This window comes from Streptomyces sp. NPDC024555, from assembly GCF_055559335.1.
Window position 1 is genome coordinate 110,927 of sequence record NZ_JBVHKV010000018.1, and the last position, 49,243, is coordinate 160,169.

General features: G+C 72.1%; 48 protein-coding genes and 1 riboswitch (1 of these 49 only partly in view). Of the genes, 19 read left to right on the top strand and 29 right to left on the bottom strand.

Going from position 1 to position 49,243, the window contains the following annotated elements:
• The 6 genes in view from ACZ4FH_RS28320 to ACZ4FH_RS28345 are tightly spaced (at most 57 nt apart) and all read right to left on the bottom strand, a layout consistent with a single transcriptional unit that may run on beyond the window.
• Positions 1-1,164, bottom strand: the 5' portion of a protein-coding gene (locus tag ACZ4FH_RS28320; RefSeq protein ID WP_467308390.1) for an acyl-CoA dehydrogenase family protein. Its footprint begins 21 nt before the window's first position; the window shows 1,164 of its 1,185 coding nt (coding positions 1-1,164); the start codon lies at positions 1,162-1,164; its stop codon lies off the left edge, out of view.
• A gap of 8 nt (positions 1,165-1,172) precedes the next feature.
• Positions 1,173-2,210: a 4-hydroxy-2-oxovalerate aldolase gene (gene dmpG / locus ACZ4FH_RS28325; RefSeq protein ID WP_467308392.1), complete on the bottom strand. Its 1,038-nt coding sequence runs from the start codon at positions 2,208-2,210 to the stop codon at positions 1,173-1,175.
• A 28-nt stretch (positions 2,211-2,238) separates the two neighbouring features.
• Entirely contained in the window at positions 2,239-3,141 is a 903-nt protein-coding gene (locus ACZ4FH_RS28330; RefSeq protein ID WP_467308466.1) for an acetaldehyde dehydrogenase (acetylating), read from the bottom strand.
• A gap of 57 nt (positions 3,142-3,198) precedes the next feature.
• Positions 3,199-4,230, bottom strand: coding sequence for a 2Fe-2S iron-sulfur cluster-binding protein (locus tag ACZ4FH_RS28335; protein WP_467308393.1), 1,032 nt, complete (start codon positions 4,228-4,230; stop codon positions 3,199-3,201).
• The gene (locus tag ACZ4FH_RS28340; RefSeq protein ID WP_467308395.1) at positions 4,227-5,924 is read right to left on the bottom strand and encodes an FAD-binding protein; all 1,698 of its coding nucleotides are present in this window, start codon (positions 5,922-5,924) and stop codon (positions 4,227-4,229) included. Before ACZ4FH_RS28340 ends, ACZ4FH_RS28335 begins: the two co-directional genes overlap by 4 nt.
• Positions 5,921-6,760, bottom strand: coding sequence for an alpha/beta fold hydrolase (locus ACZ4FH_RS28345; RefSeq protein ID WP_467308397.1), 840 nt, complete (start codon positions 6,758-6,760; stop codon positions 5,921-5,923). The genes ACZ4FH_RS28340 and ACZ4FH_RS28345 overlap by 4 nt, the downstream gene beginning before the upstream one ends.
• 394 nt (positions 6,761-7,154) lie before the next feature.
• On the opposite strand from ACZ4FH_RS28345, the gene ACZ4FH_RS28350 reads away from it, so the two are divergent.
• Positions 7,155-7,718 (top strand): flavin reductase family protein, encoded by a 564-nt coding sequence (locus ACZ4FH_RS28350; RefSeq protein ID WP_467308399.1) that lies wholly within the window; start codon positions 7,155-7,157, stop codon positions 7,716-7,718.
• A gap of 78 nt (positions 7,719-7,796) precedes the next feature.
• Here ACZ4FH_RS28350 and ACZ4FH_RS28355 read toward each other — a convergent pair whose 3' ends face one another.
• Positions 7,797-8,627 (bottom strand): IclR family transcriptional regulator, encoded by an 831-nt coding sequence (locus ACZ4FH_RS28355; protein ID WP_383638043.1) that lies wholly within the window; start codon positions 8,625-8,627, stop codon positions 7,797-7,799.
• Between the two features lie 260 nt (positions 8,628-8,887).
• On the opposite strand from ACZ4FH_RS28355, the gene ACZ4FH_RS28360 reads away from it, so the two are divergent.
• The 4 genes from ACZ4FH_RS28360 (at position 8,888) to ACZ4FH_RS28375 (ending at position 14,018) form a co-directional block, all read left to right on the top strand.
• Entirely contained in the window at positions 8,888-9,493 is a 606-nt protein-coding gene (locus tag ACZ4FH_RS28360) for an acyl-CoA-like ligand-binding transcription factor (protein ID WP_467308401.1), read from the top strand.
• A gap of 149 nt (positions 9,494-9,642) precedes the next feature.
• A complete protein-coding gene (locus ACZ4FH_RS28365; protein ID WP_467308467.1) occupies positions 9,643-11,178 on the top strand; it encodes an MDR family MFS transporter in 1,536 nt (511 codons plus the stop codon).
• A 156-nt stretch (positions 11,179-11,334) separates the two neighbouring features.
• Positions 11,335-13,503, top strand: a complete 2,169-nt coding sequence (locus ACZ4FH_RS28370) for a prolyl oligopeptidase family serine peptidase (RefSeq protein WP_467308403.1) — start codon at positions 11,335-11,337, stop codon at positions 13,501-13,503.
• On the top strand, positions 13,500-14,018 hold the full coding sequence (locus tag ACZ4FH_RS28375) for a Rieske (2Fe-2S) protein (RefSeq protein ID WP_467308404.1): 519 nt from the start codon (positions 13,500-13,502) through the stop codon (positions 14,016-14,018). Before ACZ4FH_RS28370 ends, ACZ4FH_RS28375 begins: the two co-directional genes overlap by 4 nt.
• On the opposite strand, the gene ACZ4FH_RS28380 is transcribed toward ACZ4FH_RS28375, so the two are convergent.
• On the bottom strand, positions 14,002-14,700 hold the full coding sequence (locus ACZ4FH_RS28380) for a cysteine hydrolase family protein (RefSeq protein WP_467308406.1): 699 nt from the start codon (positions 14,698-14,700) through the stop codon (positions 14,002-14,004). The two genes, ACZ4FH_RS28375 and ACZ4FH_RS28380, sit on opposite strands and share 17 nt — an antisense overlap.
• Before the next feature lie 122 nt (positions 14,701-14,822).
• Here ACZ4FH_RS28380 and ACZ4FH_RS28385 point away from each other — a divergent pair, with 122 nt between their 5' ends.
• Positions 14,823-15,299, top strand: coding sequence for a pyridoxamine 5'-phosphate oxidase family protein (locus ACZ4FH_RS28385; protein ID WP_467308408.1), 477 nt, complete (start codon positions 14,823-14,825; stop codon positions 15,297-15,299).
• Positions 15,300-15,321: 22 nt separating this feature from the next.
• Here the strand turns inward: ACZ4FH_RS28385 and ACZ4FH_RS28390 are convergent, their stop codons facing one another.
• The gene (locus tag ACZ4FH_RS28390) at positions 15,322-16,236 is read right to left on the bottom strand and encodes a LysR family transcriptional regulator (protein ID WP_385106560.1); all 915 of its coding nucleotides are present in this window, start codon (positions 16,234-16,236) and stop codon (positions 15,322-15,324) included.
• A gap of 75 nt (positions 16,237-16,311) precedes the next feature.
• Between ACZ4FH_RS28390 and ACZ4FH_RS28395 the strand changes: the two genes are divergently transcribed.
• Both ACZ4FH_RS28395 and ACZ4FH_RS28400 read left to right on the top strand, forming a co-directional pair.
• On the top strand, positions 16,312-17,292 hold the full coding sequence (locus ACZ4FH_RS28395) for a DMT family transporter (protein ID WP_467308411.1): 981 nt from the start codon (positions 16,312-16,314) through the stop codon (positions 17,290-17,292).
• Between the two features lie 47 nt (positions 17,293-17,339).
• The gene (locus ACZ4FH_RS28400) at positions 17,340-17,921 is read left to right on the top strand and encodes a hypothetical protein (protein ID WP_467308413.1); all 582 of its coding nucleotides are present in this window, start codon (positions 17,340-17,342) and stop codon (positions 17,919-17,921) included.
• Here ACZ4FH_RS28400 and ACZ4FH_RS28405 read toward each other — a convergent pair.
• Positions 17,912-19,243, bottom strand: coding sequence for an aminotransferase class I/II-fold pyridoxal phosphate-dependent enzyme (locus ACZ4FH_RS28405; RefSeq protein WP_467308415.1), 1,332 nt, complete (start codon positions 19,241-19,243; stop codon positions 17,912-17,914). The genes ACZ4FH_RS28400 and ACZ4FH_RS28405 overlap by 10 nt on opposite strands.
• A gap of 35 nt (positions 19,244-19,278) precedes the next feature.
• Here ACZ4FH_RS28405 and ACZ4FH_RS28410 point away from each other — a divergent pair, with 35 nt between their 5' ends.
• Positions 19,279-19,974, top strand: a complete 696-nt coding sequence (locus ACZ4FH_RS28410; protein ID WP_467308417.1) for a pyridoxamine 5'-phosphate oxidase family protein — start codon at positions 19,279-19,281, stop codon at positions 19,972-19,974.
• 47 nt (positions 19,975-20,021) lie between these two features.
• Here the strand turns inward: ACZ4FH_RS28410 and ACZ4FH_RS28415 are convergent, their stop codons facing one another.
• The 3 genes from ACZ4FH_RS28415 to ACZ4FH_RS28425 form a co-directional block, all read right to left on the bottom strand.
• Positions 20,022-20,975, bottom strand: coding sequence for a DMT family transporter (locus ACZ4FH_RS28415; protein ID WP_467308419.1), 954 nt, complete (start codon positions 20,973-20,975; stop codon positions 20,022-20,024).
• Positions 20,976-21,133: 158 nt separating this feature from the next.
• On the bottom strand, positions 21,134-22,165 hold the full coding sequence (locus ACZ4FH_RS28420; protein ID WP_467308421.1) for an EamA family transporter: 1,032 nt from the start codon (positions 22,163-22,165) through the stop codon (positions 21,134-21,136).
• Between the two features lie 100 nt (positions 22,166-22,265).
• Entirely contained in the window at positions 22,266-22,724 is a 459-nt protein-coding gene (locus tag ACZ4FH_RS28425) for a nuclear transport factor 2 family protein (protein WP_467308423.1), read from the bottom strand.
• A gap of 126 nt (positions 22,725-22,850) precedes the next feature.
• Here ACZ4FH_RS28425 and ACZ4FH_RS28430 point away from each other — a divergent pair, with 126 nt between their 5' ends.
• A complete protein-coding gene (locus ACZ4FH_RS28430) occupies positions 22,851-23,447 on the top strand; it encodes a TetR/AcrR family transcriptional regulator (protein WP_467308425.1) in 597 nt (198 codons plus the stop codon).
• Between the two features lie 10 nt (positions 23,448-23,457).
• Here ACZ4FH_RS28430 and ACZ4FH_RS28435 read toward each other — a convergent pair whose 3' ends face one another.
• A complete protein-coding gene (locus ACZ4FH_RS28435) occupies positions 23,458-23,991 on the bottom strand; it encodes a peptidase (protein ID WP_467308427.1) in 534 nt (177 codons plus the stop codon).
• A gap of 245 nt (positions 23,992-24,236) precedes the next feature.
• Here ACZ4FH_RS28435 and ACZ4FH_RS28440 point away from each other — a divergent pair, with 245 nt between their 5' ends.
• Positions 24,237-24,443 carry a hypothetical protein gene (locus tag ACZ4FH_RS28440; RefSeq protein ID WP_467308429.1) on the top strand — a complete coding sequence of 69 codons (207 nt, stop codon included), beginning with the start codon at positions 24,237-24,239 and terminating at the stop codon, positions 24,441-24,443.
• A gap of 78 nt (positions 24,444-24,521) precedes the next feature.
• Positions 24,522-24,953, top strand: coding sequence for a type II toxin-antitoxin system Rv0910 family toxin (locus tag ACZ4FH_RS28445; protein WP_467308431.1), 432 nt, complete (start codon positions 24,522-24,524; stop codon positions 24,951-24,953).
• An 88-nt stretch (positions 24,954-25,041) separates the two neighbouring features.
• On the opposite strand, the gene ACZ4FH_RS28450 is transcribed toward ACZ4FH_RS28445, so the two are convergent.
• Positions 25,042-25,665 (bottom strand): PadR family transcriptional regulator, encoded by a 624-nt coding sequence (locus ACZ4FH_RS28450; protein WP_467308433.1) that lies wholly within the window; start codon positions 25,663-25,665, stop codon positions 25,042-25,044.
• Positions 25,666-25,844: 179 nt separating this feature from the next.
• Between ACZ4FH_RS28450 and ACZ4FH_RS28455 the strand changes: the two genes are divergently transcribed.
• A complete protein-coding gene (locus ACZ4FH_RS28455; RefSeq protein WP_467308435.1) occupies positions 25,845-26,972 on the top strand; it encodes an NADAR family protein in 1,128 nt (375 codons plus the stop codon).
• A gap of 81 nt (positions 26,973-27,053) precedes the next feature.
• Here ACZ4FH_RS28455 and ACZ4FH_RS28460 read toward each other — a convergent pair whose 3' ends face one another.
• On the bottom strand, positions 27,054-27,875 hold the full coding sequence (locus ACZ4FH_RS28460; RefSeq protein ID WP_467308437.1) for an MBL fold metallo-hydrolase: 822 nt from the start codon (positions 27,873-27,875) through the stop codon (positions 27,054-27,056).
• A 196-nt stretch (positions 27,876-28,071) separates the two neighbouring features.
• Here ACZ4FH_RS28460 and ACZ4FH_RS28465 point away from each other — a divergent pair, with 196 nt between their 5' ends.
• Entirely contained in the window at positions 28,072-28,332 is a 261-nt protein-coding gene (locus tag ACZ4FH_RS28465) for a hypothetical protein (protein ID WP_467308439.1), read from the top strand.
• Between the two features lie 121 nt (positions 28,333-28,453).
• Complete coding sequence (locus tag ACZ4FH_RS28470; RefSeq protein ID WP_467308441.1) at positions 28,454-29,275, top strand: PhzF family phenazine biosynthesis protein; 822 nt, start codon at positions 28,454-28,456, stop codon at positions 29,273-29,275.
• A 74-nt stretch (positions 29,276-29,349) separates the two neighbouring features.
• On the opposite strand, the gene ACZ4FH_RS28475 is transcribed toward ACZ4FH_RS28470, so the two are convergent.
• Positions 29,350-30,129 carry a CPBP family intramembrane glutamic endopeptidase gene (locus ACZ4FH_RS28475; protein WP_467308443.1) on the bottom strand — a complete coding sequence of 260 codons (780 nt, stop codon included), beginning with the start codon at positions 30,127-30,129 and terminating at the stop codon, positions 29,350-29,352.
• Positions 30,130-30,313: 184 nt separating this feature from the next.
• Between ACZ4FH_RS28475 and ACZ4FH_RS28480 the strand changes: the two genes are divergently transcribed.
• The gene (locus tag ACZ4FH_RS28480) at positions 30,314-32,104 is read left to right on the top strand and encodes a substrate-binding and VWA domain-containing protein (protein ID WP_467308444.1); all 1,791 of its coding nucleotides are present in this window, start codon (positions 30,314-30,316) and stop codon (positions 32,102-32,104) included.
• A 54-nt stretch (positions 32,105-32,158) separates the two neighbouring features.
• Here the strand turns inward: ACZ4FH_RS28480 and ACZ4FH_RS28485 are convergent, their stop codons facing one another.
• Positions 32,159-33,664 carry a glutamate-cysteine ligase family protein gene (locus tag ACZ4FH_RS28485; RefSeq protein WP_467308446.1) on the bottom strand — a complete coding sequence of 502 codons (1,506 nt, stop codon included), beginning with the start codon at positions 33,662-33,664 and terminating at the stop codon, positions 32,159-32,161.
• 480 nt (positions 33,665-34,144) lie between these two features.
• On the opposite strand from ACZ4FH_RS28485, the gene ACZ4FH_RS28490 reads away from it, so the two are divergent.
• Both ACZ4FH_RS28490 and ACZ4FH_RS28495 read left to right on the top strand, forming a co-directional pair.
• The gene (locus tag ACZ4FH_RS28490; RefSeq protein WP_467308448.1) at positions 34,145-34,738 is read left to right on the top strand and encodes a hypothetical protein; all 594 of its coding nucleotides are present in this window, start codon (positions 34,145-34,147) and stop codon (positions 34,736-34,738) included.
• Between the two features lie 321 nt (positions 34,739-35,059).
• On the top strand, positions 35,060-35,266 hold the full coding sequence (locus ACZ4FH_RS28495; protein WP_383637967.1) for a DUF5999 family protein: 207 nt from the start codon (positions 35,060-35,062) through the stop codon (positions 35,264-35,266).
• A 97-nt stretch (positions 35,267-35,363) separates the two neighbouring features.
• Here the strand turns inward: ACZ4FH_RS28495 and gcvP are convergent, their stop codons facing one another.
• Complete coding sequence (gene gcvP / locus ACZ4FH_RS28500; RefSeq protein ID WP_467308450.1) at positions 35,364-38,249, bottom strand: aminomethyl-transferring glycine dehydrogenase; 2,886 nt, start codon at positions 38,247-38,249, stop codon at positions 35,364-35,366.
• Between the two features lie 193 nt (positions 38,250-38,442).
• A riboswitch (glycine riboswitch) is annotated at positions 38,443-38,540 on the bottom strand.
• A 113-nt stretch (positions 38,541-38,653) separates the two neighbouring features.
• Here gcvP and ACZ4FH_RS28505 point away from each other — a divergent pair.
• Positions 38,654-39,022 carry a PRC-barrel domain-containing protein gene (locus tag ACZ4FH_RS28505; RefSeq protein ID WP_467308452.1) on the top strand — a complete coding sequence of 123 codons (369 nt, stop codon included), beginning with the start codon at positions 38,654-38,656 and terminating at the stop codon, positions 39,020-39,022.
• Here the strand turns inward: ACZ4FH_RS28505 and ACZ4FH_RS28510 are convergent.
• The 10 genes from ACZ4FH_RS28510 to ACZ4FH_RS28555 form a co-directional block, all read right to left on the bottom strand.
• On the bottom strand, positions 38,947-40,437 hold the full coding sequence (locus ACZ4FH_RS28510) for a DNA polymerase IV (protein WP_467308453.1): 1,491 nt from the start codon (positions 40,435-40,437) through the stop codon (positions 38,947-38,949). The genes ACZ4FH_RS28505 and ACZ4FH_RS28510 overlap by 76 nt on opposite strands.
• Positions 40,438-40,538: 101 nt before the next feature.
• On the bottom strand, positions 40,539-41,156 hold the full coding sequence (locus ACZ4FH_RS28515; RefSeq protein WP_383637979.1) for a MerR family transcriptional regulator: 618 nt from the start codon (positions 41,154-41,156) through the stop codon (positions 40,539-40,541).
• 158 nt (positions 41,157-41,314) lie between these two features.
• On the bottom strand, positions 41,315-41,788 hold the full coding sequence (locus ACZ4FH_RS28520) for a bifunctional nuclease family protein (RefSeq protein WP_006123076.1): 474 nt from the start codon (positions 41,786-41,788) through the stop codon (positions 41,315-41,317).
• Positions 41,789-41,841: 53 nt separating this feature from the next.
• Positions 41,842-42,585 carry a transcriptional regulator FtsR gene (ftsR, locus tag ACZ4FH_RS28525; RefSeq protein ID WP_467308456.1) on the bottom strand — a complete coding sequence of 248 codons (744 nt, stop codon included), beginning with the start codon at positions 42,583-42,585 and terminating at the stop codon, positions 41,842-41,844.
• A 40-nt stretch (positions 42,586-42,625) separates the two neighbouring features.
• Positions 42,626-43,543, bottom strand: a complete 918-nt coding sequence (locus ACZ4FH_RS28530) for an FHA domain-containing protein (RefSeq protein WP_467308469.1) — start codon at positions 43,541-43,543, stop codon at positions 42,626-42,628.
• A gap of 61 nt (positions 43,544-43,604) precedes the next feature.
• A complete protein-coding gene (locus ACZ4FH_RS28535; protein ID WP_467308457.1) occupies positions 43,605-44,399 on the bottom strand; it encodes a DUF881 domain-containing protein in 795 nt (264 codons plus the stop codon).
• Positions 44,400-44,404: 5 nt separating this feature from the next.
• Entirely contained in the window at positions 44,405-44,737 is a 333-nt protein-coding gene (locus ACZ4FH_RS28540; protein ID WP_003970459.1) for a small basic family protein, read from the bottom strand.
• On the bottom strand, positions 44,734-45,660 hold the full coding sequence (locus ACZ4FH_RS28545) for a DUF881 domain-containing protein (RefSeq protein WP_383637987.1): 927 nt from the start codon (positions 45,658-45,660) through the stop codon (positions 44,734-44,736). Before ACZ4FH_RS28545 ends, ACZ4FH_RS28540 begins: the two co-directional genes overlap by 4 nt.
• A gap of 154 nt (positions 45,661-45,814) precedes the next feature.
• The gene (locus ACZ4FH_RS28550) at positions 45,815-48,310 is read right to left on the bottom strand and encodes a sugar phosphate nucleotidyltransferase (protein WP_383637990.1); all 2,496 of its coding nucleotides are present in this window, start codon (positions 48,308-48,310) and stop codon (positions 45,815-45,817) included.
• A 112-nt stretch (positions 48,311-48,422) separates the two neighbouring features.
• Positions 48,423-49,031 carry a CDP-alcohol phosphatidyltransferase family protein gene (locus tag ACZ4FH_RS28555; RefSeq protein ID WP_266776362.1) on the bottom strand — a complete coding sequence of 203 codons (609 nt, stop codon included), beginning with the start codon at positions 49,029-49,031 and terminating at the stop codon, positions 48,423-48,425.
• Between the last annotated feature and the right edge of the window lie 212 nt (positions 49,032-49,243).

Sequence of the window (49,243 nt, forward strand, 5' to 3'; positions counted from 1 at the left end):
GCCCTGCGGCGGGTCGATGCCGATCTGGGTGAGGGCGGAGGCGTGGAAGACCGAGCCGGGGACGTGGATGGCGTGGGCGAGTCCGGTGTGGGCGTCGCGCCAGAAGCGCTGGATGGGGTTGTCGAGCCGCATCGCGTTGCCGCCGGAGCGGGCCACGATCTCGTCGACGGCGCGGACCGCCCGCCAGGCGGCGGCGGCCTGGGTGCGGCGGCCGACGGCGCGTTCCTCGAAGGTGATCTCCCGGCCGGCCGCGACGGCGTCGTACATCCGGTCGATGTTGTCGAGCAGGGCGGAGCGGGAGGCCGCGATCTCGGCGGCGGCGTCGCTGAGGGCGTAGAGGACGTAGGGGTCGTCCTTGACGGCCTGGCCGGTGATCTGGACGCGGGTGCGCTGGTAGTCCAGGTGGTGGGCGAGGGCGCCCTCGCAGATGCCGATGACGGCGGAGGTGATGCCGAGCGGGAAGGCGGCGGAGAAGGGCAGCCGGTAGGCGGGGTTGGTGAGCCCGGACTCGGCGGCGAGGGAGCCGTCGACGACCTTGGTGTACTCGATGACGCGGTGGGCGGGCACGAACGCGTCCCTGACGATCACGTCCTTGCTCCCGGTGCCGCGCAGGCCGACGACGTCCCAGGAGTCCTCGACGATCTCGTAGTCGGCGCGGGGCAGGATGACGTGCACGGACCGCGGCGGGCTGATCCGTTCGCCGTCCTCGTCGGCGAGGAAGCCGCCGAGGAAGATCCACCGGCAGTGGTCGGTGCCGGAGGAGAACTGCCAGCGGCCGTTGAAGACGTAGCCGCCGTCGACCGGCCGCAGCAGGCCCATCGGGGCGTAGGGGGAGGCGATCCAGGTGTCGGGGTCCTCGCCCCAGATCTCCTCCTGGACCCGGGGGTCGGCCATGGCCATCTCCCAGGGGTGGACGCCGACGACTCCGGCGACCCAGCCGGTCGCCCCGTCGAGGGAGGCGATCCGCATGACGGTCTCGGCGAACGCGCGGGGGTGCAGTTCGAGGCCGCCGTGCGCCTTCGGCTGGAGCATGCGGATCGCGCCGACCTCGCGGAGGATCTTCGCGGTCTGGTCGTCGAGCCGCCCCAGCGCCTCGTTGGCGGGGCCCAGCGCGCGGATCTCGTCGGCGCGCTGCTCGACGGCTTCGATGACGGGATTGGACATGGCGGTACTCACTTCCCGGAAGAGTTCTTCTGTGCCGCGAGCGCGACGGCGATCTCGATGAGCTGGTCCTCCTGGCCGCCGACGAGCTTGCGGCGGCCGGCCTCCATGAGGATCTCGGCGCCCGACACCCCGTAGGCGCCGGCCTGGCGGGCGGCGTGCTTGAGGAAGCTGGAGTAGACCCCGGCGTAGCCCATCGTCAGGGAGAGCCGGTCGAGCAGGCATTCGCCGTCCATGACGGGCCGGACGACGTCCTCGGCCGCGTCGATGATCTTCAGTACGTCGATGCCGGTGCGGATGCCGAGCTTCTCGGCGACGGCGGCGAAGCCCTCGACGGGGGTGTTGCCGGCGCCCGCGCCGAAGCGGCGGGTGGAGCCGTCGATCTGGGTGGCCCCGGCGCGCACGGCGAGGACCGAGTTGGCGACGCCCAGGCCCAGGTTCTCGTGGCCGTGGAAGCCGACCTGGGCGTCGGTGCCGAGTTCGGCGACGAGCGCGGCGATCCGGTCGCTGGTCTGCTCCATGACGAGGGCGCCCGCGGAGTCGACGACGTACACGCACTGGCAGCCGGCGTCGGCCATGATGCGGGCCTGCCGGGCCAGGGCCTCGGGCGGGCTGCTGTGCGACATCATCAGGAACCCGACGGTCTCCAGGCCGAGTTCGCGGGCCAGTCCGAAGTGCTGGACGGAGATGTCGGCCTCGGTGCAGTGGGTGGCGATCCGGCAGATCGACGCCCCGTTGCCGGCGGCCTCGCGGATGTCGTCCTGGAGGCCGAGGCCGGGCAGCATCAGGAAGGCGATCCTCGCGCGGCGCGCGGTGTCGACCGCCGCCTTGATCAGTTCCTGCTCGGGGGTGTGGCTGAAGCCGTAGTTGAAGGAGGATCCGCCGAGGCCGTCGCCGTGGGTGACCTCGATGACGGGGACGCCCGCGTCGTCGAGGGCGGCGACGATCGAGGTGACGTGGTCGACGGTGAACTGGTGCTGTTTGGCGTGGGAGCCGTCCCTCAGGGACGAGTCGGTGACACGGATGTCCAGGTCGGGGCTGAAGGGCATGACGCGTGTACTCCTCGGTGGGCGGGGGTCAGGCACCGGCGCGGCGGGCGGTGATCCGCTGGGCGAAGCCCTCGCCGACCCGGGTGGCGGCGGCGGTCATGATGTCGAGGTTCCCGGAGTACGGCGGCAGGAAGTCGCCCGCTCCCTCCACCTCGATGAACACGGCGACCCGGGCGAGCCCGCCGCTGACCGCGGTCGGTCCGTCGAACTGCGGTTCGGCGCGCAGCCGGTAGCCGGGGACGTACGCGGCGACGCGGGCGACGGTCTCGTGGACGGAGGCGGTGACGGCGTCCCGGTCGACGTCGGCGGGGACGGCGCAGAAGACGGTGTCCTGCATGAGCATCGGCGGCTCGGCCGGGTTGAGGATGATGATGGCCTTGCCCCTGGCGGCGCCGCCGATCGTCTCGATGCCGCGCCCGGTGGTGAGGGTGAACTCGTCGATGTTGGCGCGGGTTCCGGGTCCGGCGGACGGGGAGGCGACGCCGGCCACGATCTCCGCGTACGGGACCTCGGTGACCGAGGAGACGGCGTGCACGATCGGGATGGTGGCCTGCCCGCCGCAGGTGATCAACGAGACGTTCGGGGCGTCGAGGTGGTCGCCGAGGTTGACGGCGGGCACGACCGCCGGGCCGATCGCGGCGGGGGTCAGGTCGATGGCCTGGATGCCGAGCGCGGCGTACTTGGGCGCGTTGGCCCGGTGGACGTACGCGGAGGTGGCCTCGAAGACCAGGTCGGGCCGGTCCGGGCCGGAGAGCAGCGCGTCGACGCCGTCGGCGCTCGTGTGCAGGCCGTGGTCGGCGGCGCGCCCCAGGCCGGGGCTCTGCGCGTCGATGCCGATCATCCAGCGCGGCTCGATGGCCTCCGAGCGCAGGAGTTTGTACATCAGGTCGGTGCCGATGTTGCCGGATCCGACGATCGCGGCGGTCGCCATGGTCACGGTTCGAACCTCATCCGGGTCGGGTGATGGGGGTACGGATACGGGGCGGCGTCAGCCGTCGTAGGAGATGAGCAGCCGGTCGCTGACCGGGCGCGCCTGGCAGGCGAGGATCAGTCCGTCGGCGAGGTCCTGGGCGTCGAGGACGTCGTTGCGCTCCATCGCGGCCTCGCCCTCGACGAGCACGCAGGCGCAGGCGCTGCAACTGCCCTCGCGGCAGGAGTACGGGGCGTCGACGCCCGCGGCGAGGAGCACATCGAGCAGCGGGGTGTCCCGGGGCCAGTCGACGCGGTGGCGGGTGCCGTCGAGTTCCACCTCGGCGGTGCTGACCGGTGCGCCGGAGGGCGGTGCGGGGGTGCGTGCGGCGAACGGGTCGCCGGTCAGCGAGGTGAACCGCTCGACGGTGATCCGCCGCTCGGGCACGCCGAGGCCGGTGAGCGCGCCGGTGGCCAGCTCCATGAAGGGGCCGGGTCCGCAGACGAAGGCGGGGCGGTCGGTGTACGGGGCGGCCAGGCCCCGTATCCCGTCGGCGGTGGGCCGGCCCTGGACGGACTCCAGCCAGTGCACGACGGTCAGCCGGTCCCCGTACTCCTCGGCGAGCAGGGCGAGTTCGTCGCGGAAGATGACGGACTGCTCGTCGCGGTTGGCGTAGACGAGGGTGAGGTGCCCGGTGCCGGCGTGCAGGGCGGAGGTGAGGATGGACATCACCGGGGTGATGCCGCTGCCCGCGGCGAGCAGCAGGAAGTCGCCGTCGAGCGAGTCGGGGACGAAGGTCCCGGCGGGCCGCAGCACCTCCAGGGTGTCGCCCTCGGTGACGTGGTCGCAGATCCAGTGCGAGGCGTAGCCGCCGGCGGTGCGTTTGACGGTGACCTTGAGGTGCTGGTCGCGGACCGGGGAGCTGCACAGCGAGTAGCAGCGGGCGGCGCCGCCGGGGCGGTCGGAGGGCACCCGGACGGTGAGGAACTGGCCGGGTGCGTAGGCGAAGGCCTCGGCCCGGCCGTCGGCGGGTTCCAGGACCAGCGAGTGCGCGTCGGCCGTCTCACGGATCACCTCCAGGACGCGCACGGTCAGCGGTGCGGTGCTCATGACGCGCCGCCGGCGGTCGGTGCCGCGGTGGCGCGGGCGGAGGCGGCGTGGCGGGCGGCGACGTAGCCGAAGACCATCGACGGGCCGATCGTGGCGCCCGGTCCGGCGTACTCGTTGGCCATCACGGAGGCGGAGGTGTTGCCGGTGGCGTACAGCCCGGCGATGGCCGTGCCGTCCTCGCGCAGCACCCGGCTGTGCTCGTCGCAGACCAGTCCGCCCTTGGTGCCGAGGTCGCCGACCTCGATGCGCACCGCGTAGTAGGGGGCCTTGTCGAGGACGTCGAGGTTGGGGTTCTTGAGCGTCGGGTCGCCGTAGTAGCGGTCGTACGCGCTGTCGCCCCGGCCGAAGTCCTCGTCCTTGCCGGTGCGGGCGAAGCCGTTGAAGCGGGTGACGGTGTCGGCGAGGGCGTCCTCCGGGACGCCGATCTTCCGGGCCAGCTCGGTGATGCTGCCGGCGCGGTGCACGGTGCCGTTCTCGTAGAACGCCTTGGGGAAGGGGACGCCGGGCAGGATCTGGGCGAACGGGTAGCGGGCGCGGGCCTTGGCGTCCATGACGAACCAGGCGGGGAGGTGCCCGCCGGCGAGCTGGTCGTGGACGAAGTTGACGTACGGCGAGGACTCGTTGGTGAAGCGGCGGCCGTCGCCGGAGACGATCACGGACGGCGGGATGCACCGCTCGGAGACCAGCGGGATGGTGGCTCCGGCCGGGTGGTGGACGGACGGCATCCACCAGGCGTCGTCCATGAAGTCCAGGGCGGCGCCCAGTTCCCTGCCCGCGAGGATGCCGTCGCCGACGTTCTCGACGGCTCCGGCGCTGTGGACGGGACGGCTGCCCTCGGGGAGGTAGGTCTCACGCATCTCGCGGTTGTGCTCGAAGCCCCCGGTGGCGAGGAGGACGCCGTGCCGGGCGCCGACGCGCACGGACCGGCCCTCGCGTTCGACGACGACACCGGTGACGGCGCCCCGTTCGTCGGTGACGAGTCCGGTCATCGGGCTGCGCAGCCACAGCGGCACGGACGCGTCCTTCATCGCCATGCGGAGCCGGGCGACGAGGGCGCGGCCCCCGGTGGCCATGTGGCGGCGGCGGACCAGGTTGGACGAGACGCGCCAGGCGGCGGTGAGGGAGGCGCGGCGCCCCCGCCAGGTCCGCTTGACCATGGCGAGGTCGCGGTAGTCCTTGGCGGTGATCCAGAGTCCGAGGGGGCCCTTGAGGCTGTTGGGGCGCTGGTACTTCTCGTCCTCGCCGAGCTTGCGGGTGTCGAAGGGCAGCGCCTCGACGGACCGGCCGAGCGGACGGCCCCCGTCGTACTCGGGGTGGTAGTCGGCGTAGCCCTTGACCCAGAAGAAGCGCATCCACCGGCTCCTGCCGAGGAGTTCCATGGTGGCGGGGCCGTGGTCGATGTAGGCGTCGAGGCGGGCGGCGGGCACCCGGTCCTCGGTGAGCCGGTCCAGGTAGCGGCGGATGGATTCGCGGCTGTCGTCGTGCCCCCTGGCGCGCAGCGTGGGGTTGTTGGGGATCCAGATGCCGCCGCCGGAGATCGCGGTGGAGCCGCCGTACTTCTTGCCCTTCTCGACCACGAGGGTGGTCAGTCCGCTGTCGGCGGCGGTGAGCGCGGCGGCCATGCCGCCGCCCCCGCTGCCGACGACGACGAAGTCGAACTCCTCGTCCCAGCCCTCCCGGGCCGCGGCGCTCACGCGGCGTCCTCGCGGGTGAGGAACGCGAGGACCGCGCTCTCCCAGGCGGCCTTCTGCTCGATCATCACCCAGTGCCCGCAGTCGGGGAACACGTGCAGTTCCGCGTCCGGGATGGTGCGCATCGGCAGGAGCGCCATGTCGAGCGGGCTGACCCGGTCGTCACGGCCCCAGGTGAGCAGGGTCCTGGCCTCCAGGCGGTGCAGCATCGACCAGTAGGGCGCCTCGTCGGAGGCCGCGGCGGCGGCCGCCTGGGCGGCGAAGGCCGCGCTGCCGTACATCCGGCGGGCGGCGGCCAGGGTCTCCGGGTCGGTGGCCTGGGCCCAGCGCTCCTCGATCAGTTCCTCGGTGACCAGGGAGCGGTCGTGGACCATGGAGTTCAGCCAGCGCACCAGCCCTTCGCGGGAGGGGGCGTCGGTGAATTCGGTGAGCAGCCGGATGCCCTCGCCGGGGCCGGGGGTGAACACATTGCGCCCGATGCCGCCGATCGTCACCAGCCGGCGGACCCGGTCGGGGTGGGCGAGGGCGAAGCGGGTGCCGACGATGCCGCCCATGGAGTTGCCGATGATGTCGACCCGCCCGAGCCCGAGCCCGTCCAGGAACCGGGTCACGGAGGCGGCGGCCGTCGCCATGGGGTGCCCGTCGGCGGGGTCGCTCACGCCGAAGCCGGGGAACTCCAGGACGAGGCAGCGGAAGTGCGGGGCGAACGCGGCCAGGTTGTGGCGGAAGTTGCGCCAGCCGGTGACTCCGGGGCCGGAGCCGTGGAGCAGGAGCAGGGGCGGGCCGTCCCCGGCCTCGTGGTAGCGCAGCACTCCCTGATCGGTCGCGAGTTCGCGCACTGTGGAGTCATGACTCGGTTCCGTCATCATCCCTGCCTCGGTTGAGCTCGGTGTTCGGTGGGCTTCGGTGGGCCGTGTGCCGGCCCGGCCGGCCGGCCGCCGCGGGCCGGGGGCGGCCCATCGGTGGCGTGTGAACGGTTCCTGGACGGTAGCCACGGCGACGGAGGCGGGGCGGGGGGCGTCTCGGTCAGCGGGATGTCCGCGCGCGGCGGTGCGGGGACGGCCCGCCGGGGCCCGAACGGCCGGTGCGCGCACCGGGGTTCACGGCGGCGGGGGCGCCGTTCCCGTTCCACTGATCGGGAACGCGGCCCCCGGGCTCCGAGGCGGTGTCCTAGCTTCGGCCCCCTGCCCGGTCCTGGGCATTCCACCGCACCGTCCCTGGAGGCGACCTCCCATGACCGCCGAGCCCCTGACCGCGACCGAGGCCGTCGAGGCGACCGAGCCGACCCCGCCGCGCATGCGGCGCGCCCTGGGGGACTTCGCCTCCGGGGTGACGGTGGTGACGGGCCTCGGCCCCGACGGGGTGCCGGCCGGTTTCGCGTGCCAGTCCTTCGCCTCGGTCTCCCTGGAACCGCCCCTGGTCCTGTTCTGCGCCGACCACCGCGGGCGCGCCTGGCCGAGGATCCGGGAGGCGGGGCGGTTCGCCGTGAACATCCTGGCCGAGGAGCAGTCCGATCTCTGCGGCCGGTTCGGTTCGAGCCGGGGCCGGAAGTTCGAGGGGCTCGACTGGGAGGTGTCCCGCTGGGGCACGCCCTCGCTGCCGGGCGTGCTGACCCGGGTGCACGCCGAGGTCCACGAGGTGCACGAGGCGGGCGACCACGATGTGGTGGTGGGCCGGGTCCTGGCCCTGGAGACCGTGACGGACCGGCCGCCGATGCTCTTCTTCCGGGGCGGCTTCGGGGTGCGCGGCGCCGGGACCCCGGTGGACCCGTGGGGGTGGGGCGAGCTCTGGGGCTGAGGTCCCGCCCGCCGGTCCGTGTCCCGGCCCCACGGTCCCGGACCCGCCCTCACGGGCGGGGCCGGGACCGTGTCGTTCCTACTGCCAGTCGCCGTACTGGCCGGCGGCGAGCAGCCGGTCCATGGCCTGCGGCGACCAGGTCTCCTCCGGTACGGCCGCAGGGCGGCGCGCCGCCCTGACCGGGCCGGTCTGCTCGGGGAACAGTTCCCGCGACACCTGCCGCGCCGCGTCCACGACCAGCGGGGCGACCTTCTCCAGCGGTGACCAGGCGTCGCCCACCAGGGAGATCGCGGCGACGGGGCCCTCGGGTCCGCGTACGGCGGTGGCGACGCAGGCGATGTCCGGGAAGCACTCGCCGCGTTCGAAGGCCAGTCCGTGGCGCTGCCGGATGCGGTTGAGTTCCTGGTGCAGGGTGCCCAGGTCGGAGATGGTGCGCTGGGTGAGCCGGCCCATCAGCCCGGCCGACCGGGCCTCGACGTCCTCGGGTTCCAGCCAGGCGAGCATGGCCTTGCCGAGGGCGGTGGAGTGGGCGGGGGCCCGGCCTCCGACGCGGGAGGGGACGGAGGCGGCGAAGCGCCCGCCGACCTTGTCGAGGTAGTGGACCTCCGCCCCGTCCAGGACGGCGAGGTGGACGACGAGGCCGGTCTTGATCTGGAGCTGGTGCAGCCGGGCGGCGGCGGCCTCGCGGATCCTGCTGTGCGCGCCGTCCCCGCCGCCGAGCCCGAGGGCGCGGCGGCCGAGACCGTAGCCGAGGGCGGTGTGTTCGAGCCAGCGCAGCCGCACCAACTGGTCGAGGATGCGGTGCGCGGTCGACCTGGGCAGCTGGGTGGACCGGGCGACTTCCTCCAGCGACAGCCGCGCGGTGCGGCCCTCGAAGACGTCCATGATCAGCGTGACGCGCTCGACCATCGACGGTGGCAGTTCGCGACGGGCCGGCCCATGCGCGGGGGGAGCTTCACGGACAGCCGTCATGGCAGCCTCCAGTCACAGACTGAAATGAATTCTTGTTTTCCGGAATGTAACAGCGCCCCCCGAGGCGGGAGAAGGGTTGCGCACGGCCTGATTTCGACGCATCCACCACCGGCCCCCTCGGCCGCCCCACGCGGGGGCGAAGGGTTGGTCGGTTAATAATTTTGCCCGGAGCGCAAACTTGCATAGCATGCACCTTCATGAGTGCCGACGACCCCGCCCTCGGGCTGCGTGAACGCAAGAAGCGCGCGACGCGCGACGCCCTGGCGGACATGGCGCTGCACATGGCGGCGGACCGGGGCATCGAGAACGTGACCGTGGAGGCGGTCACGGACGCGGTGGGCGTCTCGGTGCGCACGTTCTTCAACTACTTCCCGTGCCTGGACGACGCGATCACCCGCCCCGTCCAGGAGAACGCCGAGCGCACCCGCCGGGCCGTGCTCAACGCACCGGACCATCTGACGGCGCTCGAAGCCCTCAGCGAGGCGCTGGCGCAGGAGTTCGCCCAGATCGAGGCGGGCCACGAACGCTGGGAACTGCAGATCGCGGTCCTCAAGCGGAACCCTTCGCTGCTCCCCGCGTTCCTCGCGGCCCAGGGCGCCGACGAACGCGCCCTGGTGGACGTGGTGGCCGAACGTCTGGGCCTGGACCCGGAGACCGACCTCCAGCCCCGGCTGCTGGCGCACGTGGCGATCGCCGCCGTGCGCGCCTGTGTCGAGGTCTGGGCGTCCTCCGGCCGCACCCGCACCTTCCAGAGCCTGTACCGCGAGGCGTTCGCCGCCCTGGCGGCCGGACTCAGGGCCTGAGGCCGTCCGCCACCAGCACCACCAGCACCACCACCAGCAGGACCCGAACCACCCGTACCAGCACAGAGAATGAGGAACGTCAGCCGATGACCGCTGCCGTCACACCCGAAGCCGGCACCGCCGGCGCGCCCGAGGGCGCCTCAGGCGGCATGACACGCCGCCAGATACTCCAGGCCATGTCGGGCCTGATGGCCGGCATGTTCGTGGCCATCCTCGCCTCCACCGTCGTCTCCAACGCGCTGCCCAGGATCATCGCCGACCTGCACGGCACCCAGTCCTCGTACACCTGGGTCGTCACGGCCGAACTCCTCGCCATGACGGCGACCGTCCCGATCTGGGGCAAGCTCTCCGACCTGTACGACAAGAAGCTGCTGATCCAGCTCTCGCTGTCGATGTTCGTCGTCGGCTCGCTCGTCGCGGGCTTCTCGCACAGCGTCGGTCTGCTCATCGTGAGCCGCGTCGTCCAGGGCATCGGCGCCGGCGGTCTCACCGCCCTCGCCCAGGTCGTGATGGCGGCGATCATCCCGCCGCGCGAACTCGGCCGCTACTCCGGCATCTTCGGTGCCGTCTTCGCCGTCGGCACCGTCGCCGGCCCGCTGATCGGCGGAGTGCTCGTCGACACCTCGTGGCTGGGCTGGCGCTGGTGCTTCTTCATCGGCGTGCCGTTCGCCCTGCTCGCGATCGTGCTGCTCCAGCTGACCCTGAAGCTGCCCACGGTCCGCCGCGAGGTGAAGATCGACTACCTCGGCGCGGTCCTCATCATGAGCGGTGTCAGCTCGCTGCTGCTCTGGGTGACGCTGGCCGGCAACCGCTTCGACTGGGCGTCCTGGCAGACGGCCGCGCTGGTCGGCGCGGGTGTGGTCCTGCTGGGCCTGGCCGTCCTGGTGGAGTCCCGGGTCGCCGAGCCGATCATCCCGCTGGACATCTTCCGCAACCGCACGGTGACGCTGACGACCGTGGCGAGCCTGCTCGTCGGTGTCGCCATGTTCGGCGGCACGGTGTTCCTCTCGCAGTACTTCCAGATCTCCCTGGGCAAGACGCCGACCGTCGCGGGCCTGATGAGCCTGCCGATGATCCTCGGTCTGATGATCTCCACCACGGTCGCCGGGCAGATCATCTCCGCCCGGGGCAAGTGGAAGGGCTTCCTCATCGCGGGCGGCATCATCATGACGGCCGGCATGGGCCTGCTCTCCACGATCAGCGCCGACTCCTCGTTCGGCCTGCTCAGCGTCTACATGGTCGTGCTCGGCGTCGGCGTCGGCATGCTGATGCAGAACCTGGTCCTCGCCGCGCAGAACGACGTGCCCGCCTCCGAACTCGGCGCGGCCACCTCGGTCCTGTCGTTCTTCCGCAGCCTCGGCGGCGCCATCGGCACGAGCGCGCTGGGCGCGGTCCTCGGCCACCGGGTGACCCAGGAGCTGGAGAAGGGCTTCGGCGGCGCCGCGGACAACGGCGGGGCCGGCCACGGCGTCCCCGACCTCAGCACGCTGCCCGAACCGGCCCGGCACGTGGTCGAGCAGGCCTACGGCGTCGCGACCGCGGACGTCTTCCTGATCGGCGCGCCCTTCGCGTTCCTCGCGCTGATCGCGGTGCTCTTCATCAAGGAGAAGCCGCTGCGCACCAAGAGCGGCATGGAGCGTCTGGCGGAGGAGAACGCGGCCGCGGCCGCCGCCTCCTCGCACTGACGCCCCGCGTCACCGGAGCCCCGGCCCCTTCCCCGCCCCGCGCGGGAAGGGGCCGGGGCTCCCCGCGTTCCGTATACGGCCCCGCCGCGTCACCGCCCCGCACGGTGCGCCCCGGCCGGGACGAGGAGCCGGGCCCCCACCTGTCATGGTGTCGCCATGACTCACCCCACCGCGTCCCCGGCCACGGACCGCTTCCCCCTCCAGTTCGCCCGCACCCACCGCTTCTCGCTGGGTGTCCCCCGGCTGTTCACCGTCTCCCCCGACGGCGAGCGGGTGCTGTTCGTCCGGGGCACCTCGGGCACGGATCCGGTGAGCCGGCTCTGGCTGTACGAGGACGGGGCGGAGCGCCTGCTCGCCGACCCGCTCGCCCCCGCCTTCGCGGACGGATCCCCGGAGCGGGTGCCGCCGGAGGAACTGGCCCGCCGGGAACGGGCCCGGGTGACCTCCTCGGGAGTCGTCTCGTACGCCGCCGACGCGGCGGTGCGCCTGGCCGTCCTCGCGCTGGGCGGCGTGCTCTGGGCCGTCCCCGCCGACGGCGGGGCCCCGCGCCGCATCGCCACCGCCGGACCGGCCGTCGACCCGCGCCCCTCGCCCGACGGTTCACTGATCGCGTACGTGAGCGGCGGGGCGCTGCGCGTCGTACGGGCGGACGGGGGCGGCGACCGGGTCCTGGCCGGGCCGGAGGGCCCGGACGTGACCTACGGCCTGTCCGACTACGTCTCGCAGGAGTCCATCGGCCGCGCCCGGGGCTTCTGGTGGTCCCCGCGCGGTGACGCCCTCCTGGTCGCCCGGGTGGACACGTCCGGGGTCCGCCGCCGCTACCTCGCCGACCCCGCGGACCCGGAGCGCCCGCCGCGCGTGATCCCGTACCCGGCGGCGGGCACACCGAACGCGGAGGTCTCCCTGCACCTGGTGCGGGTGTCCGGCGGACGGACCGGCGTCCGGCTGCCCGCGGCGGCGGACGCGGACCGTCCGGGCGGGGAGTGGACCGACCCGGCCTTCGAGTACGTGGTGGCGGCGGACTGGGACGCGCACGGGCCGCTGGTCACCGTGCAGACGCGGGACCAGCGCTCGGTGCACGTCCTGGCGGTGGACGAGGCCTCGGGCACGGTCCGCACCCTGCACCGGGAGCACGATCCCGCCTGGGTGGCGCTGCGCCCCGGCACCCCGCTGCGGCTGCCCTCCGGGGCGCTCGTCGTCCCCGCCCGGCCCGGCGGCGACAGCCAGGGCCTGGACCTGGGCGGGGTCACGACACCGCCGGGACTGGAGGTGCGCGAGGTGCTCGGCACGGCGGACGGCCGGGTGTACTTCACCGCGAGCGACGAGCCGACCGAGATCCACGTCTGGTCGTACCGCGCCGCGGACCCGGGCGACGGTTTCGTGCGGGTCAGCGACGCGCCCGGGGTGCACACGGCGGCGTTCGGCGGCCCGGCCCTGGTCCTCGACAGCCGGACGCCCGGGGGCCACCGCGTGACCGTCCTGCGCGACGGCTCCCCCGTGGGCACCGTCGCCGTGCTCGCGGAGGAACCCCTCGTCCCGGCGGCGCCCATCGCCCTGCGCCTCGGCCGGCGCGCGCTGCGCGGCCACCTCCATCTGCCGTCCTGGCACCGGCCGCAGGACGGTCCGCTGCCGGTGCTCCTCAGCCCGTACGCCGGGCACGGGTTGCAGCTCGTCCTGAAGGCGCGCGGCTGGCCCGGGGCGGTCGCCCAGTGGTTCGCCGAGCAGGGCTTCGCGGTCCTGGTCACCGACGGGCGGGGCACCCCGGGGCGCGGGGACGCCTGGGAGAAGTCGGTGCACGGCGACCGGCTGACGGCGGTGCTGGAGGACCAGATCGACGCCCTGCACACGGTGGCCGCGGACCGCCCCGAACTGGACCTGGGCCGGGTGGCGATGCGCGGCTGGTCGTTCAGCGGCTATCTGGCGGCGGCGGCCGTGCTGCGGCACCCGGAGGTCTTCCACGCGGCGGTGGCCGGTGCGGCACCGGCCGACCGGCGGCTCTACGACACCCATTGGGAGGAACGTTTCCTGGGCCACCCCGACGTGCGGCCCGAGGTCTACGACCGCAACTCGCTGCTCGACGAGGCGGCGGCCCTGACCCGGCCGCTCATGCTCGTGCACGGTCTTGCCGATGACAATGTCGCCGCGGCGCACATGCTGCGGTTCTCCGCGGCACTGCTCGCGGCGGGCAGGCCGCACACCGTCCTGCCGCTGCCGGGCGCCGGTCATCTCGTCTCCCGGGAACGGACCGCGAGCGGACTCCTGCTGCTGGAGCGGGACTTCCTCAAGGAGTCCCTGGGACGTCGATCGGAAAGTGAGCCGGAATGAGCACCACGCGGAACCCCGAGGCACCGGTCGGCCGCCGGAGGGTCGTCACGGCGGCCGGAGCCGTCTCCGTCACCGCCCTGCTGACCGCCTGCGGCGGCGCGCCACGAGCGGCGGAGACCGGGACCGGAAGCGGCGCGGGAAGCGGGGCCGGGGCAGGGGCCGGAAGCGGCGCCGGGGCGGGAAGCGGAAGCGGGGCCGGGGCCGGAAGCAGGGCCGGGGCCGGGGGCACGATCCTCGCGAAGACGTCGGAGATCCCGAAGGGCGGCGGCAAGGTCTTCGACGAGCAGAAGGTCGTGGTCACCCAGCCGGCGGCCGGGACGTTCAAGGCGTTCTCCGCCACGTGCACGCACATGGGCTGCACGGTGGCCGACGTCTCGGACGGCACCATCAACTGCCCCTGCCACGGCAGCAGGTTCGACGTGGCGACCGGCGGGGTCGCGGAGGGCCCGGCCACCGAGCCGCTGCCGCCCGCCGCGATCACGGTCCGGGACGGTGCGATCAGCCTCGCCCCGTAGTCCGCCCGCCCGCGGCCCGCCCGCCCGTACCGTTCGCCGCCCGCCGTCCCGAACCGCGCAGCCAGCAGGACACCAGGTCCTCGGTGGTGGTCACGGTGGCGACCAGGGCGAGCGTGTTGCGGATCATCGCGGGGGTGTAGTCGGCCGGCACCCCCGCGATCGCGTCGGACGGCACCACGGCGGTGTACCCGAGGTTCACCGCGTCGAAGACGGCGTTGGGGATCGCCACGTTGGCCGAGACGCCGGTGACGACGAGGGTGGTGCAGCCGAGATTGCGGAGCAGCGCGTCCACGTCCGTCCCCGCGATCGGCGACAGTCCGTGCAGCCGGCGGACGACCAGGTCCTCGTCGGCCACCTCGATCGGTTCGGCGATCCGGACGGCGGTGCTGCCGGTGTGCTGCTGTACGGGAAGGCGGCCGGCGGCGCGGAAGAGCCGGGCGTTGCGGCTGGCGCCCCGGCCGTCGGGGCGGCGCTCGGCCACCGCGTGCAGCACCTGGACGTTCGCCTCGTGCGCGGCGGCGACCAGGCGCGCGACGTTGCCGAGGGCCCCGGAGGAGCGGGCCTCCGCGGCCAGTTCCGGCAGGGCGCTCTCCGGCCCCACCACACCCCGCTGGCACTCCACCGTCAGCAGCACGGTGGAGGCGGGATCGACGTGTTCGGCCAGCTGTTCCCTGGACGCCATGGCTGCCCCTCTCGATGTCGGGCCGGGCGCGCGAGGCTAACGGCCATTGCGCGACGAAGGAAGAGCCCCCATGATTTCTGACACATAGTCAGACGACGTCCGGACAACGGGAGGGACCAGCCATGACCGTCACTCAACGACGGGGCCGCCGGGTCATGATGACGGACGAGGAGCGCGACGCCTATCTCGCCGCACAGCGCACCTGCCGGGTCGCCACGGTCGGCGACAACGGCCGCCCGCACGTCGGCGCGCTCTGGTTCTGCTGGGACGGGACCTCGCTGTGGCTCTACTCCATCACCCGCAGCCTGCGCTGGTCCCAGCTGCGGCGCGATCCGGCGCTCGCGGTGGTCGTGGACGACGGGGTGGAGTACGGGGAGCTGCGCGGCGTGGAACTCTCGGGCGACGCGGTCTTCGTCGGCGAGGCCCCCCGCACCGGCGAGCCCTGCCCCGAACTCGACGTCCCGGAACGGATGTTCGCCGCGAAGTACTTCGGCATGGACCGGATGCCCCACGACGGACGCCATGCCTGGCTGAGGCTGACGCCGGACGCGATCACATCCTGGGACTTCGGCAAGATGACGCCACCGACGGCCGGCTGACCACCGCCGCCCCCCTGGCGCCCTACTCCATCGGGTCGTTCAGCTCCGCTCCCGCGCGCCGCAGGGCCTCGACCGCCGCCCGGATCGAGGGGCGGCGGTCGGCGTCCGCCCGCCACACCGCGTGCACATGCCGGCGCATCCGCTGCCGCACGGGCACCATCCGCACCCCGTCCGGCACCGGACCGCGCCCCAGCCGGGGCGTCACACAGACGCCCATGCCCGCGGCGATGAGGGCGAGTTGCGTGTGGTGCTCACCGGCGAGATGGGCGATGCGCGGTTCGATGCCCTTCGAGCGCAGCGTGAACACCAGCCAGTCGTGGCAGAACTCGCCCTCGGGCCAGGACACCCAGTCGTCCTCGGCGAACTCCTCCAGGCCGACCTCGTCGCGCCCGGCCAGCGGGTGGTCCGCCGGCATCGCGATGTCCGGGGCGTCGTCCAGCAGTTCGGCACGGGCCAGCCCGCCCGGCACGGGCAGCCGCTTGTTGCTCCAGTCCAGCACCACGGCCAGATCGATGTCCCCCCGGAACACCCCCTCGATCCCGGCCTCCGGCTCCACCTCCAGAGTGCGCACCCGCAGCTCCGGATGGTCGGCGCGCAGGGCGAGCAGCGCGGACGGGAACAGTCCCCGGGCCGCCGTGGGGAAGGCGCCGAGCCGGATCTCGCCGACGACGCGGCCCCGCTGGGCCTCGATGTCGGACTGGGCCAGCTCCACCTGGGCGAGGATCCGGGCCGCGTGATCGGCGAGCAGCCGGCCCGCGTCGGTGAGGCGGACCCCCCGCCCGCTGCGGGTCAGCAGCTGCTGCCCGACCTCCCGTTCCAGCTTCGCCATCTGCTGCGATACGGCCGAGGTCGTGACGTGCAGCCCCTCGGCCGCGCCGCTGACCGAGCCGAGCCGGGCGAGCGCGTCCAGCGTCCGCAGACGCTCCAGGTTCAACATGTAAGCGATGCTACGCGAACCTGCCCACAAGATCTCACTTGTGCTACGAGATATCTGTGCCCCATCGTGGTGCGCATGAGCGCACCGGCGGCCCCGAGCCCGCACCCGACCACCCCCGCCCCGACGGCTCCCCCGGACGCCCCGGCACCCCCCGGGACACCTCGCCGCCCTTCGGTGGACTGGCGGCTGCGCTTCGCCGCGCTCTCGCTCATCTGGGGCTTCAGCTTCCTCCTGATCAAGGTCGGGACGGACGGCTACGCCCCCTTCCAGGTCACCCTGGGCCGGCTCCTGTCCGGTACGGCGGTCCTGGCCGCCACCATGGCGGTGAAGCGCGAACGCCTGCCGCGCACCGCCCGCACCTGGGGCCATCTGGCGGTCGCCGCCTTTCTCCTCAACGCGCTCCCCTTCTCCCTGTTCGCGTACGCGGAGCTGACCATCCCCTCGACGCTCGCCGGGATCTGCAACGCCACGTCCCCGCTCTGGGGCATGGCCCTGTCCCTCGTCGCCCTCTCCGAGGACCGGCCCACCCGCCGCCGCGTGGCCGGACTGGGCCTCGGCTTCCTCGGCGTCCTGACCGTGCTCGGCGCCTGGCAGGGCTTCTCCGGCCTGGACTTCCGCGGTACGGCGATGGCACTCCTGGCCTCCCTCAGCTACCCGATCGGCTGGATCTACGTCCGCCGCACCCTCGCCGGCACGGGCGCGTCGACCCTCTCGCTCACCGGCAGCCAGCTCTTCCTCGGCACCGTTCAACTGGCCCTGGTGACCCCCCTCTTCACCTCCGCCCCCAGCGGCTTCCCCCTCTGGCCGACCCTCTCCGTCATCGCCCTCGGCGCCCTCGGCACCGGCCTCGCCGTCCTCCTCCAGTACGGCCTGGTCACCGAGGTCGGCCCGACCACCGCCCAGATGGTCACCTACTTCATCCCCGTCATCGCCACCGCCGCCGGCGTCGCCGTACTCGGCGAACACCTCAGCTGGAACACCCCCGTGGGCGCCCTCATCGTCCTCACCGGCGCCGCCCTCACCCAGAGCAGACCCCGCCCCACCCCACGCACATGACACCGGAGCGGCGCCGGCTGTTGCCCGCCCGCCGCGGCAGGAGGATCGTGCCCGCACCGAACACGGGAACAGACACCATGAAGGTCCACGAGATCATGCGCCACCCGGACGAACACGCGCGTTTCGCGGCGTATCTCACCGCTCTGGAGCACGTCACCGGACCGGACGAAGCCGAGGCGGTCGGTCACGTCCTCAGCGACCCGGACCGCCCCATGGCCGAGTCCGCCGTACTGCGGCATCTGGACCGCCGGGCCGACGGCCTTCTTCCCGGGGACGCCTACGACGACTGGACGGAGGCCATGACGCGCGCAGTGGCCGACCGACCCTTCCTCACCAGGCGCCTCCGTGAATGGTCCCTCTTCCGCGCCATCGCTCTCGGGCAGTCCTGGCGACCGGACGATCTGCTCACGTCGTCGAACTGGCTGCAGCTCAGGACCGCCGGCGGCACGAACGCCGAGGCTCTCGGCATCCTCACCGAAGGCGGCCGCACCAGGCGGATCCGCAGTACGGCCCGTGCCGCCCTGAACCGCCTCGGCGGGCAACGGAATCGGCCCGCCGGTCCACCGTCACCCTCCCCTTCCGCCACCCCGGCGCGCGTCACCGACCCCACCACCCCGCCTCACCCATAGCTCAACGGCTTCACCGGCCCCACCGCCTGCGCCACCGCGTCCGCGAGCGGGATGATGTCGGCCTCGGTGAGGGTGGAGACGGTGAGGCGGATGCCCTGGGGGGAGGCGAGGCGGAAGCGGGCGCCCGGGGCGGCGGCCCAGCCGGCGTGGAGGAGACGGGCGACGGCACCGGTTTCGTCGGTGACGGGGACCCAGACGTTCATGCCGCTGCGGCCGTGGGCCTCGACGCCCCGGTCGGCGAGGGCGCGGACGAGGGGGTCGCGGCGGCGGCCGTAGGAGCGGGCGACCTCGGCCGGGTCGACGGCTCCCGTGGTCCAGAGGTGGACCAGCGCCCCCTGGAGAAGCCGGCTGACCCAGCCCGGCCCGAGCCGCTGCCGGCCCGACACACGGTCGGTGGTGACCGGGTCGCCGGTGAGCACGGCGACCCGCAGATCGGGGCCGTACGCCTTGGCCGTCGAGCGGACGAACGCCCAGCGGTCGGTCGCACCGGCCAGCGGATGGACCGGCTGGTCGACGATGGCGTGCCCGTGGTCGTCCTCGACCAGCAGGACGCCGCGGTGCCCGGCCAGGACCGCTCCGAGTTCGATCGCGCGTCCCGCACCGATCGCCGCCCCCGTCGGGTTCTGCGCCCGGTCGGTGATCACGGCCGCCCGCGCGCCCGATCTCAGCGCCGCGTCCAGCGCGTCCGGCACCGGTCCGTCGTCGTCGACCGCGACCGGGACCGGACGCATGCCCAGCGCCGGGACCAGGTCGAGGAGCCCGCCCCAGCCCGGGTCCTCGACGGCCACCGCGTCGCCGGGGCGCAGATGGGCGACGAGCACGCGCTCGATCGCGTCCAGCGACCCCGAGGTGGCGACCATCTGGCCGGCCGGAACCCCGTCGGCCTCGAACGCCGCGCGGGCCAGCTCCGCGAACTCCGGGACCACCGCCGGCTGCGCGTACATCCCGGGCTCGCGCGCGTACGCCTGCGCCACCACCGCGAACGCCTCGCCCAGCGCCGGAAGCAGCGCCGCGTCGGGATTGCCGTCCCCCAGGTCCCGCACTCCCGGCGGCGCCTCCACCCGCAGGGAGCCGCGTGCCGTGCTCGCCGGCCGCGGCCGGACCCGGCTGCCCCGGCGCCCGGCGGTCTCGATCACCCCCCGCTCCCGCAGGGTCCGGTACGCCGCCGCGACCGTATTCGGGTTCACCTCCAGCTGCCGGGCCAACTCCCGCATGGGAGGCAGCACTTGACCAGGAGCCAGCTCCCCCGAGCCGACCGCCCGCTCCACGCTCGCGGCAATGTCCGATGCACGCCGCCCACTGATCCGATACTCTCCTAGCACAAAGACAAGTATGCACTAGAGCAATGGAGTACGCAATGCCGGAGACCGCGCCCCAGCAGACCACGGCCCCGGACCCGGCGACGGCCTACGCGCCGACCGGGCGCACGGTTCCGACCCGGTCGCGCGAGCGGGCCTCGTACGACCGGGAGCAGGTCCACTCGATACTCGACGCCGCCTACGTGTGCCACCTCGGCTTCGTGCGGGACGGCGCCCCCGTCGTGCTGCCCACGCTGTTCGGACGGGTCGGCGAGCGCCTCTACGTCCACGGCTCGACCGGCTCCCGCCCGCTGCGGGCGGCGGGCGGGAGCGACGAGGGACTCGCCGTATGCCTGACGGTGACGCATGTCGACGGGATCGTGCTGGCCCGCTCCGCGTTCCACCACTCGCTCAACTACCGCTCCGTCGTGGTCCACGGCATCGCGCACACGGTGACCGACCCCGAGGAGCGGCGCACCGCCCTGGACGCGATCGTGGACCAGGTCGTGCCCGGCCGGTCGCGGGACGCACGGCCCGCGGACGAGAAGGAGCTGGCGGCCACGGCCGTGATCCGCCTCGATCTGCGGGAGGTCTCCGCGAAGATCCGCACGGGCGGTCCCAACGACGACGACCGCGACCTCGGACTGCCCCACTGGGCCGGTGTCGTCCCGCTCGTCCAGAGCCACGGCACCCCGGTGCCCGCCGCCGGCCTGGACCCCGCGATCCCCGTACCGGACTATCTGGGCACCCGCTGATCCGCTCCGGGGCGGCGGGCCGGTGACCGCCCGCCGCCCCGGGCCGCTCAGACGGCCGCGACGGCCTCCTCGCGGGCGCCGACCGCGCCGCGCGTCTCGGCGACGGCCAGCCCGGCCACTGCCGTGAGCAGGAGCAGCGTCCCGACGACCGTGGCCGGGGTGAGCGGTTCCTCCAGCACGGCGACGGCGATGACCGCCGCGCTGACCGGCTCCAGCAGCATGACGACGGACACGGTGGCGGCGCGGACGGTCGCGGCGCCGGCGAAGTAGAGCGCGTAGGCGAGAGCGGTCGGGACGGACGCCATGTACACGAGCAGGAGGACGACCCGGACGGTGTGGTCCGTGTGCGGGACGAAGCCCTCGGCCGCCGCCATCGGCAGCATCACGAGCGCGGCGACGCCGAACGCCCAGGCGCTGGTGGCGAGCGGGTCCGCGCCGCCGCCGTCGCGGCCGAGCCACCGGGTGAGCAGGGTCATCCCCGCGTAACCGGCCGCCGAGACCAGGGCGAAGGCGATCCCGTCGGGGCGGACGGTGGCCGTGTCGCCGCCGAGCACCAGGACGGCGAGCCCCGCCAACGCCCCGCCGACCGCGGCGATTCCGCCGAGCCCGAGCCGCTCCCCCATGGTCAGCCGGGCGCCGACGGCGATGAGGACGGGCCCCGCGCCCAGTGTGACCACGGTGGCGACGGCGAGGCCGGTGGCCTGGACGGCGGCGAAGTAGGCGGTCTGGAAGGCCGCCAGGCCGAGGCCCGTTCCGAGGATGCGCAGCAGCCGGCGGCGCCGCGACTCGGCCGGTGCCGGGCGGCGGGTCCGCAGGGCGAGTGCGCCGAGCAGCAGCACCAGGCCGCCCGCGCAGCGCCAGAACGAGAGCGCGAGGGGTCCGAGATCGCCGGCCGCGAACAGCAGCGAGGCGGCGGCCCCGGCCGTGCCCCAGGCGACTCCGGCGATGATCAGATAGCAGAGGCTCCGCCCGGCGGACACGCCGGAAGCAGGATTCGACACGTGACTTCTCCATGGGAAGACAGGAAGGTGGTCGCTCGGCTCGGCACGCGGGCAGCGACGGACCGCTCGGGGACTGCCCGAGCCCGGTCTTCGTCAGGTGTGGCGGCCCGCGTCAGGCGGCAGGCGGCGGAAGTACGGTCGAGTGCATGGCCGCGACTCTAGAGGGCGGCCCCGCGGGCCGACAACTCGCTGCCGGCTGCCTCCGGTTCCCCGCCCGGCCCGCTCGCGACCGGTCCGGAGGGCGCCGAGGGGGTCGACGACTGGGCGATGAGGGCGCCCCCCAGCACCAGCACGCCGCCGATGAGCTGCGGGGCGGCCAGGTGTTCGCCCAGGAGCACCCAGGCGAGCACGGTGGCGACGACCGCTTCCAGGCAGGCGACGACGCCCGCGACGGCGGGTGACAGCAGCCGGACGGAGATCACGCCGGTCACGTACGCGACGACGGTGGCCAGGAGCACGATCCAGACCAGCAGCAGCCAGGCGGGCACCTGGGCGCCGTTCATGCCGGTGTCGCCGCCGAGGACGGACCACTCCATGGTCCAGGGCCGGGCCACGGCGGTGAGGACGACGGCCCCGACGAGGAGTCCGTACGCGATGACGCCGACCGGGTTCGGGGGTTCGGCCCTCCTCGCCGTGTCGGTACCGCTCCGGCTGGAAGCCGGACCTCCGCCGCCCTGGTCGGAGAGGACGAAGTAGCCGACCTGGCAGCAGGCCGCGCCGAGGGCGAGCAGCAGACCGAGGGCGTCGAACCCGAGGCCCGCCCAGACCTCGACGACGCAGGCCAGACCGCCCACTGCGAGGACGACGCCGACGGCGGCGGCCCTGGTCACGGGCCTGCGCTGGACGAAGCGGACCCAGCCCAGGACGAGGGCGGGCGCCAGGTACTCGACGAGGAGTGCGACGCCGACCGGGATGCGGGAGAGGGCGGCGAAGTAGCAGGCCTGGACGCCCGCGACGGCGAGGAGTCCGAAGCCCAGGAGCAGCACGGGGCGGGTGCGGACCAGGTGCCGGTGGCGCCAGGCCACGGGGAGCAGGACGAGCGCGGCGCCCGCCACCCTGAGCCACACCACGTGGAGCGGGTCGAGCCCCGCCTCGATGAGTGGCTTGGCCGCCACACCGGAACCGCCGAATGCGAAGGCCGAGGCCAGGGCGAGTCCCAGACCGGCGCTTCTCCCCTGAGACGCGTGCATCGGCACATCATGACAGCTGCCGTCAGGAGCGTCACCCCCGAAGCACCTGTCGCGGATCACACTCCGGAGGCGGGGGGCTCGCGCGCCGCGCTCCGGCCGGTCAGACCGCTGCGGCCGGGGGTGCCGAGGCGATCGAGGCGCCCGCGCGGCCGACGGCGAGCGCGTCCATGTAGTCCCGCATCCGGGCGATCAGCCCGTGGCGGACCCGGACGACCAGCAGCCCGGGGACGGCGAACCGTTCGCCCCGCGCGGACTCCACGACGGCCACGTGCTCACCGACGAGGGTGCCGGCCTCGGCGGCTTCATGGACGACCACGTCGGCGATCTCCACCATCCGCAGCGGCGAGGCGCCCCAGGCCGCCCGGTATCCGGCCCGGACCGCCTCGCGCCCCTCGAAGCGGCCGGGAAATCCGGGCGTGGCGAACGGGAACTCGTGCGTGGCGTCCTCCGCGTACAGATCGGCCAGGTCGTCGGCCGCCATCTCCCGCATGGCCCGGTGGTAGAGGTCGAGGACCTCCCGCGGCGTACGGCCGGCGTCCGTACCGCTCGTCTTCGTCATGGAACCCACTCCGTTTCCTCGGCCGGCGTCTCCGCCGAACTTCACTCAACAAGTGTTGAGTGAATGACGATACGAGCCGCCGGGGAACGGGTCAACGGATTCGGTCAACGCATGTAGAGTCCGGCTGTGACGACGCACCCCACCTCCCGCGCGGACCGCCGCCGGGCCACCGAGGCCCGCATCCTGGCGTGCGCCCGGGAGCTGTTCGCGGCGAAGGGGTTCGACCGCACCACCATCCGCGCCGTGGCGGCGTCGGCCCGGGTCGATCCGGCCCTGGTGATGCAGTACTTCGGTTCGAAACGGGAGCTGTTCACCCGCGCGGTACAGGCCTCCCCCGCTCCCGCACCCGCGGCGGACGGCGAGGCCCTGCTCGACCATCTCCTGACCGGTCTGGGCGTCAAGCTCGGCGGGCTTCCCGACGGGGCTCGGGCGATGCTGCGCTCCATGCTCACGGACCCGGCGGCGGCCTCACACGTACGCGAGGGGCTCGACGAGCAGATCGCGGGCATCGGCCGGGCCCTGGCCACGGCCGGGGGCGAAGGGCCGCTCCACGACGAAAACCCGGACGCGGACCTGCGCGCGGCGCTGATCGTCACGACGATGGTGGGCGCGACGCTCGGTCATCAGCTGCTCGGTCTCAGCGCGCTGCGGGACGTACCGGCCGACCGGATCACCGCATTGCTCCGACCGGCCCTGGAGGCGCTCGTCCGCCCGGCCGGCTGAGCCCGGCGGCTCAGCGCCACCCGGCGGCCTGCCCGGCCCTGCCCGCGAGCGACCCGGTGTCGACGCCCGCCCGTTCCAGCACCTCGACGGCCCGGCACTCCCGGTCGGCGGCCAGGACCGCGAGGAGATCGACCCCCTCGGCCCTTTCCCGGCCGAGCGACCTGGCGCGGGCGCACGCCTCCGCCATCGCGGACGCCGCCGAGGGCGACCAGCCGTCGGCGGCCGCGTCCGGCACCACCGGGACCGCCCCGGTGTCCTCGACCGCCCCCTGCCAGCGGAGCCCGTATCCGATGCTGCGCTGGACGAGGTAGCCGAGCACCCTGGCGAGCTGCGGACCGCCGTCGAAGGCGGACCGCACCTCGGGGTCGGACTCGATCAGGGAGTGCAGGAGATGGGCGGTGTCGATCTGCCGGTCGCCGTCCCGAAGGGCCCGTCTGCGCGCACCCGACACCACGGCGCCCAGCTCGGCACCGAATGCGGCGTCGAACTCGGCGCGGTGGTGCGCTGCGGGCTGCTGGGGGATGCGCGGCGTACGGTTCTGCACCCTTCCACCCCATCAGTCCGGGAGCCCGGAAGCGTCCCCGCGGAGTCCCATCGCCGCATCCGACCCGAGTTGTGCACGGAGGAGCGGGACCTCCTCCTTACGGATGAGATCGGGCCGTTTCGGGAACACGTTCGGGAACCCGGCGCGCGCCGCCTTGCCTCGCGCTCCCGGAGCAACCGCGAACCTCCCCGCACACGTCCCACAGCACGAGGCACCGGTACGGCGGGGAGGAGGCGGTTGCGCGGATGAGCTGGCTGGTCTCCCTGCCCGCGCTGGACGGGCGCGACTACGTCTACCGGGTCCACGCCCCGCCCGACGCCCTGCCCGCCGATCTGTTCTGGGCGGCGTTCCACTGCCACGACGACGGACCCCACCCGCGCGCCTCCGACCGCTTCGACGCGGCGGAGATCCGCCGGGCCGGGACGGAACAGGAGCCCGGCCATCATTTCTGACGGTTCATCAGCATTGAATGTTCACGCCACTGCGGCTACGTTCCGCGACACCGTAACCCGTCGAGAAGGGGTGGTCGCATGGCCGAAGTCAGTGCAGAGGCGCGCATCGGGGCACCGGCCGAGAAGGTCTGGGCCCAGCTGACCGACTTCAGCACGTACGGGGAGTGGAACGCCACGCACACCAGCTTCCCCAAGGGCGGCCCGGACACACTCGAACTGGCCGCCACCTACGAGGAGAACATGAAGCTCATGGGCTTCCCGGCGGAGGTCACCTGGACGGTGGCGGAGTTGGAGACGGGCCGGCTGCTGACGACCACGGGCAAGGGCCCGATGGGCGTGAACCTGAAGATGCGGTACGCGCTGACGCCGGACGGCGACGCCACGGCGCTGCGGATCGACGGCGAGTTCACGGGCGCGGCGGTCTCGCTGATGGCGGGCAAGCTCAAGGACTCGGCCACGGCGGCGCTCGTCGAGTCCCTGCGCAAGCTGGACGGACTGATCGTCGCCTGACCACCGCGCGACGGGTACGGCGAAGGGCCCCGCGGCTCGGCCGCGGGGCCCTGGTGCGCACCTCTCCTCATGTGTCCCACCGAACGGGTCAGCCCTCGTCGGCGAGGATGAGGTAGAGCTTCTTGCGGGCGTCGTTGATCACCGACAGCGCCTTCTCGCGCTGCTCGGCCGAGCCGGTCTTCCAGACCTGGCCGAACGCCTCCATCATCCCGAAGCCCGCCTGCCGGACCTCGTTGAGGCTCTCCCAGTCGACTCCGCGACCGGCTTCCTCCCAGGGCGCGTCCGGTCCGGACTCCGCCTCGGTGCGACCGGCCTCGGTGAGCGTGAACAGCTTCTTGCCGCCCTCGCTCTCGCTGACGATCAGCCCCTCGTCCTCCAGCATCTGAAGCGTCGGGTACACCGAGCCGGGACTGGGCCGCCAGGCCCCGCCGCTGCGCTCGCCGATCTCCTGGATCATCTCGTACCCGTGCATCGGGCGGTCCTTCAGCAGGGCGAGGATCGACGCGCGCACATCACCGCGCCGCGCCCTCCCCCGGCCACCGCCCCGGCCGCGCCCGCCGAACGGGCCTCCCCCGAAGGGCCCTCCGCCGAACGGCGGCCCGAACTGCCCGAAGGCCGCCCGACGCCCCTCGAAGTCCCCCTGCTCGTGCCGGCCGGGCCCACAGGGGCCGCGACCGTGTCCGTGTCCATGTCCGTGGTCGTGTGCATGCATGGCCGTACTCCTTCTCGTATCAATCTTGGTATCGCTGTACTGTCGCGATGCTTCGACGATATATCGGAACCGCTCGCTTGGCAAACATGCAGGCAGGGGCGACGGTGCCCCTCGACAGGGCGGTCCCGCCGGTCGCCCTCGCCGGGGCCGGCCTGCGGACGATGCGGCAGAATCCCGGGATGGACCGCACACGGATCACCCATCGCAGCGCGGACGGCGTCCGCATACCCGGAACCTGGCGCCACGCCTTCATCCGCAACGGCGGCACCCACTTCCTCACCGACCTCTTCATCTACGCCGACGGACTCATCGACTGCTGGGGCCTGGTCACGGTCGAGGAGTTCGAGGAGAAGCTGCGCACCGGCTGGGTGGCCACAAGCCTTCCGGAGGGCGGCGAGGCCTCCGCGCACGGGCTGGCGGACTGGAAGTTCGGCGAGCCGTGGAACCGGCTCACCCCCGAACTGCTGCTCGCCGAGGTCCGCGACACCATCGACCGGCTGAACAAGCGGCCCGACTCGACCGGCCGCTGCCTGGCCGCCGTCGATGTGTTCCTCGCCGACCGGACCGAGGCGAACCGGGCGTCCGTCCGGACCGCGTACCTGGCCGTCCCCGAGACACAGCGCCGGTACGCACTGGGCGACATGGACCTCAAGGACTGGCCGCTGCGGATCCTGGTGGCCGGGCCCGGCGGCCTGGACCGGCTGCCGTTCGGCGAAACCGAGACGGTGACGCAGGAGGACTACGACGAGGCACTCGCGTACTTCGAGGAGCGGGCGCGCCGGATCGCCGAGCGGGCCACCCGCGTCCCGGCGGACGGACCGGAGGGCGCGCGGGCCCCGGCGCTCCACCTCCGGCACTCGTATCCGAACAAGCCCGTGCCGCAGCCCGGAAGACTCGGCCTGCGCCACGACTACCCGGCGCCGATCACCGTCGGGGACACGGACTACCCGTCCGTCGCCCATGCCTACTGGGCGCTCTCGGTCACCGAGCCCGGGACCCGGCGCGCGGTCGCGACGGCCGAATCCGCCGCCGAGGCACGAAGGCTGGCGGCCGAGGCCCCGCGCCGGGAGGACTGGGAGCACCTCAGGACCGCCGTCATGACGCGTCTGCTGCGCGCCAAGTACGACCAGCACCCGGAACTGGCCGATGTCCTCCTGGCGACGGACGATGCCACCCTGATCTACGACGACGTGGACTCGGCCTTCTGGGGCGACAACGCCGGCCGGGGCCGCAACTGGGGAGGGCGCCTTCTCGAACTCGTGCGGTCCGAGCTACGGGCGCGGCGCGCGGGGATCTTCGGGGAGTGACCCGCCCGGACGCACCAGCTCACCGGCCGGCCGGACCCCGACGTGCCGGGCCGGCCGGCCCCGAGAGGGACGCGGACGGGATCAGCCGATCGACGGCGCGAGGTACTCCAGCGCGTATCCCTCACCGGAAGGAGTGACGCGCGCGATGCCGGGTGAGTCGAGGTGCGCGCCGGCCACGAAGTGCCCCGGGCGCGTCAGCTGTTCGAGGAGGGTCGCTCGCGCGGTGCGGGCCATGGGCTGATCGACGTCGAACTCCCAGGCCACACGCGGCCGGCCGAACTGGAGCGTGGGGACGTGCACGGTGTCGCCCCAGAGGAGCAGGCGGTCTCCGGTGCCGTTCTCGGCGGCGTAGACGACGTGGCCGGGGGTGTGACCGGGCGTCGGGAGCGCCACGGCCCAGTCGTTGATCGCGGTCCGCTCCGACACGGGGACGACGCGGTCGCGGAGCGGGGCGAGGCGGCCCGTGAACACCGAGGCGTCGGCGGCTCCGATCCACACGCGTTCGAGACCGGGGAACGCCTCCGAGCCGTCCGGCGCGATCAGCCCGCCGACATGGTCCACGTGCCGGTGGGTGACGGCCACGTCGGTGAGGCGCGAGCGGTCGATCCCCGCCTCGTCGAGCGCGTCGTGGACCAGTCCCAAGGTCGGTTCGTGCCAGGCGTCGGACGCGCCGGCGTCGACGAGGAGGGACCGCGTCCCGTCGGTGACGAAGAAGGCGTTGACCGACAGCCGCAGATTGCCGCCGGGCAGCGGGACGGCGGCCGGCAGTTCACCGAGTGGGCTCCCGTCCTCGTCGCGGAGCCGGGTCGGCGGCATGTCGAGGTACCCGTCCCGCAACGAGGTCACCCGCAGATCGCCGAAGGCGAACGTGGTGTGGTGCCTGCCGCTCGAGATCACGCGCATGGAACCTCCGTCGTCTCGGGTGCGGACGGCACCCCGTACGCCTCGATGTCGCGCCGGATGCCGCGCGGGCCGTTGTGGCCGTCCCCGCCGCACGGGGCGGGGCACGCGGCAGAACCGGGCACGGCCACGCAGGACCGTGCCGAGCCGATTGTAGGATCACTCCTCGACCGGTTTCACGGAGGGGAGTTGACCGACGATGATGCCTCCGTCCTGCGCGATCTGCCGTGCCTCCCGCAGGGACCACCCCGTCGCGTTCTTCACCCTCGTGTACTTCCGCCCCACCGGGCCGCCCACCGACCGCGAGGGGCACCCCGAGAACGCCGTCTGGTTCTGCGCGGACCACGTCCGGTTCTCCGAGGGCAAGACGCATATGAGCGCCGTACTGGCCCTGGTGCACATCCGTGCCGCCGCCCGGCGCAATCCTCCGAACACCTGGCCGCTCACGAGCATCCCCTGAGCCGTTCGAGGCAGCTGCGTCCGAGGCAGGTGCGTCCGGGGCAGGTCCGTTCGGCGTCGAGGGGCCGCCGATACGGAATTGGCCTTGGCCCGCCGCGCGGCCACGCCCCTACGGTCGGCCCATGAGGATTCGAATCGTCGACGCGTTCACCGACCGCCCCTTCGCCGGCAACCCGGCCGGGGTCCTGCTCCTGGGCCCGGACGGATTCCCCGGGGACAGCCGCCTCCAGCAGATCGCCGCGGAGCTGAACCTCTCCGAGACCGCCTTCGCCCACCCACTGCCGCCCGGCGGCGACGCCGACTGGGCGCTGCGGTGGTTCACCCCGGCCACCGAGGTGGACATGTGCGGCCACGCCACGCTCGCCACCGCCCACATCCTGCACACCACCGGGACCGCGAGCGGCACGGTCCGGTTCGCCGCCCGGTGCGGTGTGCTGACCGCCCGCACCACACCGGACGGCGCGATCGAACTGGACTTCCCGACCGCCCCGCTCACGCCCGAGACCGCGCCGGACGGGCTGGCCGCGGCCCTGGGCGCGGAGCCGGTGTCGGTCCACGACACGGGTCCGCACGTGGGCGATCTGCTGGTGGAGCTGAAGGACGAGGCGACCGTACGGGCGCTGACGCCGGACTTCGCGGCCCTGGCCGGCCTCTCGCGGCGCGGCGTCATCGCGACGGCGGCGGCCGCCGATCCCGCGGGCGGCCACGACTTCGTCTCGCGCGGCTTCTTCCCCGGCGTGGGCATCGACGAGGACCCGGTGACGGGCAGCGCCCACACGGCCCTCGCCCCGTTCTGGTCGGCCCGGCTCGGCCGCGCGGAACTGACCGGTCTCCAGGCCTCCGCCCGCTCCGGACTGGTCCGCACCGCGCTGCGCGGCGACCGCACCGTCCTCACCGGGCACGCGGTGACCGTCGTGGACGGCGATCTGCTCGTCGCCCCGTAGAGGTTCCGGACCACCGCCGTACGACGGGAGGGGCGGCCGCCCTCGTAGCGCGGTCCGCCCCTCCCGTTCCCCTGTCACGGCGTCGGGAGCCAGTCCACCTTCCCGGCGAGCAGCGCATATCCGACGAACGCGCCGATGTCGAGCAGCGCGTGCGCGGCGACCAGCGGGCCCACCCGCTGCCAGCGCCGGTAGAGGAGGACGAAGACGACGCCCATCACCATGTTGCCGAGGAATCCGCCGATGCCCTGGTACAGGTGGTACGAGCCGCGCAGCACCGAGCCGGCCACCAGGGCGGCCATCGGCGTCCAGTCCAACTGCCCCAGCCTGCGCAGCAGATAGCCGACGACGATCACTTCCTCCACCACGGAGTTCTGGATCGCCGAAAGAATGAGAACGGGGAACTTCCACCACACGTCGGGGAGCGATTCGGGGACGACCGTGAGGTTGAAGCCGGAGGCGCGGGCGACGAGGTAGAAGGCCAGTCCCGCACTGCCGATGCCCGCCGCGACCAGGGTGCCGCGGCCGAGGTCCTGCCACGGCCGGCTCCGGTCGAAACCGATGACGCGCAGGCCCGTTCCCTCCCGGAGGAGGAGATGGGCGACGAGCGCGACGGGGACCAGTGCCGTGGAGATACTGAAGAGTTGCCACGCGAGATCCAGCCAGGGCCGGCCCGGTGCGTAGGAACTGTTGAGCGTGGCCGCCTGATCCTTCAAACCCCCTGGTTTCGTCAAGGATCCGACAAAACTGATCAGGGCAGACACCCCGCTGGCGCCCAGCGAGAGCGCCAGGACCAGCACCGTTTCGGACCGCAGAATCCGTTGTGACACGGCCTCCTGAGGAAAAGATTCAGCCACGCGCCCTGCCTCCACCTGTACACCTGCCCTCAGTTGTGCATTCCCGTCCCATGCCGCTCCCCGTGCCGCTAGGGTCTCGAATGCAGGTACGAAGATCATGCGCGACAGGCCGGGGGACGAGCACCATCGCCGATGGTGTGGTCCCCCTTTTCCTTGTTCATCCTCAAGGAGGGGCACCACCGACATGGGACGTCACAGCTTGCCGGACGACTACGCGGCGGACGGAAGCGGGGACCGTCCTCCGCGCCGCCGCCGTACCGTGGTCATCGCCACCATGCTCGTTCTCGCCGTCGCCGGGGGAACAGCGGTAGCGGCACAGGGCGGCCTGCTGTCGTTCTCGAAGTCCTGCGACGACAGCGCCGTACACCTGACCATGATGTCCTCCCCGGACATCGCTCCCGCCGTGCGTGCCGTCGCCGACCGGGCACGCAAGGACAACCTGAAGTCCGACGGGCACTGCGTGGACGTGGAGGTGGTGGCCCGCGACTCGTACAAGGTCGCGGACGCTCTCGCCCGCGGCGCGAAGACGCCCGACTACCAGATGTGGCTCCCCGACTCCGAGCTGTGGCTGACCCGGGCCAAGGGCACCGGAGACGCCGTACCGATCACTCCGGGCGACTCCGTCGCCTCGTCGCCGGTCACCCTGGCGATGGTCCCCTCGGCCGCCAAGAGCCTCGGCTGGCCGAAGAAGAAGTACAGCTGGGCCGAGCTGACCGCCGCGGCCATGGAGTCCGACAAGGTCCGGCTGGGAGCGGCCGACCCGGCGCGCAGCGCCACCGGCCTGCTGGCCCTCACCAGCATCGGGATCTCCTCCGACAAACAGGGCGGGGACAGCGACACCCGCGTCGCGGCCACGGCCAAACTGCTGGCCCAGCGGATGTCCGACGGCGACACCCAGGTCGCCGGGACGCTGCCGCAGGACAGCTCGGGCGCCGAGCAGGGAAATCCCGCCCGCAACCAGGCGGTGCTCCTCTCCGAGCAGGCCGCCTTCGCCCACAACGCCGAGTCCACCGGCGGCGGAAGACTCAACCTCTTCTACCCCGAGGACGGCACCCCCCTCCTCGACTATCCCTTCGCCCTGGTCAACGAGGAGGAGCTGACCACGGACCAGAGCCGGGCCGCGCTCCGCTTCATGACGCTGCTGTCCGAGGACGCCTCCCAGCGCACGCTGCGCGAGCACGGCTTCCGCACCGTCGACGGCACTCCCGACGAGGCCATGGTCGCGGCCGCCGGTGCCAAGTCGCCCCAGCCCTACGCCACGGTGCCCGGCTCCGCCCTCCCGGACGAGGCCCTCCAGCAGACGCTGGGCATGTGGACGATCACCGTGCAGAGCGCACGGCTCACCACCGTCGTCGACGCCTCGGGGTCGATGGCCACGATCGTGCCGGGCCGCAACCAGTCGCGGATGGACGTGACGAAGGCCTCGCTGATCCAGGCGCTCAACCAGTTCACGCCGAACGACGAGATCGGACTCTGGGAGTTCGCCACCACGCTCGACGGCGACAAGGACTACCGCCAGCTGGTGGCGACCGCGCGGCTCGGAGACGCCGCCAAGGGCGGCGGCACCCACCGCGAGAAGCTCGCCGCCGCCTTCGCCGGGCTGAAGCCCGTGCCGGACGGTGCGACCGGTCTGTACGACACGACGCTGGCCGCGTACAAGGAGGCCCAGCGCACCTATGTGAAGGACAAGTTCAACGCGGTCGTGATCCTCACGGACGGCTCCAACCAGGACGAGCAGTCGATCTCGCGTTCCGCGCTGATCGCGGAGCTCAAGAGGATCAGCGACCCCGAGCGGCCCGTTCCGCTGCTCGCCATCGCGGTGGGTCCCGAGGCGGACCGCGACGAGCTGAACGACATAGCCAAGATCACCGGGGGCGGCGGCTACCAGGTGAACGACCCGGCGGAGATCCAGGCGGTGATCCTCCAGGCCGTGATGACCGCCGGCCAGAACGGCCGCGCGGCCGAGGAGGAGTAGGACACGGGGCGACCGGGCCCGACGGGATCCTCCGGGGTTCCCGCCGGGCCCGCCTCATGCCGCCGGAATGTCCGCGGGCCAGGTGTGCACGGGCTCACCGGCCTGCATCAGTTCGCCGTACCGCCGGGTCATCGCGGCGAGCGCGTCGCCCCGTGCGAGCCCCGCGCGGCGGGCCCGGTGATAGGCCTCCGCCTGCCAGGACGCCCCGTTCGTCCGCCGCCGGCAGCGCCCCTCGATGATCCCGAGATAGTGGTCCCGGTCGGCGGCCTCGACGTTCCACGCGTCGAGCCCCGCGGCGGCCAGAGGCAGCAGTTCGTCCCGTACGAGCTTCACGGCCGGCACCCGGGTCAGCCCGCCGGAGCGGCCGGGGCGGGGCCAGAGCAGTTCGGCGTCGATGCCCAGCCGGCAGGCGTTCTCGAAGTTCTCCGCCGCCGCGGCGAACGGCATCCTGGTCCACACCGGTCGCGGCTCCTCCGCCAGCGCCCGGACCAGCCCGTAGTAGAGGGCGGTGTTCGCCATGACGTCGGCCACGGTGGGCCCGGCGGGCAGGACCCGGTTCTCCACGCGCAGATGCGGTACGCCGTCCACGAGCCCGTACACCGGACGGTTCCACCGGTAGACGGTGCCGTTGTGCAGGACCAGCTCGTGCAGACGGGGCACCCCGCCGTCGTCGAGGACGCGCAGCGGATCCTCCTCGTCGCACAGGGGCAGCAGCGGCGGGAAGTAGCGCAGGTTCTCCTCGAACAGCTCGAAGGCCGAGTCCACCCACTTCTCGCCGAACCAGGTCCTCGGCCGCACGCCCTGGTTCTGCAGTTCGGGCGGCCGGGTGTCCGTGGCCTGCTGGAAGAGCGGCGGCCGGGACTCCCGCCACACCTCACGGCCGAACAGGAAGGGAGAGTTGGCCCCCAGCGCCACCTGCACCGCGGCCACGGCCTGGGCCGCGTTCCAGACGTCCGCGAAGCGCTCGGGGGTCACCTGGAGATGGAGCTGCACGGAGGTGCAGGCGGCCTCCGGGGCGATCGATCCGGAGGTGCAGACCAGTCGCTCCACGCCTTCGATATCCAGGGAGAAATCCTCGCCCCTGGCCGCCACCATTTGATCGTTGAGCAGGGCGTAGCGGTCCACGTCGGAGAGGTTGGACCGGACCATGTCGGTGCGCCCGAGCGTGGGAAGTATTCCGATCATCATGATCCCGGCATCGACCTCGGCGGCCTTCCGGTCGGCATATCCCAGCCCGGCCCGCAGCTCCTCGGCCAGCTGATCGAGAACGCGGCCTGACAGATGATGGGGAACTATGTTCACTTCCAGATTGAACATCCCCAGTTCCGTCTGGAAATCACGGCTGGCGATACGGTCCAGTACCTGTCCGTTCAACATCTTCGGCATACCGTCGGCACCGGCCAGATTCAGTTCGATCTCCATCCCCATGAGGTTGCGCGGGCGATCGAACCTCCGGTCCGCCAGAAGTCTCTCCAGCCCCTCCAGGCACTGGTGGAGCTTGGTCCGATACCGCTGCCGGTCGGACAGGTCAAAGGCGTCCGCCACGACCTTCTCCCCCATCGAAGGGTCCCTCCTCGAGTGGGCGGCCCGCGGCCCAGACCGCTCGCGTCAGGGTCGATAATGCCCAGACGGAGAGATCCGTAACGCCCCGCGGACGGCATGCGGCCGCTAATCTGAAGAACGAGGCCCGAGGCACATTCACTCGGCATGGCGCAGCCCGCAGTTTCCCGATCGGCATACGGGGAAAGCACCGGCACGTTTCGGCCGACCGCGACGCGGGAAAAACCCGAGGCGGTGACTGCGCCGCGCGCATCGAATCAGCGTAATCTCCGCATAATAAAGTCCGGATACCGCCTTGTCGGCAATCACCACGACGGCTAGTGGAAACATCGTGTGAACACGTGTCGTATAAACTCCGCGGACGAGGCAGAGAGTTGACGCACCGGCCCAGTCACCGGCCTCCTCTGGCCCCGCACGCCGACACCGCCGTCTGCACCCGCCCACGCACCACCGTGTCTCCGAAGTGAGAGGCGACCCACTATGCCGCTGCATGTTCCCCCGGCCCCCGCGCCCGCCCTGCGCAGCGTTCTCGCGGCCCTCGGTTCACCGACCGCCGTCCGCGAGGCCCGCACACCAGCACTGCGGTCCGCCCAGGAACCACTGAGCCCCGATCACCCGCTCCCCGTCCACGTGCTGGACCGCATCGCACCGGGAGCCCTCGCGCCGACCACCCGCCTCATCGGCTGGCGCTTCCTGATCCGCGGCACGGAACGGGCCGTCGCCGCGGCCGACACCATGCTCACGCCCGACGGCTGGGCGTTCTCGCACTTCTTCGAGGGCCCGTACCTCGCCTCGACCGAACTCGCCCTGCGCCAGGCGGAGGCGGCCCCCACCCCGTACCAGCCGCGGCTGCTGTCCATCCCCGAGCTGTACATGCTCGCGCTCTGGCTGCACGGCGACATCGCGGCGGACGCCACCCTCGGCGCCCCCGCCCCGGCCGATCTCCTCGTCCCGCTCGCTCCCGCCCCACCGGGTATCGCGGCACACCGTCCGCACCGGGTCGCCGATCTGCTCCCCGTGATCACCACCCGTATCGCACCCGGTCCCGGCCCCCTGCTGGGCTCGCCCGCCTGAGCCCCTCCCCCACGCCTCATGCGCGGCGCCCCGTCACCGGTACCCCGGCGGCGGGGCGCCGCGCATGCCCGCGGGAGCCGGGGGTCCATCCGGACTAGCCCCATCCGGCCACCCCGAACCACCCGAAGGGACAGTGCAGTTGCGCTGAACCGTCCGGCTGGGTGACGCGTCATGAGAGGAGAAGGAGCGCTGCTGCGAAATCCCTGCGGAATGACGTCCGTGGGGCAACACTGGGATCGGACCGATCGATACGGGGGAGCGGTCATGAACACCTCGTCCAGCCGCAGGACATTCAACTCGACGCAGCGAAAGAACCCATCCATGTGCCAGCACCAGCCACCCTGCCCGACAGCCGACTCCGCCGACCGGGAAGCCGCCCGTCTGGTGGCCCATCACCCGGAACAGGGCTGGAGCCTGCTGTGCAACGGCGTCCTGCTCTTCGAGGACACCGGTGAGCTGCTTCCCGACGGACAGATCATCGCCCCGCACCGGCCGTTGGGCACCGGCCGGGTGGCGAAGGCGGCCTGAGCCGCAGGTACGGAAAAGGGGCCGGCCCGGAGAGATCTCCGCACCGGCCCCCACGCGTGTCCGCGTCACGCCGCCCGTTCGCGACGTCGCTCCCGGATCAGTCGTCGTACGCGTCCAGCGGCGGGCACGAGCAGACCAGGTTGCGGTCGCCGAACGCGCCGTCGATGCGGCGCACCGGCGGCCAGTACTTCTCGGCGGGCGAGACCCCGGCCGGGAAGACCGCCGTCTCGCGGCTGTAGGCGTGCGCCCACTCCCCGCCCAGCGCGGCCGCGGTGTGCGGGGCGTTGGCCAGCGGGTTGTCGTCCCCGCTCCACTCGCCCGAGGCCACCTTCTCGATCTCGGCGCGGATGGCGATCATCGTGTCGCAGAAACGGTCCAGCTCCGCCAGGTCCTCGCTCTCGGTCGGCTCGATCATCAGCGTGCCGGCGACCGGGAACGACATGGTCGGCGAGTGGAAGCCGTAGTCGATGAGGCGCTTGGCGACGTCGTCGATGCTGACGCCGGTCGCCTTCGACAGCGGCCGGAGGTCCACGATGCACTCGTGCGCGACGAGGCCCGCCGGGCCGGTGTACAGGATCGGGTAGTGCGGCTCCAGCCGCTTGGCGATGTAGTTGGCCGCGAGTACGGCGACCTGCGTCGCGCGCTTGAGGCCCTCGCCCCCCATCAGGCGTACGTACGCCCAGGAGATGGGCAGGATCCCCGCCGAGCCCCAGGGTGCCGCCGAGATCGGTCCGACGCCGGTCTCCGGGCCCGCGGCGGGCTGCAGCGGGTGGTTCGGCAGGTACGGCGCGAGGTGGGCGCGCACACCGACCGGGCCGACGCCCGGACCGCCGCCGCCGTGCGGGATGCAGAAGGTCTTGTGCAGGTTCAGGTGCGAGACGTCGCCGCCGAAGCGGCCCGGCTTGGCGAGACCGACCAGCGCGTTGAGGTTGGCGCCGTCCACGTAGACCTGGCCGCCGGCGTCGTGGACCTCGGCGCAGATGTCGGCGACGTGCTCCTCGAAGACACCGTGGGTGGACGGGTAGGTGATCATCAGCACCGCGAGCTCGTCGCGGTGCTGCGCGATCTTGGCGCGCAGGTCCTCGACGTCGACCTCGCCGTCGTCGGCGGTCTTCACCACGACGACCTTCATCCCGGCCATCACGGCGCTCGCGGCGTTGGTGCCGTGGGCCGAGGACGGGATCAGGCAGACGGTCCGGTTCTCGTCACCGTTGGCGCGGTGGTACGCGCGGACGGCGAGCAGGCCCGCGAACTCGCCCTGCGAACCCGCGTTGGGCTGGAGGGAGACCGCGTCGTAGCCGGTGACCTCGGCCAGGCGCTCCTCCAGCTCGTGGATGAGCGTCAGGAAGCCCTCCGCCTGCTCGGCCGGGGCGAACGGGTGCAGCGCGCCGAACTCGGGCCAGGTGATGGACTCCATCTCGGCCGTCGCGTTCAGCTTCATGGTGCAGGAGCCGAGCGGGATCATGCCGCGGTCCAGCGCGTAGTCCTTGTCGGCGAGGCGGCGCAGGTAGCGCAGCATCGCGGTCTCGGAGCGGTGCTGGTGGAAGACCGGGTGGGTCAGGATCGCGTCGTCGCGCAGCAGCCCCTCGGGCAGCGCGTCGGCGGTCGTGGCGTCCAGCGCCTCCACGTCCGCCTCGACGCCGAAGGCGGCCCAGACGGACTCGACCAGCGTGCGGGTGGTCGTCTCGTCGCAGGCGAGGGAGACGGTGTCGGCGTCGACGAGGCGGAGGTTCACCCCGCGGGCGCGGGCGCCCTCGACGACCGCGGCGGCCCCGCCCGGGACGCGGACGGTGAGCGTGTCGAAGTGGGCGTCACCGACCACCTCGACGCCGCCGTCGCGCAGCCCCCGCGCCAGGATCGCGGCGTAGCGGTGGGTGCGGCGCGCGATGGTCCGCAGCCCCTCGGGGCCGTGGTAGACCGCGTACATGCCGGCCATGACGGCGAGCAGCACCTGCGCGGTGCAGATGTTGCTCGTGGCCTTCTCGCGGCGGATGTGCTGCTCGCGGGTCTGGAGCGCCAGCCGGTAGGCCTTGTTCCCGTCCGCGTCCACGGAGACGCCGACGAGGCGGCCGGGAAGGCTGCGGGCGAACTTCTCGCGGACGGCCATGTAGCCGGCGTGCGGTCCGCCGAAGCCCATCGGGACGCCGAAGCGCTGGGTGGTGCCGACGGCGATGTCCGCGCCCAGCTCGCCGGGCGAGGTGAGCAGCGTGAGCGCCAGCAGGTCGGCGGCCACGGTGACGATCGCGCCCAGCTCGTGGGCCTGCTCGACGAGGGGGCGCAGATCGCGCACGGCTCCGGAGGCGCCGGGGTACTGCAGGAGCACGCCGAAGACGCCGCGCTCGGCGAGGTCGGCCGGGATCCCGTCGCTCAGGTCCGCGACGACGACCTCGACGCCGGTGGGCTCGGCCCGGGTCTCGATGACCGCCACGGTCTGCGGCAGGGTGTCGGCGTCGACCAGGAAGACGCCCTGCTTGACCTTGCCGACGCGCCGCGCCAGGGCCATGGCCTCGGCGGCGGCGGTGCCCTCGTCGAGCAGCGAGGCACCGGAGGTGGGCAGCCCGGTGAGGTCGGCGACCATCGTCTGGAAGTTCAGGAGGGCTTCGAGGCGGCCCTGGGAGATCTCGGGCTGGTACGGCGTGTACGCCGTGTACCAGGCGGGGTTCTCCATGACGTTGCGGAGGATCACCGGCGGGGTGAAGGTGCCGTAGTAGCCGAGCCCGATCATGGGGGCCAGCACCTGGTTGCGGTCGGCGAGCGTGCGCAGCTCGGCCAGGACCTCGGCCTCGGTACGGGCGTCCGGCAGGGCCAGCGCCTCGGCGCTCTTGATCACGTCGGGCACCGCGGCGGCGGTCAGCTCGTCCAGCGAGCCGTAACCGACCTGGGCGAGCATCTTCGCCTGGGCCTCGGCATCGGGACCGATGTGGCGCTGCTCGAACGGGATTCCCTGTTCCAGCTGGGCGAGCGAAGGGCGACGGGGGGTCATGATGGAGGCCTCCTGGTCTGTCACGACCTGCGAGGGGCACCACGGCGCGGGGTGCCCGAACGGCCTCCCCCTCTGTCATCTCAACCTGAGAGCTTCACCGATGCCCGCGGGGCGCACCGGTTTTCACCGTCGGTGAGGGAGGGACCCGGCACGGCACACGCCGTACGGAACCCGCCCTGCTTTCCAGAGTGACCTCGTCCGTGCGGTACGGGGGCCTGAGAGATTCCGGGGAGGATTTGCTCCTTCGGCGCCCTCCGGAGGGCTTCCGGAGGACTCTCCCGCACGGGGTCAGCAGCCGTATCCAGCCTACCAGCGGGGTCCCCGGCTCCCTTCCCGAGTGGCCGGGACCACGATTGTGGACTTCTGTAGTGCCTGTGGAGTAGCCGCGACCAGTGGGAGGGACCGTGCAGACCGACATCGATCCGCGCAGCCTGATCGGCCGCAAGGCGTTCGACCGCAAGGGCACCAAGATCGGAACCGTCGACGAGGTGTACCTCGACGACGCCACCGGTGTGCCGGAGTGGGCGGCCGTCCGCACCGGGCTGTTCAGCCGGGACGCCTTCGTCCCCCTGGAGCCGAGCGAACTGGTCGACGAGACGCTGCGCGTCCCCTTCGACCGCGCCCTGATCAAGGACGCCCCCGACTTCGGCGTGGGCCGCCACCTCTCGCCGGAGCAGGAGCTCCAGCTCTACCGGCACTACGGTCTGGACTCGGCACCCGACGCCGCTGGCCCCGACCGTGACTTCGGCAGGCTGGCCGGCCACGAGGAGTAGTCCGCCGGATCGCTCACGAGCGGCAGGGGCTCGGCGGGCCGCAGCTGCGGGTCGTCGGTCCGGAACGTCCGCACCCGGCCCGGCGGCGATTCCGGCTCCTCGAACCGCACGGTGACGCGGCCGACCCCGCTCCCCTGCACCCAGCCGTGTCCGTATGCCTCGTGGAGCACGTCGTGCCCGGCCGGCCAGCGCCGCGCGGCCCGCTGCTCGGGGCTCTCCTCGCTCTCCCCGCCCTCCCCGCCGTCGGGGGCGTGACGGCCGTCCCCGGGCTCCTGCGGCGCGCCCTCGGGCCGGTGGGGCTCCGCGGCCTCGGCGGCGGCCCCGGCGGCCGCCGCCCGCTCTCCGGCCGCCTGCGCGAAGAGATCCTCCTGGGTGAAGTCCGCCAGCCCCGTGACACCGACGCCGAGCAGCCGTACGCCCCCGGTGGTGTCCACGCCCTCCAGGAGCCGCGCCGCGGCCTCCCTGACCACGGTGGGGTCGTCGGTGGGCCCCCGGAGGGTCTCGGAGCGGGTCAGCGTGGAGAAGTCGTAGCGCCGGACCTTCAGGACCACCGTGCGCCCGGAGCGCCCGGCCCCCTTCAGCCGGTGGACACAGCGGTCGGCGAGCCGTTCGACCTCGGTCCTGATCCGGACCCGGTCGTGCAGATCCGTGTCGAAGGTGTCCTCGACGGAAACCGACTTGGCGTCCCGTTCCGCGACGACGGGCCGGTCGTCGCGGCCCAGGGCCATCTGGTGCAGCGCGGTGCCGTGCGCCTTGCCCAGCAGCCGTACGAGCTCCGCCTCACCGGCCTCGGCGAGGTCGTCGACCGTGGTCATACCCGCCCGGCGCAGATGGTCGGCGGTGGCGGGTCCGACTCCGGGCAGGGTGCGCACGGGCATGGGCGCGAGCAGTTCCCGTTCGGTACCCGGTTCGATCAGCAGGATGCCGTCGGGTTTGGCCTCCTCCGACGCGATCTTCGCCAGCATCTTGGAGCCGGCCAGTCCGACGGAGCCGCTGAGCCCGGTCACGGCCGTGATCGCCGCGCGCAGCCCGCGGCCGATCTCCAGGGCGGACGCGCTGTCGTCCGCCGTCCCGCCGGCCTCCAGGTCGACGAAGGCCTCGTCGAGGCTGAGCGGCTCCACCAGCGGGGACAGCTGACCCAGCAGGGCCATGACCTGGTCGCTCACCGTGCGGTAGAGGCCGAAGCGCGGGACGAGGTAGGCGGCGTTCGGCGCGAGTCTCCGGGCCTGGGCCATGGGCATCGCCGAATGCACCCCGAAGCGCCGGGCCTCGTAGGAGGCGGTGGCGACGACCCCGCGCGGCCCCAGCCCGCCCACCACGACCGGTTTGCCGCGCAGGCTGGGCTTCGCCGCCTGCTCCGCCGAGGCGTAGAAGGCGTCCATGTCCAGATGCAGGATGGTGGGCGCGGCTCTCACATCACCCGATGGTGCCCTACGGCACTGACAGTCGCCCCGTCACGACGGCGGCCACGCGCCGGATCCTCCGGTGCGTGGCCGTCCTGCCCTACGGGGAGCGGTCAGCCGGCCCGGTTGCGGCGGCGGGCCAGCTCGTCGGTGGGGTTGTTGCCGATCAGTGTTTCGCCGGTGTCGACGCGCTCCCCGTGGAGCTGGGAGAGGGCGGCGTCCACATCGCGCCAGACCACCCCGACGGCGATCCCGAAGACGCCCTGACCGCCCTGGAGCAGATCGACGACCTCGGCGGGCGAGGAGCACTCGTAGACGGTCGCCCCGTCGCTCATCAGCGTCATGCGTTCGAGGTCCTGGAAGCCGCGGGCCCTCAGGTGCTGCACGGTGGTGCGGATGTTCTGGAGGGCCACACCGGTGTCCAGGAAGCGTTTCACGATCTTCAGCAGGACGACGTCCCGGAAGCTGTAGAGCCGCTGGGTGCCGGAGCCGTAGGCCGGGCGGACGCTCGGCTCCACCAGCCCCGTACGGGCCCAGTAGTCGAGCTGCCGGTAGGTGATGCCCGCGGCGGCGCAGGCCGTCGGTCCTCGGTAGCCGATGTCGTTGGCCGCTGTCACGCCGTCCCCCGCCACGGCGGCCGGTGCGACCGGCTGCCTGATGGTGTGGCCGGCCGTACTCCCCTGCTGCGGATACGGCGCGCCCGCTGCCGTACCGTCGCCGCTGTTTCTCACGCCGACCTCCGTCCTTGACCTGCCCACTCGAAGGTAGGCAGTCACTCGGGGTGCGTCAACGATCGCCACACTCGGCACGCCGAGTGATAATCACCCTGAGGGTGGTTTCCCGTGCCGTTCGACCGGGAAAGGCTTGTCGGATGCGCGCCCCGGGGACGTCACTGACTGTTCGTACCGAAGTCCTCCGGTGAGATCTGGTCGAGGAACTCGCGGAACTTCTCCACCTCGTCCTCCTGCTCGTCCGGGATCGCGATCCCCGCGTCGTCGAGCACCCCGTCACTGCCGTAGATCGGCGTTCCGGTGCGCAGGGCGAGCGCTATGGCGTCGGAGGGACGCGCGCTCACCTCGACCCCGCTGGCGAAGACCAGCTCCGCATAGAAGACCCCTTCCCGGAGATCCGTGATCCGGACCTCGGTGAGCTCCTGGCCGACGGCCTCGAGCACATCCTTGAAGAGGTCATGGGTCAGCGGTCTGGCGGGGGCCATGCCCTGCTGAGCGAAGGCGATCGCGGTCGCTTCACCGGGACCGATCCAAATGGGGAGGTACCGGTCGCCTCCCACTTCACGCAGGAGCACGATCGGTTGGTTGGAGGGCATTTCCACCCGGACACCCACAACGTCGAGCTCGTTCACACAGCAACCCTAGGACGTGCTCGGCAGGTTTGGGTAGTCGGGCACCGTCCGGATCAGTGGAGACGGATCTGCAGGGCGGTCTGGACGAGCGCCGCGTGGAGCCGTACGGACAGCTCCGCCAGCTCCCTCGCGGTGGCCTCCGCATGGGCTCTGGTCTGCGGATTCCTGTGGCGGCGCAGGGGTGCGACGACCTGCTCGATGAGCCCGGCCTCACGGTCCGCGGCGGCGCGCATCGCGCGAAGATGCCGGGGTTCCAGACCGAATCGCCCCAGATCCGCCACAAGCCTGGCGACGTTGACCATCTCGGAGTCGTAGCCGCCCTCGGCCGTCGGCGCGACCAGCCCGTACGCCTCCCAGGCGTCCAGATCGCTCTCGGTGACCTCGGCGGCGGCCAGCAGCTCCGCCCGGCCGATACGGGCCGCGGTGGCCCGCCCCGATCCCGTGGTCCAGGAGCACTCGCCCGGTTCCAGCTCACCGCCCGGGGACGGCAGGGAGACCTGCTCGCCCCGGGCGAGGGCGTCCAGGTGCTCGCGGATGACTTTCAGCGGAAGATAGTGGTCCCGCTGCATCCGCAGCACCTGCGCGAGGCGCTCGACGTCCTCGGCGTGGAACTTGCGGTATCCGGAAGGGGTGCGCTGCGGTTCGACGAGCCCTTCGGCCTCCAGGAAACGAATCTTGGAGATCGTGACCTCGGGAAACTCGTCCCGCAGCCTCAGGAGCACCGTGCCGATGCTCATCGGGCGGTCGTCGGCGGTGGCGGTGCCGTGTCCGGCACCGCCCGTCGGTGTTCTCAGCATGGCCCTTCCTGGGGGTCCCCCGAACGGAGTCGGGGGCGGATCAGATACCGCGCTGGCTCGCGTAGAAGACCAGCCGGTACTTGCCGATCTGCACTTCGTCGCCGTTGGACAGCGCGACGGAGTCGATGCGCTCGCGGTTGACGTAGGTGCCGTTGAGGCTCCCCACGTCCCCCACGGTGAAGCTGCCGTCGGCGTTCCGGCGGAACTCCACGTGACGGCGCGAGACCGTGACGTCGTCGAGGAAGATGTCGCTCTGCGGGTGGCGGCCGGCCGTGGTCAGCTCGCTGTCCAGCAGGAAGCGGCTTCCCGAGTTCGGCCCGCGGCGCACCACCAGGAGCGCCGAGCCGAGCGGCAGGGCGTCCACGGCCGCCTGGGCCTCGGGCGAGAGCGACGGCAGGGCCGTCTGCCCGGTGGCCTCCGCCTCGTAGGCCTCCAGCCCCGAGATGGAGATGGTCGACGTGGTCTCCGAGGCGCGCTCGGGGACTCCGCCCCGCAGCGGCGCACCGCAGTTGGAGCAGAAACGGCTCGCTTCGGCGTTGCGGTGACCGCACCTCGTACAGACCGGCATGGACGAAGCCTCCTGCCCCGGGGCGAACCCTCCACCCGTACTTGAGGTTGACGGTGCTCCGAAACCTATGCGGCCGGCACCGGCAGGGTCAACAGACGACGCGCCGGAACCACCCGAAATGTCACCCCCCGAACCTGCCACCTGATCGCGGAAGAGCGGGCGTTCGCCGCCCTGCTCCTCGTTCTGGCCGTGGCGCGGTGCGCGATGGCGTGCGGCGTCATCGCGTGCGCTCTTGCCGAACAACTTCCCAAACAACTTCACGGGCGATTCCCCTTGACCGAAACAGACCCGCCCGTGGGGCAGGACGAACCCTGAATGAACACACCTGCCGACCCGGACATCTTCACAACGTCCGTAGCCACTCGACAGTTTCCACCACGCACCACCGATACGGTGCGGCGACCCCCCGCAACCTCCGGCCCATGTCCCCCGACGCCCTCGCGCCCCCGGTTCACTGGGCCGATGATCGAGCGTAGTCAGGCCGCTCCGCCGGTCGCAAGGCGTCGACGACAATGTCGTCGGACTGTGCCACATGCACGGTGGCCTGCTCCTTCTCCAGCGTCTGCACCACACCACCGGGGATGTTGAGCGCCGGTTCCAGATCCTGCGGCTTGCCGATGACCTTGAAGACGTACGGGGCGGAGATCTTTCGGTCGTCCACCTCGACGGCGCCGCCGTCACCGGAGAAATACGTATGGGCCACCACACGCACGCCGTTGACCTCGATCGCCTCGGCACCGGCCGCACGCAGCTCCTGGAGCGCGTCCAGCAGCATGTCGGCCTGCACGGCGTCCCCCGGATCGTTGATCGTCAACGTGATGCCCGGACCGTGCACCGCAACGGTACCCGCGAGGATGCCGAGTTGACGCTCCTTCTCGACCGTCTGCTTACGGGCCTCCTCCGCCTGGTCGGAGCTGTTCTCCAGCTCCGTGCGCTGGTCGTCGAGACGCTGCTTCTCGTCCTCCAGCCGCTGCGTACGGTCGTCCACCTCATCGAGGATGCGGACCAGGTCCTCCTGGCGGGCACCGCGCAGCGCGCTGTTGTCGCTGTTGGACCGCACCTGGATCGCGAGGCCCAGTCCGAGGACGAACAGCAGCAGCGCGACGATGAGTTGGGCGCGGGTGACCCGGGGCGGCCAGAGGCCGGCCACCAGCCGCTGACGCCCGGTGAGCGGCCGGGGCGCCGGTGCGGGCTCCCCGGCCTCCGCCGCGTCGTCCGGACCCTTGTCGTATGCGTCGTCGCTCATCGGCCTCAGGCCCTGAAGACGTGCCGGCGGATGGCGGCGGCGTTGGAGAAGATGCGGATGCCGAGGACGACCACGACCCCCGTGGACAGCTGCGCGCCGACGCCCAGCTTGTCGCCCAGGAAGACGATCAGCGCGGCGACGACCACGTTGGACAGGAACGAGACCACGAAGACCTTGTCGACGAAGATCCCGTCGAGCATGGCCCGCAGGCCTCCGAAGACGGCGTCGAGGGCGGCCACGACGGCGATCGGGAGGTAGGGCTCGACCACTGCCGGCACTTCGGGCCGGACCAACAGTCCGACCACGACTCCCACGACGAGGCCCAGTACGGCGATCACGATGTGCCCTTCCCTGTGTGTGCCGCGCCACTGCCCGTGTCCGCGGCCTTGTAAGGCTCTGCTGTGCGTACGGTCAGGCTGGGAGCGGCCGGGAGGCTCACCTTCTCCTCGGCGGAGAGGCTGGTCCTGATGTCGAAGGTCTCCTTCAGCGCCTGAAGGTACTGGCCGTCGTCACTGTCCCGGAAGGCCGCGGCGAGCTTCTTCCCGTCCCCCACCGCGAGCACCGTGTACGGCGGCACCAGCGGTTTGTTGTCGACCAGTATGGCGTCGCCCGCGGCACGGATGGCCGACAGGGCGGTCAGCCGCTGGCCGTTGATGGCGATCGCCTCGGCGCCGGACTGCCACAGCCCGTTGACCACCCGCTGCATGTCCCGGTCGCGCACGCGCCCGGTGTCGGAGAAGCCGCTGCTCTCGCGGGGTCCGCCGCCTCCCTGGTCGGAGTCCTTCGCGTCGTCGACGACGAGCTTGACCCCGGGGCCCTGCACGGGTGTCGCGCCGGAGAGCAGCGCGACCAGTTCGGCCTGGTCCCCGCCGTGCTTCTCCAGCGCCTTGCGCTGCCGCCGGTTCACGTCGTCGCGGACCTCCTCGACCTGTGCTTCGAGGGTGTCGGCGGCGTCCGTCTCGGCGTCGATGCGGTCGATCAGCTCCTCGCGCTCCTTCGCGAGGACCGGCGCCGCGACACGTGCCTGCGCGGCTCCGAGCGTGACGACGAGGGCCGCCAGCACCAGGCACGCGGCGAGCCCCAGCTTGGCCTTCAGCGTCCGGGGCATCCCGGCCCGCCCGTCGGCGTCACGGCGCGCTGCGGCCTCCGCGTAGCCGTCGTCCAGGCTGTGGTCCATCACATTGGTCAGCAGCGACATGGACGCGTCGGGGCGCGCGGCCGGCGGCGCGGTACTACTCCGATCGGGGGGCTGCTGCGACATGCCGCACATAGTCGCACGTCGTGGGGGCTAGCGCCGAATGGCCCCACCGATGCACCGCACGCTCCGGACCGCCCTGCCCGGACCGCGCCGTCCCGCGCGGACACGGTCCGGCGGCCGGGCGGGAGCCTCGCCCCCGCACCGGCCGCCGGTCACCTCACTGACCTGCGCTCTCCACGACGGCGGCCCACTCGTCCAGGAGCGCCTGTGCCGAGGCGTCGTCGGGGCCCTCGGCCCACAGATGGGTGACGGCCTCGGCCCGGTCGGGCAGCACCATCACCCAGCGGCCGTCGGCCTCGACCACGCGTACGCCGTCCGTCGTGTCGACGTCGCGGTCGCCGGCCGCCTCCACGACCCGGCGCATCACCAGTCCCTTGACGGCCCACGGCGTCGCGACGTCACGCCGCAGCACATGGGCGTGCGGAATGCGCGCGTCGATCTGGCTGAGCGTGAGCTGGGTCCTGGCGACCAACCCGATGAGCTGGACGAACGCGGCGGAGCCGTCGAAGACGCTGCTGAACTCGGGGACCATGAAACCGCCCCGGCCGTCGCCCCCGAAGATCGTGCCCTCCTCCCGCGCGACCCGGGTGAGGTCGTCGGGCGATGTCGTCGTCCACTCGACCTGGGTCCCGTGGTACGCGGCGACCTGCTCGGCGATCCGTGTGGTCGTCACGGGCAGCGCCACCCGGCCGCTGCGCCGCTCGGCGGCGACGAGGTCGAGCATGACCAGGAGGGCCCGGTCGTCCTCCACGATCCGGCCGCGCTCGTCGACGAGGGAGAGCCGTTCGCCGACCGGGTCGAAGCGGACGCCGAAGGCGGCCCTGGCCGAGGAGACGATCTCACCGAGCCGTACCAGACCGGAGCGTCTGGTCTCGGCAGTCTCCGTCGGCCGGGACTCGTCGAGGCCCGGGTTGATGGTGAGCGCGTCCACGCCGAGCCGTCCGAGCAGGCTCGGCAGGACCAGTCCGGCGCTGCCGTTGGACGCGTCGACGACGACCTTCAGCCCGGCGTCGGAGATGCCCGTGGTATCGACGTTGCGCAGCAGCGAGCCGGTGTACGAGTCGAAGACGCTGGACGGGAAGTGCAGGTCCCCGATCTCGCCGGGGAAGGCCCGGCGGTACTCCTGGCGTGCGTAGACGCGGTCCAGCTTGCGCTGGCGCGCCTGGGAGAGGTCGGCGCCGCGTTCGTCGAAGAACATGATGTCGACGGAGTCGGGCACACCGGGCGAGGTCCGGATCATGATGCCGCCGGCGCTGCCGCGCGCGGTCTGCTGCCGGGCGACGGGGAGCGGGACGTTCTCCAGGTCGCGTACGTCGATGGCGCTCGCCTGGAGCGCCGAGATGACGGCGCGCTTGAGGGCGCGGGCACCGCGGGAGTGGTCGCGGGCGGTGGTGACGGTGGCGCCCTTCTTGAGCGTCGTCGCGTACGCCCCGGCGAGCCGGACCGCGAGTTCCGGGGTGATCTCGACGTTCAGGATCCCGGAGACGCCGCGTGCGCCGAAGAGATGGGCCTGTCCGCGCGACTCCCAGATCACCGAGGTGTTGACGAAGGCACCGGCCTCGATGGTCTTGAAGGGGTAGACGCGCACATTCCCCTGGATGATCGATTCCTCGCCGACGAGGCATTCGTCGCCGATGACCGCGCCGTCCTCGATCCGGGCGGCCCGCATGATGTCGGTGTTCTTGCCGATGACGCAGCCGCGCAGATTGCTGTGGTCACCGATGTACACGTTGTCGTGGACCACGGCCTTGTGCAGGAAGGCACCGCTCTTCACGACGACGTTCGATCCGATGACCGTGTGTTCACGCAGTTCCACACCGGCTTCGATCTTGGCGTAGTCACCGACGTAGAGCGGTCCGCGCAGCACCGCGTCCGGGTGGACCTCGGCGCCTTCGGCCACCCAGACTCCCGGCGAGATCTCGAAGCCGTCGATCTCGACGTCGACTTTGCGTTCGAGGACGTCGGCCTGGGCCTTCACATAGCTTTCGTGGGTGCCCACGTCCTCCCAGTAGCCCTCGGCGACATAGCCGTAGATCGGCTTGCCTTCCTTCATGAGCTGCGGGAAGACGTCTCCGGACCAGTCGACGGAGACATCGGCCTCGACGTAGTTGAACACCTCGGGTTCCATCACGTAGATCCCGGTGTTCACGGTGTCCGAGAAGACCTGGCCCCAGGTCGGCTTCTCCAGGAAGCGTTCGACCTGGCCGGCCTCGTCCACGATGGTGATGCCGAATTCGAGGGGGTTCGGGACACGGGTGAGGCAGACCGTGACCAGGCCGCCCTTTTCCTTGTGGAAGGCGATGAGGTCGGTGAGGTCGAAGTCGGTGAGCGCGTCACCGGAAATCACCAGGAAGGTGTCGTCCTTCAGCGCCTCTTCGGCATTCTTGACACTGCCCGCGGTGCCGAGCGGTTTCTCCTCGTTGGCGTACGTGAGCTCCATTCCGAGCTCTTCGCCGTCCCCGAAGTAGTTCTTGACGAGAGAGGCCAGGAACTGGACGGTCACGACCGTCTCATTGAGCCCGTGCCGTTTGAGCAGCCGAAGCACGTGCTCCATGATCGGCCGATTGGCGACGGGAAGGAGCGGCTTGGGCATGCTTGAGGTCATGGGGCGAAGGCGTGTGCCTTCGCCGCCTGCCATCACGACGGCCTTCATGTCGGAAACGTCCTCCTTGAAGAGACGACGGTTAGCCGACTTCGCCCGTCAGGGCAGCATCTGTGTCATCAGCCGCGGGCCGGCCACGTTGCGCGGCACCGCATCAGCGAGCTCAATCGGCTACTGCATCCGCCTTGACCAGCCGGCGGACCTGAACCACGTAGAGGATCCCTGCCCACCAGTAGAGCGTTGTACCCCATCCTGCGAACGCCCATCCGAAAACGGTGGCCAACGATGCAAGCCAACCACTTCCGTCACTGAGCAGCAACAAGGGAAAGGCGTACATGAGGTTGAACGTGGCCGCCTTGCCCAGGAAGTTCACCTGAGGGGGCGGATAGCCGTGACGGCGCAGGATTCCCACCATCACGAGAAGCATGAGTTCACGAGCGAGCAGCGCGGCGGTGAGCCAGAGGGGAAGGATCTCCCGCCAGGTCAGGCCGACGAGCGTGGAAAGAATGTAGAGACGGTCGGCAGCCGGGTCAAGAAGTCGTCCCAGACTGCTGATCTGGTTCCAGCGGCGGGCCAGCTTGCCGTCGAGGTAGTCGCTCACGCCGCTGAACATCAGAACGAGCAGGGCCCAGCCGTCGCTCTGGGGCCCGCCGAACTCCGGGCGGAGAATCAGCCACAGGAAGACAGGGACGCCGACGAGGCGCGCCATGCTGAGGATGTTGGGGATGGTGAGTACCCGGTCCGTCTGAACGCGAGTCTCCTGGACCTCCACCCGGGGGCCTCCTGTGAAGAACGTGCCAATGATGCCCCCTGACCCTACCCTCAGCCCCGGCCGGCGGGTGCACAGGGGTACGAGTACACGCCCCGGCGACGAGACGCAACCGACCCAGAAACGCAGAAAAGCCCCGTGCCATCGGCACGGGGCTTTCCCACAATGATTGTTCGGCGGCGTCCTACTCTCCCACAGGGTCCCCCCTGCAGTAC

What these genes read in the sequence shown, in the direction of transcription:
- dmpG (WP_467308392.1), bottom strand. Translation starts at nt 2,210, where the DNA reads ATGCCCTTCAGCCCCGACCTGGACATCCGTGTCACCGACTCGTCCCTG.
- ACZ4FH_RS28330 (WP_467308466.1), bottom strand. Translation starts at nt 3,141, where the DNA reads ATGGCGACCGCCGCGATCGTCGGATCCGGCAACATCGGCACCGACCTG.
- ACZ4FH_RS28335 (WP_467308393.1), bottom strand. Translation starts at nt 4,230, where the DNA reads ATGAGCACCGCACCGCTGACCGTGCGCGTCCTGGAGGTGATCCGTGAG.
- ACZ4FH_RS28350 (WP_467308399.1), top strand. Translation starts at nt 7,155, where the DNA reads ATGACCGCCGAGCCCCTGACCGCGACCGAGGCCGTCGAGGCGACCGAG.
- ACZ4FH_RS28355 (WP_383638043.1), bottom strand. Translation starts at nt 8,627, where the DNA reads ATGGTCGAGCGCGTCACGCTGATCATGGACGTCTTCGAGGGCCGCACC.
- ACZ4FH_RS28360 (WP_467308401.1), top strand. Translation starts at nt 8,888, where the DNA reads ATGAGTGCCGACGACCCCGCCCTCGGGCTGCGTGAACGCAAGAAGCGC.
- ACZ4FH_RS28365 (WP_467308467.1), top strand. Translation starts at nt 9,643, where the DNA reads ATGACACGCCGCCAGATACTCCAGGCCATGTCGGGCCTGATGGCCGGC.
- ACZ4FH_RS28370 (WP_467308403.1), top strand. Translation starts at nt 11,335, where the DNA reads ATGACTCACCCCACCGCGTCCCCGGCCACGGACCGCTTCCCCCTCCAG.
- ACZ4FH_RS28375 (WP_467308404.1), top strand. Translation starts at nt 13,500, where the DNA reads ATGAGCACCACGCGGAACCCCGAGGCACCGGTCGGCCGCCGGAGGGTC.
- ACZ4FH_RS28380 (WP_467308406.1), bottom strand. Translation starts at nt 14,700, where the DNA reads ATGGCGTCCAGGGAACAGCTGGCCGAACACGTCGATCCCGCCTCCACC.
- ACZ4FH_RS28385 (WP_467308408.1), top strand. Translation starts at nt 14,823, where the DNA reads ATGACCGTCACTCAACGACGGGGCCGCCGGGTCATGATGACGGACGAG.
- ACZ4FH_RS28390 (WP_385106560.1), bottom strand. Translation starts at nt 16,236, where the DNA reads ATGTTGAACCTGGAGCGTCTGCGGACGCTGGACGCGCTCGCCCGGCTC.
- ACZ4FH_RS28395 (WP_467308411.1), top strand. Translation starts at nt 16,312, where the DNA reads ATGAGCGCACCGGCGGCCCCGAGCCCGCACCCGACCACCCCCGCCCCG.
- ACZ4FH_RS28410 (WP_467308417.1), top strand. Translation starts at nt 19,279, where the DNA reads ATGCCGGAGACCGCGCCCCAGCAGACCACGGCCCCGGACCCGGCGACG.
- ACZ4FH_RS28420 (WP_467308421.1), bottom strand. Translation starts at nt 22,165, where the DNA reads ATGCACGCGTCTCAGGGGAGAAGCGCCGGTCTGGGACTCGCCCTGGCC.
- ACZ4FH_RS28425 (WP_467308423.1), bottom strand. Translation starts at nt 22,724, where the DNA reads ATGACGAAGACGAGCGGTACGGACGCCGGCCGTACGCCGCGGGAGGTC.
- ACZ4FH_RS28440 (WP_467308429.1), top strand. Translation starts at nt 24,237, where the DNA reads ATGAGCTGGCTGGTCTCCCTGCCCGCGCTGGACGGGCGCGACTACGTC.
- ACZ4FH_RS28445 (WP_467308431.1), top strand. Translation starts at nt 24,522, where the DNA reads ATGGCCGAAGTCAGTGCAGAGGCGCGCATCGGGGCACCGGCCGAGAAG.
- ACZ4FH_RS28450 (WP_467308433.1), bottom strand. Translation starts at nt 25,665, where the DNA reads ATGCATGCACACGACCACGGACATGGACACGGACACGGTCGCGGCCCC.
- ACZ4FH_RS28455 (WP_467308435.1), top strand. Translation starts at nt 25,845, where the DNA reads ATGGACCGCACACGGATCACCCATCGCAGCGCGGACGGCGTCCGCATA.
- ACZ4FH_RS28460 (WP_467308437.1), bottom strand. Translation starts at nt 27,875, where the DNA reads ATGCGCGTGATCTCGAGCGGCAGGCACCACACCACGTTCGCCTTCGGC.
- ACZ4FH_RS28465 (WP_467308439.1), top strand. Translation starts at nt 28,072, where the DNA reads ATGATGCCTCCGTCCTGCGCGATCTGCCGTGCCTCCCGCAGGGACCAC.
- ACZ4FH_RS28470 (WP_467308441.1), top strand. Translation starts at nt 28,454, where the DNA reads ATGAGGATTCGAATCGTCGACGCGTTCACCGACCGCCCCTTCGCCGGC.
- ACZ4FH_RS28480 (WP_467308444.1), top strand. Translation starts at nt 30,314, where the DNA reads ATGGGACGTCACAGCTTGCCGGACGACTACGCGGCGGACGGAAGCGGG.
- ACZ4FH_RS28485 (WP_467308446.1), bottom strand. Translation starts at nt 33,664, where the DNA reads ATGGGGGAGAAGGTCGTGGCGGACGCCTTTGACCTGTCCGACCGGCAG.
- ACZ4FH_RS28490 (WP_467308448.1), top strand. Translation starts at nt 34,145, where the DNA reads ATGCCGCTGCATGTTCCCCCGGCCCCCGCGCCCGCCCTGCGCAGCGTT.
- ACZ4FH_RS28495 (WP_383637967.1), top strand. Translation starts at nt 35,060, where the DNA reads ATGTGCCAGCACCAGCCACCCTGCCCGACAGCCGACTCCGCCGACCGG.
- gcvP (WP_467308450.1), bottom strand. Translation starts at nt 38,249, where the DNA reads ATGACCCCCCGTCGCCCTTCGCTCGCCCAGCTGGAACAGGGAATCCCG.
- ftsR (WP_467308456.1), bottom strand. Translation starts at nt 42,585, where the DNA reads ATGCTGAGAACACCGACGGGCGGTGCCGGACACGGCACCGCCACCGCC.
- ACZ4FH_RS28535 (WP_467308457.1), bottom strand. Translation starts at nt 44,399, where the DNA reads ATGAGCGACGACGCATACGACAAGGGTCCGGACGACGCGGCGGAGGCC.
- ACZ4FH_RS28545 (WP_383637987.1), bottom strand. Translation starts at nt 45,660, where the DNA reads ATGTCGCAGCAGCCCCCCGATCGGAGTAGTACCGCGCCGCCGGCCGCG.
- ACZ4FH_RS28550 (WP_383637990.1), bottom strand. Translation starts at nt 48,310, where the DNA reads ATGAAGGCCGTCGTGATGGCAGGCGGCGAAGGCACACGCCTTCGCCCC.